We start from the raw sequence: 55,409 nt of genomic DNA, 5'->3' as shown, positions 1-55,409 counted from the left end.
GGCCGGGGCGGGGTGGCCCTGCTTTTCGCGGTGCTGTTCCTGGTCAACACCGGTGAGATCGTGTTCCGCGCGGCGAGCCAGGCCATGGTTCCGGTCGTGGTGCCGAGGCACCGCCTGGAGCGTGCCAACGGCTGGCTCAGCGGCGGCGCCACCCTCATGCACAGCATGCTCGCCGGCCCGCTCGGCGGCTTCCTGTTCGCCCTCTCGGCGGGTAGCCCGTTCCTGGTCAACGCCGTCACGTACGCCCTCAGCGCCGTACTGGTGGCGCTGATCGGCGGGGACTTCCGGGCCGCCATCGGAGACACGCAGGCACGCCGTACCCGATCGATGGGCGGCGAGATCGTCGAAGGACTGCGCTGGCTGGCCAACCAACGGTTGCTGCGCACGATGGCCGTGCTGATCGGTCTGCTCAACGTGACCCTCACCGCCGCGCTCGCGGTGCTGGTGCTGCTCGCCGGCGAGCGGCTGGGACTCGGGTCCGTCGGCTACGGCCTCCTCTTCACCTGCATGGCCACCGGTGGGGTGCTCGGCGCTCTCCTCGGCGACCGGATCATCGCCCGGATCAGCGCCACCTGGACGATCCGGATCGGCCTGCTCGTCGAGGCGGGGCTGCACCTGGCGTTGGCCGCGTCCCGCAGCACCATCGTGGTCGGCTTCGCGCTGTTCGCCTTCGGCGTGCACGGCGGGCTGTGGAACATCGTGTCGAACTCACTGCGCCAACGACTCACCCCACCGAACCTGCAGGGCCGGGTGGCCAGCACGAACCTCTTCGTGGCGGCGGGCGGCAACTGCGTGGGCGCACTGCTGGGCGGGCTGCTCGCCGCCCGATTCGGCATCACCGCGCCGTACTGGGTCGGGTTGGTGGTGGCGATCGGCGTCTCCGCCGCCACCTGGCGGGTCTTCAACCGCGCCGCGGTGGCGCGCGCGTTCGCCGAGCCGCCCCCGGTCGAGTCGCCCGCCCCGGTGGCCTGAGCGCCGTTCCGGCCCATCCGGTGGTGACGCGCGACGGTGTGGCAGCGTGGTGCGGGTGACCGACTCCGCGCCGCTCGACGTCGACCTCGCGCTGCTCGGTGGTGGCGGCGCCGCGTCGTTGCTGCTCGCCGCACTGGACCGCCACGGTGTCCGGGATCTGCGGATCGCCATCGTCGACCCGGTGCGCCGACGCGGTCAGGACCGCACCTGGGCATTCTGGGGTCACCCGGACAGCGACCTGGACCCGCTGCTCAGCGCGAGCTGGCAGCAGGTCGAGGTGGCGACGGCGGCGCGACGCCGCGTCCTGGACCTCACCCCGCTGCGGTACGCCATGCTCCGCTCCGGCCCGGTCTACGACCGGGCTGCCGACGCCGAGCGTCGCCTCAACGCCACCCGGATCGTCGCGCCCGCCGAGACGGTGCGCGACGACGGCGACCGGGTGCTGGTGGGTACCGGCGACGGGCGCGGCGTACGGGCCGGCTGGGTGCTCGACTCCCGCCCCCGACCGCCGGCCCGAGCGGGGCGAACGACCTGGTTGCAGCACTTCCGGGGGTGGTGGCTGGAGGCCGACCGGCCGGTGTTCGACCCGACGCGTGCGGTGCTGATGGACTTTCGTACCCCGCAGCCGCCCCGGGGCGTCTCGTTCGGGTACGTGCTGCCGGTCAGCGACCACTACGCCCTGGTCGAGTACACCGAGTTCTCGCCGGACCTGCTCACCGACGCCGGGTACGACGCGGCGCTGGCCGGCTACCGGGATCTGCTCGGGCTGGATCCGACCGGGTTGCGGGTGCGCGAGGTGGAGAACGGGGTGATCCCGATGACCGACGCGCCGTTCCCGGCCCGGCCCACTCCCCGCGTGGTCCGGCTCGGTACGGCCGGTGGCGCGACCCGCCCCTCCACCGGCTTCACCTTCTCCGCCATGTACCGCCAGGCGGATCAGGTGGCCCGCGCCCTCGCCGCGGGCCGCGCGCCGGTGCCCGCGCCGGCGTACCCGCGCCGGCACCGTTGGATGGACGCGGTGGCGCTGCGCGCGCTGGACCGGGGCGGGGTGGGCGGTCCCGAGTTCTTCGACCGGCTCTTCGACCGCAACCCGGCCGAGCGGGTGTTGCGCTTCCTCGACGGCGGCACCACTCCGGCCGAGGAGGTCGCGATCATGAATTCGACCCGACTGTGGCCGATGATCGCCGCGACCGCCGGTGACGCCGTACACCGGGTCCGCGACCGGGTGCGCCCCACCCGGCCCGCGCCGGCCATCCCACCCGCGGTGGTGGGTTCAGCGCCGACGGCTCGGCGCGGCGACCCCCCGAGCGGGGAGGACGACGTCCGCGCCCGGTAGGTTGCCGGGCATGGTGGACGCGGCGGCCGGCAGGGGCGTGCAGATCTGGACCGACGGGGCGTGCAGTGGCAACCCCGGTCCGGGTGGTTGGGGTGCGCTGCTGCGCTACGGCGATCACGAGCGGGAGCTGTGCGGCGGTGAGGCAACGCCCACCACGAACAACCGGATGGAGCTGATGGCGGCCATCCAGGCGTTGGAGAGCCTGAACCGGCCGGTCACAGTGGAGCTGCACACCGACAGCACGTACGTGCGCAACGGCATCACCAGTTGGCTGGCGTCGTGGAAGCGCAACGGTTGGCGGACCGCCGCGAAGCAGCCGGTGAAGAACGCCGACCTGTGGCAGCGGCTGGAGGCGGCCTGCGAGCGGCACGAGGTCACCTGGCTGTGGGTCAAGGGGCACAACGGCCACCCGGAGAACGAGCGGGCCGACGGGCTCGCCAACAAGGGCATGACCGAGGCGCGGGGTGCGCTGACCAGCCGCTGAGCCCGGATCAGCGGGTCGCGTCGGGGTGCCCCGGCATGCTCGACCCGCCGCCGCTGCTGCCCGACGAGCCACCGGCGACGCCCGAGTTGTCGGGCTCGGTCACGATGTCCGGCCGGACGTCGGTGTCCGCCGGTGCGGGGACCTCGGTGTCCGTCTCGACCTGCACCAGTGGCGTCTGGCCAACCTCGTCCTCGCTGTGCTGCGGGTCGCCCGGCTGCTCACCCTGGCGATTTCGGTAGCCCACGCCGTGCCCCCCGTCGATGCCGGTTCGCGTCGGCGCTGGCTACCCGGCGTCGTCCCGGCCGAAACCTGACCCACCGGCGGGGACCGCCGACCCGACCGTCTCGGCCTGCGGCGCGGCGGACGGCAGCCGCAGCGTCCGGCGGCGGCTGAGCGCGACGACCAGCGCCAGCCCGAGCGCGCCGACCACCACCAGGAACGCCCAGGTGTTACCGAGGTGGTCGTTGACGACGCCACTGGTCGCGGAGCCGGCGGCGATGCCGAGCTGCCCGGCCGTCTGCAACCACCCGTACGTCTCGGGGAGCCGGACCGCCGGGGTGGACCGGGCGAGGATCTCGTCGGTGACGGCGAGGAAGGGTGCCAGCGCGAGACCGAAGACCGCCAGCGCGACGGCCATCTGCGGCACGTTGCGTGGCAGCAGCAGCGCCACCGAGGTGGCGGCCAAGGTGCCGAGCATCGTCAGGTACGCCGTCGCCGGGCTGCCGGGCCGCCCCCGGCTCGCCAGCAGCACGCCGCCGGCCAGGCTGCCCACCGACCAGATGGTCACCAGCAGGCCGGCCTGGTCCGGGTGCCCGACAGTGGTGGCGAACGCGGGCACCAGCACCCACATCGCGCCGATGCCCATCATGTAGCCGATGTGGGTGCCGACGACGGTGCGGCGGGTGGCCTGGCCGGGCAGCGCGGATCCCTTCGCGCGAGGCTGCCGGTCGGCATCGCGCGGTGGCAGCACGGCGACCATGCCGAGCAGCCCGGCGCTGCCGATCACCGCGAAGGCGAGCAGTGCGGCAGTGGGTCCACTGATCAGCAGGCTCAGTGTCACCGCGAGGGGGCCGCCCACGTAGAGCACCTCCTGCCCGACGGCGTTGACCGCGTACGCGCGGGCCAGCGCGGCGGGGGCGACGAGCCGGGCCAGTTGGGCGCGTCCGCTGCCGACCGCCGGTGGCGTGCTGAGCCCGGCGACGGTGGCCAGCGCCACGAACGCCACCGGTTCGGTGGTGACGGCCAGGCCGAGCAGGGCGAGCAGATGGGCGAGGCCGGTGGCGAGCAGCACCGGCCGGGCACCGAGCCGGCCCAGGAGTCGGCCAACCAGCGGCGCGGTGACCGCCAGCCCGATCCCGCAGCCGGCGCTGGCCACGCCGGCGGTGGCGAAGCTGCCGGTGTTCTGGTGACCGAGCAGCACGACGAGCAGTTGCCGCAGTGCGACAGGCAGCTGCGCCACTGTCATCAACACGATGAGCAACATCGCCCGACGGGGTACATTCACAACTTATGAATCTACCCGAGGACGGCTCGCCCAACCTGCTCGGCGCACTCGCCCTGCTCGTCGGCTCGCGGATGCGGGCGTCGGTCAGCGCGTCCGTCGGGGCCGGCGGCGCGCTCGCCGAGGCGCTCGTCGTCCTCAAGGACCAGCCGGGGGTGACCGCCGAGTGGTTGGGCCAGGTGCTGGGGCTCACCCAGCCCGGCGTCGCGCACCTGGTCCGGCGGCTCGGGGAACAGGGCTGGGTGGAGCGGCGTCCCGGCGCCGACGCGCGCAGCCGCGCCCTGCACCTCACCACCGAGGGCACGGCGGTGGCCGTCCGGACCCTGCGCGCCCGACAGGAGGTGCTGGACGCGCTGCTCGCCCCGCTGACCGTCGAGCAGCGCGTCCAGCTCGCCGACATCGCCCGCGCCCTGCTGCACGACGAGGTGGCGGACGCCGGCAGCCTGGCCCACCTCTGCCGGCTCTGCGACCGCGCCCGCTGCCCACAGTGCCCGGTCCATGCCGGCTTCCAGGAGTTGACGGGAGCGTGCGGCGGACCGGGCCGGGCCGTTCCTAGCGGCGACGGCCCCGACGGGCGGGGGAGCGAGCCGGCTGACGGACCGGGGTGAGCGGCAGCGCCGTCCAGTGCGCCGGCCGGGTGAGCGTCTGCGGCAGCCCTGTGTGGGTGTCACCTCGGGCGGCGTCCAGCTGGGTCTGGTGCAGGAAGAGCGTGCGCCGCAGGTCCGCGCCCCGCAGGTCGGCGCCGCGCAGGTCCGCGCCGGTGACATCGGCCAGGCCGAGGTCCACTCCGCGCAGGTCGGCGCCGATGAGCAGCGCCCCGCGCAGGTTGGCCCGGCGGAGGTCGGCGCGGCGCAGGTCCACCCCGAGCAGGTGCGCGCCCCGCCGGTCGGCGCCGCCGGGGGCGCGGGCCACGTCGCTGGCCCGGGACAGCAGCGGATTGACCCTGTTCCGGTGGTCGGCGACGTCCACCGCGCGAAGTTGCGCCGGGTCACCCTCGGTGAGCGTCAACGTGTCGACGCGGGCGCGTTCCAGCTCGGCGCGCAGGTCGGCCGGCGGGCGCAGCGCCACCGCCTCGGTGAGGTACCAGAGCAGTTCGTGCAGCGGTCGCAGCACCGCGAACGCCTCCGCCATCGCCGGTAACGTCTCCGGCGCGTCCCGCCAGTCCCGCCCGCCGAAGGTCACCTGGGCGACCTGCTGCCCGGCCCCGAAGCAGTCGAACACCGTGCAGCCGGGGAAACCACGCTGCCGCAGCTCGGTGTGGATGCCACAGCGGTGGTCGGGGCGCAGGTTGGGGCAGGGCGAGCCGGCCGGCTTGTCGATGGCGAAGTCCGCCGACGCGGCGAAGGCGGGCACCACGCAGCACAGCCCGAAGCAGCGTCCGCAGTCGGCGCGCAGCTGCGCCGCCCCGGACGGCGGTGCGGTGCGGTGTGACACGCCGACGGTCCTCCTGGCGATGAGGGTGGACCACCATTGTTTCCTGTGCCGAACCCACGGGTCGGTCGGGGGTCACCGTGCGTGTGTGTCACCGGCCGTCGCGGGGCGGGGCGCCGGGGTACGGGCATCGCCCGGTGGCGGCACCAGTCGGCGGACGTCCCGCTCGCCGTCGTCGTGCCCGTACTTCTGGTCGAAGTGCCGTTTCACCACGGCGACCGGGGTGCGGTCCCCGTCGGCGGGCTCGGCCAGGGCGAACACGCCGGGCGCCGCCCCGGGCGCGCGGGGCGGCAGCACGGCTCGCACCGTCAGCGGCCCGGTCACCCGGAACCCCCGGCAGTCGACGTAGTGCTGCCCGTCCACCGTCACGAACGGCACGCGTACCTCGACCACGTCCGACTCGTCGTGGCGCAGCGTGACCGTGACCGACCAGTACCGCTCCAGGTCGAGGGTGGCCTGCTCGTGCTCCCACAGCTCCTCGAACCGGGCGTGCACGAACCCGCCCCACGGGCTGTCCATGTCCACCTCGAGCTGCGGCACGTTGAACGACAACTTCCCGATCGGGAAGAACGAGATCAGCGCCCGCCCGTCCCACTGGTAGAGCTGGATCGACGGGGACGCGTCGTAGAGCCGGACCTGTAGGCGGTGGCGCAGCCGCGAGTCGAGCGCCTCGGCGAACGCGGCCAGGTGGCGCAGGTTGGTGCGGATCTGCCGGGGCACGTCCACCCGTTGCCGTTCCAGCTCCTCGGAGCGTTGCTGGGCGGCGGTGCAGTCGGGGTCGAGCAGGAGCAACTGCACCTGGGCGCCGTTGGCCAGCGCCGCTCGCACCGCGCTCAGGGTGTCCTCCCGGTGCCGTTGCTCCAGCAGGATCGTCCAGGTGTCGAGGATGCGCACCCGACGCCCGGAGCGGTGCAGCCGTGTCACGAACGCCTGCTGGTCGAAGCTGAGGTGCTCCTGCACCCGCGCCTTGCGGGCCTCCTCGAACAACGGGTCGAAGATGACGTACGAGATGGCCGCGAGGACCACGCTGGCCCCGAGGTTGAGCAGCAGGTCGCTGAGGAAACCGGTGCTGCGCCAGGCGGCCAGCAACATGACGACGGCGATCGCGAAGAGTGCCCCACCGACGACGAAGGCCCGTCGTTGCCGCCCGCCCCGACCAGCCCACCCGGGCATCCGGTCCCCTTCCGCCGTCGGTCAGCCCCACCGCCGCTTGCTGATCACCGGAGTTCGGAGGATACGTGCCCGCTTTGCTGGGCGCTGTCCCGTTCTCCGAGCGGCTGGTTCGCCGCCCGGACCCGCTCCACCGCTCATAGGGGTGACGGTAACGGAGCCATGCGACCACGGAGGGTGGCGGGCTGGACGAGGGAGACCGCGAGCACGCCTGACCACCGAGCACTACGCCGGTGCCGCTCAGACCGACCGCCAGTCGTCGTTCGTCAACGCCGCGGCCTGGGGACCCATCAGCAGCATGCCCCCGTCGACCGGCCAGGACGCGCCGGTGACGTAGCTGGCGGCGGGGGAGGCGAGCAACGCGACCACGGCGGCCACCTCACGCGCGTCGCCGGGCCGCCCCAGCGGCACGCCGGGCCGTTCCTGGGTGAACGGGTCGACATCCTCCTGACCGGTCATCGGCGTGGCGATCTCGCCCGGGGCGACGGCGTTGACGGTGATACCGTCGGCGGCCAGCTCCTGGGCCATCACCCGGGTCAGCAGCCCGAGCCCGCCCTTCGCGGCGCAGTACGCGGCGGAGCCCACCCGGGGCGCGTGCTCGTGCACGCTGGTGATGTTGATGATCCGCCCGCCGGCGCCGGTGGCCCGCATCCGTCGCGCGGCCCGCTGGGAGCACAGGAACGGCGCGTCCAGGTCGACGGCGAGCACCTCGCGCCACTGCTCCCACCCGGTGTCGACGAACGGCGTCGAGGCCCCGGTGCCGGCGTTGTTGACCAGCACCCCGATGCCGCCCAGCCGGTCGGCCAACTCGTCCACCACCGCCGCCGCGTCCGGCAGTCGGGTCAGGTCCACCTCGGCGACCTCGCAACGCCGTCCCGTCGCGCGGACCTCGGTGGCCGTCCGCTCCGCGCCGTCGGGGTCGCCGTACCAGGTGATGCCGATCTCGAAGCCGGCCTCGGCCAGCGCCACCGCGCAGGCCTTGCCGATGCCGGAGTCCGCGCCGGTGACGACGGCGATCCTCGGGTAGTTCTCGTATCGCTGTGGCATGCTGCCGCACTACCCGGGCAGGGCCGGCCCAACCGCCACGAGGACCACGACTCATCTGCCGGCGGCGTACCGTCGCCTGATGCGGATCACCCGATTCACGCACGCCTGTGTCCGCGTCGAGCACGACGGTGGGGTGCTGGTCGTCGATCCGGGGACGTGGAGCGAGCCGCGGGCCCTGGTCGGCGCGGACGCCGTCCTGGTAACCCACGAGCACACCGACCACATAGACGTGTTGCGGCTCGCCGGTCTCGGTGTCCCCGTGTACGCGCCGGAGGGCGCCCGCCTGCCGGATCTCGCCCCGCTGCCGGTGACCCGGGTCCGTGCGGGCGAGCGGTTCACGGCGGCCGGCATTCCGGTCAGCGCGCACGGTGGCCGGCACGCCGCGATCCACGAGGGGCAGCCCGACTGCCCGAACCTCGGCTACCTGATCGGCGGCGAGCTCTACCACCCGGGCGACGCCCTGCACGTGCCGGACGAGCCGGTGCGCACCCTGCTCGTCCCGGCTCAGGGGTCCTGGCTGCGCCTCGGCGAGGCGATCCGGTTCGCCGGCGCCGTGGGCGCGGCGGCGGCGTACCCGATCCACGACGCGCAGCTCAACGACCGCGGCCTGGCCAGTGTCGCGGGTTGGTTCGCCGAGACGATCCCCGGCTACCGTCACCTGCTGCCCGGCGACACCGCCTGACCCCGGTCGTCATCCGCCGCCGGGGTGCGGAAACGGGGCGCGGCGGCGGTGAGCACCGCGGCGGCCGTCGGAGCGGACCACCCCTCGGTCAGCTCCGTCACGAGGTCGGCGACCAGTCGGGTCACGGCCGGCCCGCCACCAGGGTGCAGCGCCTCGGCGACGATCAGCACCGACGAGGTGCCCGCCCGTACGGCCGACCAGCCGCTCTGCCGGTTCGTCCACCGTCGGGCGTGTGCCCGCCCGGCGGAGTCGGCGAAGGTCACCTCGCCCGGCTCGGGATGCTCGGTGTCGCCCGCGAAACTCAGGTACGCCTCGTCGCCGTGTGCCGGCCGGACCACCAGGTCGCCGTCGACCCGGTCCAGGTCGAGCGCCGCGACCGGGATGGCGTACGCGGCCGAGATGGCGTTGCAGAGGTCGACGAGCGGGTGCACCCGGGGCAGTTCGCCGTCCAGGCGCAGCCGACGCAGCAGCGCCTCGGCGGCGCACCGGTACTTGGTGGGCCGCAGCCCCATCGCCGCGTACGCCCGCCGCCACGCCTGGATCTCCGGGAACCCGCTCTCGGCCCCACCGGCCAACCGCCGCCGCGCCTCGGCGAGATGAGCGGCCGTGCGTGCCGCCATGTCGGCGGTGGCGGTGATCCCGGCGGCCTGCACCACACCGGCGACCAGGTCGGGGTACGCGTCGCGAAGCCGCGGAGAATGTTCGAACTGCACTGTGGTCCTATCGTTCGGTGAGGGCGAGGGTCAGGCCGAGCGCGACGAACGTGCCGGCGGCGGATCGGCGCAGCCAGTCGGTGACCCGGGGTCGGGTCAGCACCCGGTCGCGTACCCGGGCCGCGAAAATGCCGTAGCCGCTGAACACCACGAAGGTGAGCAGCATGAACACCGCGCCGCAGCCGAGCATCGCCCGGGTCGAGCCGGGTGCCGTGGTGTCCACGAACTGCGGCAGGAACGCGACGAAGAACATCGTCGGCTTCGGGTTGAGCAGATTGACCAGCACCCCGGAGACGATCACCCGGATCGCCGAGCGGGGCGGGGCGTCGGTGGTCACCGCGAAGGCGTCACGGTCGCGCGCCATGGACCAGGCCAGGTAGAGCAGGTAGCCGACGCCGAGGTAGCGGACGGTCTCGAACGCCACGGCGCTGGTCTGCATCAGCGCGGCCAGCCCGGTCATCGCGGCCAGCAGATGCGGCAACGTCCCCAGCGTGCAGGCGAATGCCGCCAGCACCCCGGCCCGCGCACCCCGCGACAGGCCGGCGGAGAGCGTGAAGATCACCCCGGTGCCGGGGGTGACCACCACGATCAGCGTGGTGATCAGGAACGGGATGGTCATGATCGTCCTCCGACGGAGTTGGCAGGTCTGGCTCCTGCTCACTCTGCTGCCACAATGGTCCGATGGGCAGAGCCAAAGCGACCGCGTCCGAGAGGTCCATATCTGCCGGGTCCGACTTCCTGCACCTGACCATCACCGACGCGACCCCGGGCGGGCGCGCCGCCTGGCTGACCGACCGGCTGCGGCAGGCCATCGCCGAAGGACGGGTGCCGGTCGGTGACCGGCTGCCCCCGACCCGGGTGCTCGCCGCCGACCTCGGTGTCTCCCGGGGCGTGGTCACCGAGGCGTACCAGCGCCTGACCGAGGAGGGGCACATCGCCGGCCGGGGCCGGGCCGGCACGATCGTCGTCGCCGCGCCGGCCGCCCCCACACCCACAGCGGCCGCCGCGCCGGCACCGGTCACGACCTTCCCGCCGGCACCGGGCACCGACATCTTCGACGCGGTACGCGCGGCGCACGCGACGATCGACCTGACGCCCGGCGTACCCGATCTGGCCGCCTTTCCCCGTGCGGACTGGCTGCGCGCCGAACGGAGCGTGCTGCGCCGCCTCGCCGCGGCCGACCTCGGCTACGGCGACCCCTGCGGCACGCCCGCGCTGCGACAGGCAGTCGCCGCCTGGCTGGCCCGTAACCGTGGCATCAGCGTCGACCCCGCCGAGGTGATCATCGTGGCCGGCGTCTCCCAGGCGCTCGGGCTGCTCGCCCAGGCACTCACCGATGCCAGCGTCCACCGGATCGCCGTCGAGGACCCGGGCTCGCTCGGGGTGCGCCAGCACCTGAACAACTGGCGGATGGACACCCCGCCGATCAGCGTCGACGACGCCGGGCTGCGGGTCGAGGAGCTGAGCGCCAGCGGCGTACCGGCCGTGATGCTCACCCCCGCGCACCAGTTTCCGACCGGTGTGGTGCTCGACGGCGACCGCCGCCGCCAACTCGTCGCCTGGGCGCGGACCGGCGGTCTGATCATCGAGGACGACTACGACGCCGAACACCGCTACGACCGTCCTCCGGTGCCGGCGCTGCGTGGCCTGCTGCCCGAGCAGGTCTGCTACGCCGGCAGCGTCTCCAAGCTGCTCGCCCCCGCCCTGCGGGTCGGCTGGCTGCTCGTGCCGACGCGGCTGCGCGAGGCCGTGGTCGCCGCCAAGCGCAACGCCGACCTGGGCAACGCGGTGCTACCGCAACTGGTGCTGGCGGAGCTGATGACCTCCGGCGCCTTCGAGCGGCATCTGCGGCTGCTGCGTCGCCGACACATCCGCCGGCGGGACGCCATGATCGCCGCGCTGACCCGCGTGCTGCCGTCGGCGACGGTGCACGGCGCCGCCGCCGGCCTGCACCTCATGATCACGCTGGACGACACAGTGGTCGACACCGAGCTGGCGGCGGCGACGCTGGCGCGCGGGGTGAAGGTGCAACCGCTGTCCTGGCACTGCCAGCGGCCGTACCGGCCCGGCCTGGTGCTCGGCTACGCGGCCCGTACGCCCACCGAGATCGAGGACGGCGTCGCCGCTGTCGCCGCCGCGCTCGGCTCCGGCTAGGAGCACCCGGTCCAGCGTGCTCGCCGGCGTATCCTTCGCCAGTGGGACTGCGGTTCGAGACGCGCGGGTCCGACTCGCCATGGGTCGACACCGTGTGGACCTGCACGAGCGAGCAGGTCACCACTATGACGTCCGTGGCAGGGGTGCGTTGGGGCCTGGTGTTCTGGGAGCAGGCTGGCCGGACGTACGCGAGCATCACCGGTCCCGAGACCCGGACCGGCACGGCGCCGGTGCCGGAGGGCGCGGCCTTCACCGGCATCGAGTTCGCCGTCGGCACCTCGTTGCGGGCTCTGCCCACGCCGACGCTGGTCGACGGCGGCATCGAGCTCCCCGACACCACGCGCCGGACGTTCCGACTGGACGGCGCGCGCTGGGAGATGCCCGGCCCCGACGACGCCGAGGCCCTGGTCGACAGCCTCGTCCGCGCCGGGACCGTGGTCCGTGACCTGCTCGTCGCCGAGCTGCTGCGCGGCCACCGTCCGGCCGTCTCGGGGCGTACCGTCGAACGTCGGTTCCGCGCCGCGACTGGCCTGACGCGCGGCGCGGTCCGCCAGATCGAGCGGGCCCGTACGGCGGCGGAGCTGCTGGCTACCGGCGACCCGGCCGCCGACGTGGTCGCCAAGCTCGACTACTTCGACGAGCCGCACCTGGCCCGGGCACTGCGCTCCTACGTCGGACGCACCGTCCGGCAGCTGCGGGAGGGCACCGGCGGCGCCATAGCCCTCGACCTGGATCAGCGCTTGACGTCGTAGATCACCTTGAGGATCCCGTTGGAGTAACTCTCCGACTCCCGCAGCGTCAGCATGTGCTTGTCGCGGTCGGCCCGGCCGAACAGGCTCTTGCCGGCACCGAGCAGCACGGGGAAGACGAGCAGGTTGTACTGGTCGATCAGCCCCTCATCGGACAGCCGCCGGGCCAGCTCCGCGCTGCCGTGGATGAAGATCGCCCCGCCCTCGCCCTGCTTGAGCGCGGCGACGTCCCCGGTCGAGCGCAGGATCGTCGTCGGCCCCCACCCGTCGACGAGCGCGTCGTCGGACAGCGTGCTCGACACCACGTACTTGGGCAGGTCCTTGTAGTCGGCGTGGTCCTCCGAACCGGGCCAGACCGGCGCGAACGCCTCGTAGCTGCGATGGCCGAACATCAACGCCGTCGTGTCAGCGAGTTCCTCGCCCTTCAGCGACCAGGCCTCCGGGACGAACTCAAGATCCTTGAACACCCAACCGCCGCTGCGGTGCTCCTCACCCGGCCCGCCGCCGGGCGAGTCCACGACGCCGTCGAGCGACATGAAACCGGTGTAGACCAGGTCACGCATTGTGTTGTCTCCTCATGCTCGAAAGCGGGCTGCCGGGTCCACGCTAGAGCGCGGTCGCGGCGCTGTCTTGGACGGAAACGACAGCGGGTGGTGCCGTGATCGGGCCCCGGTTCGACTGGCGGATGAGCCGGCTCAGCCCAGGAACAGCTGGACGAGGACCAGCACGGCGAGCAGCGCTGGCCCCCGTGACCCCTGACGCATCAGGTCGATCGGGATCATCCCGAACGGTGTGTTGACCGTCGCGCCGCCGTAGTTGACCGGCGGGCGGGTGCCGGCCCGGAACGCGGCGGCCACCACCCCGAGCGCCAGCGTCGGCGCCAGCCAGGCCGGCCCCGGGTCGACGGTCGGCAGGGTCAGCAACCACCACAGGCCCGCGCCGACAGCCGGCACCACCACGTGGATCCCGCGCAGCAGGTTGTCGCTGCCACCGAGCGCCCGACGCAGCCCGGGTGAGCGGCTGACCGACCGCAGACCGCCGGTCAGCCGGTTGGCGGCGAGGTACGCGAAGACCACCTGCGCGGCCCCGGCCAACCCGGGCAGGGCGAGCGCGGCAGCGTACTGCACCCCGATAAGCGCCGCCCAGATCAGCACGGCGCTCGGATGACGGCGCAACCGGCGTACGTCGGCCTGGAGCAGCGCCCACCAACCGGGGCCGGGCCGGAACCGGCGGCTGCGGACCCGGCCGATCCGGCGCCAGCGGCGGCTCTCCACCAGGCCGGCGAGCAGGCTCGGATCCAGCAGGATCGTGGCCGTGGCGGCGGCGTTGGCGAACTGCGCGCCGGTGGTCAGGGTGGCCCGGTCGACCCGGGGCAGCGCGCGTACCGCGAGGATCATGCCGACGCCCGCGAGGGGCACCGCGGCGGCGAACAACGCGACGGTCGGTGTCGTCGCCGGCCGGGGCAGCCCGTCGCCGAGGCGACCGACGAGCACCACCAGGGCGGTGATCACGGCCGCCGCCACCATCGGCGCCGCCCCGACCACCGTCGGCCAGCGTCGCCCCGATCGGCTGCTCTGGGCGACGACGCTGAGCGCCAGCGCGGCCGCGCCCCACCCCGCGCCGGCCGCCGCCGCCCAGCCCAGGGCGGACGGTTCGCTGACCCCACCGAGTGCCGCCACTGCCACTCCGAGCGCCGCGGATCCGGCCGCCGCGCCCAGCAGCAACAGGACGAAGCGCGGCGCCAACCAGGCCCGCCGGTCGATGGGCGCGCTGGTCGCCCAGCTCTGCGTCGCCGGGGTGACCAGCAGCGGGCCGAGCGCGCGCAGACCACGCCAGGCGAGCCCCGCGCTGGCCAGCAGCGCGGCGACCGCCAGCCACCACCGCACCCCCGGCTCGGCCTGCCCCACGGTGGGGGAGTCCAGCAGGTCACGGCTGGCGCTGATGGCGAACCAGCCGTACATGCCCACGAACAGGACCATGACGTACGCGTCGCCGAGCACGTCACCGAGGGAATGGTCATGGTGCCGGCTGCGGGCCTTGCGCAGGTGTGTTCGCACCTGCCGGGCGGTCGGCACCCCGGCCGGGGTGTCCGCGATCGTGGCCGCCGCCGCGGTCACTTGCCGATCTCGATGCGCTCGTCGACCACCGCGTCGATCAGCTCCGGGTCGTGCGAGGCCAGCAGCACGGCCGTGCCCGCCGCCCGTTCCCGCAGGAGTCGGTCGGCGAGCCACTGTCGCCCGCGGACGTCCAGCCGCTGCTCGGGCTCGTCCAGGATCAGCACCCGGCGGGGCCGGACGAAACAGGACGCCAGCGCCAGTCGACGGCGCTGCCCGCTGGACAGCGTCACCGGCAGTTGGTCGCGGGCCGGCTCCAGACCCAGCTCGGCGAGGACCTCCTCGACCGGCTCGGCGTCACCCCCGTGGGCGTACGCGACCAACTCCAGGTGCTCGACCACCGACAGGTCGGGGAAGAAATCGATGTCGTCCAGGGCGGCCGCCACCAGCGCACGCACCTGAGGATCGGTCTCGTCGGCCCGGCGGCCCTGCACCAGCACCTCACCCGCGTCCGGCCGGTCAGCGCCGACGACACAGCGCAGCAGAGTCGTCTTGCCGCTGCCATTCGGGCCCAGCACCACAGCGATCCGGCCCGCCGGGAGCGTGAAGCTCACCTCGTCGAGCACGACCAGGTTGCCGAAGTTGCGACTGAGTCCCCGTACCGATAGCGCGTCCACGATCACAGAGTCTGCTTCCTTCTTGTTGCTCACACCTGATCGGGGTGAGACTTCGGGATGATTCGCTCTCCGCTCAGCAGGGCTGGGCTGGAGTCCGGGAGCGGCAGTCTGCTCCGGTGGCGATCGGCCCGTGTCTGCACGATCTGCTTCACCAAGTTATGCGGGGTGCGCAGGGTGATGTCGGGGTCACCGTGTCGTTGCAGGACGTTGATCGCGGCGTTCACGTCGGCCTGCCACACCACCCCGCACACAGTGCAGTGAAGCCGGTCCCCGGCGCGGCGGCCGAGGCAGCCGCAGCGGTGACAGACTTGTGAGGTGTAGGCGGCGTTGACGTGCACGAGCGCAGAACCTCTGCGCTCCGACACGCTGGCCAGCGCCTCGGCGGTGACTCCTTTGGTCCACGCGGCGAGGCGTCGGTTGGTGTCCCTGCCGAGCGGTTTACGCCCGGCGAAGGTCTTGGTGAGGTCTTCGGCCACGACGACGATGGCCTTGTCGACGACTCGATGTACAGCGGTGAAGATCTCCGTGCGGACCTGTGCCCGGTGGCGGGCGGCCTGCCGGTCACGCTTGACGGTGCCCAGGTTGTTCTGGCTGATCCGGTCCGCCTTGGCCCGGTCGCCGCGTCGGGCGGCGTTGTTGGCGATCGAACGCAGCTTCGCCCGGCGGCGGTTGCGTTCCTTGATCCGATCCGACTCTGTTGTCAGTAACCGACCGAGGCGTGCGCCGTGGTGGTTGCCGTCGGAGTCGGTCAGTACCTCCGTGTAGCCTTTGTCAACGCCGATCGTCGCTCCGCCGCACGGACGCTGTGAGGTCTTCATGGTGGCGGCGTCGATCTGGTAGTGGACCTCGACCCGGTCGCCGCGCAGGATCAGCCGCAGCGTGCCCCTCGGCGCGACGGTGGTATTCAGCGGGATACGCACGAGCTGACGCCGCACGAGCCCCGGCACGGCCAGCCACAGAAGGCCGTTGCCGTCGACATGGGTGTGGTGCTTGTCGGCGCGCACCACGATTTGGTTGTGGGTGTGGTTGTGCCCGCGCCGCCAGTGCTTGCGCATCTGCCGGGCCAGATATGCGTCGCCGGACCATTTGTTGGTCTTGAGCAGCCCCAACAGCCGTCTGCGCGCGGCGGGGTCTGCGGTATGACGCCCAACCGCCCGACGTACCACCGCCTTCGCCGACTCCCGGCTGGCGGTGATGTCGGCCATCGCGGTCCTCGTGGGCGATGACCAGCGTCGACACCTGCCCGGCCTTTACTCGGCTCATGACGTTGAGAAGCTTGGGCCGCAGCAAATCCATACCACCGCCGATCTCACTGACCCACTCGTGCACGGCCAGCCCTCGGGCTAGGCAGAACGTCTCCATGGCGGTGCGCTGCGACGCAAGGTCGTCGCGCTGTCCGGCGGAAGACACCCGACAGTAAACGATCACCTTCCGGTCGTCTCGCGAAAAACCGGGAGTGAGCACGGCGCACACATCGGACTCGTCGAAGTACCGCTGGCCGGTGGGGGTTCGTCTGGCGACAATCCGGCCCTCAGCTTCCCATCGGCGCACCGTGCTCGCGGAACGACCAATGCGTTCCGCGAACTCCGAAATGCAATAAAACCCGCCCATAATTGCTCGCTTTAGGCAACAATGAGTAACAAAGCAAATCTAAAGTCCAGTCTCCCAGACCTGTGCCAGCGGCCACCGTGGGCGACCTACGTCACGCGGTCGCTAGCATCGTCTTCGAGGCGGGCGTCGGCGGCGGCCAACCCCTGGGCGTCGGCGACCTCCTCGGCCACCGCCGCCGCGTCCGCCCAGTGCTGCCGCGCGTCGGCCGGCTCGCCCAGCGCGGCGCAGGCGTCACCCAGGTAGAGCAGGGTACGCGCCAGCCCGGCGGTCGGCCGGGTCTCCTCGCGCAGCCGGCGGCTCTCGGCCAGCAGCTCGTACGCCGTCCGCGCCTGCCCCGGGGTGCTGCTCAGCAGCGTCGCCCCGGCGTTGAGCAGCGCTGTCGCCCGGCTGGTCTGGTCGTTGACCGACTCGTACTCGCGCAGTGCGGCCCGCCACGCCTGGGCGGCGTCCAGGTGCTCGCCGAGCGCCGCGTGCACCAGCACCAGGTTCGTCAGCGCCGCCGCGTACCCGCGCGCGTCGCCCACCGACCGGAACGTGTTGGCCGCCCGCACCAGGTGGTGGTGCGCGGTGTCCGGTTCGCCCCGCGCCAGTTGGGCCGCGCCCAGGCCCAGCTCGGTGAGGGCGTGCCCGGCCCGGTCGGCGCCGGAGCGGTGTCGACGCGACATCTCCAGGTGCTCCACCGCGTCGTCGAGCTGCCCCAGGTCGAGCAGGGCCAGGCCGAGGTTCATCCGCGCCTGGGCGTTGCCCCGCCGCCCCCGCTCGTTGACCGCGAGGGTGAGCGCGGCCGCCGCCCCCTGCGGGTCGTGCCGGCGTCGACGCAGCACCCCCAGCTCGTTGTGCGCCCACCCGGCGATCTCCGGACGGTCGTCGGCGGTCGGGGTGGCCAGCACGGTGCGGCAGACCTGCTCCCACTCGTCGAGCCGTTCGGCGTACGCCAGCCACCCACACAGCGCCACTGCCAACCGGAACCACCACCGACGGACCCGGCGGGGCAGTGTCTCCTTCGCGCCGGCCGGCACCCGCACCACCGCCAGCAGCAGCTCCTGGTGCAGGTCGAACCAGCCGTACGGGTCGTCGTCCAGCGGCAGTGACCACTCCCGGTCCCCCGCGGAGCCGAGCACCGCCAGGTTGGCCGCGTGCCGTTCGGCCCGGCGGGCCAGGTGCCGGGTCAGTCGGGCCTGCGCGGCGACCCGGGCCCGGACCGGATCCGCGTCCCGCAGGTGCAGTCGGGCGCTGCCGGCCAGTAGGGGGCGAATCTCGTACCGGTCGCCGGGCGCGCCGACCACGAACGCCGCCGCGGCCAACCGGTCGAGCAGTGCGGTCACCAGCTCGGGGTGCCGTCCGGCCAGCGCGGCGATGGTGGGCCGGTCCACCGGGGCGGGGACCAGCGACATCAGCCGGTACAACCGTCGGGCCTGGCGGGGCAACACCCGGTAAGCGATGTCCCGTTCGGTGACCAGGCGGGCCGCTGGTGAGACGGCGAGCCGCTGGTGCGGTGGCGTCTGCACGGCGCGGCGCAGCGCGTCCAGCACGTCGGAGTGCCGCCAGCCGTGCTGAGCGGTGCGGTAACCGAGCGCGCGGACGGTACGCGGTTGCCGCCCGCACAGGTCGACGATCTCGCGTACCGCTGGATCGGTGCGCGGGTCGGCGCGACGGACCCGGGCGGCGGGCGCGGCCCCGCCCGCCGTCGCGAACAGCTCCACCGCCTCGGACGTGCCCGGTTCGGCGATCCAGTGCGCGACCACACCCTCTAGACCGACCAGCGCCGGACCACCGGCGAGCAGCAGGCGGCAGGTGCGGGCGGTGGGCGGCAACAGTGGCCGGACCTGGTCGGGACGGTCCACGTTGTCCAGCACGAGCACGATCTTGCGACCGTCGAGCTGACCGCGCAGCGCGTCGGCGGTGGCGGCGAGCGCGTCCGGCCGGCCGGAGGTCGGCGGGGCGGTGCCCAGGATCCGGGCCAGCGCGGTGAGCACCTGCCGGGCCGAGCGGGGTCGGCCGCGCCGCCGCAGGTCCAGGTAGTACTGCCCGTCGGGGAAATCCTCCCGGCACTCGTTCGCGGCCTGCACCGCGCACGCGGAGGTGCCCACCGCGCGTCGGCCCAGAACCGCCACCGCGTGCTCCCGGGCGAGGAGACCGACAAGCGCGTCGACGTGCTCCTCACGACCGGTGAACTCGGCCGTGTAGGGCAGATTGGGCGCCCCGGCGGCGGGGGTGGTGAGCACCTCCGTCGGCTCGGGGTCGACCTCCCGGCCGGCGCGGCGGCGGCGCACCTCGTACACCACGTAACCGATGACGCCGCCGGAGGCCAGGACCATGGTCACCGGCCCGAGCACGCTGGCCGCCAGCTCGGAGAGGACATTGCCGGCCAGGTTGCTGGCCACGTTGGCGAGGACGCTGCCGACCACGCCGCCGATCGCGATCAGCGCCGGCCAGCGCGAGCCGCCACGCGAACCACCCGGCCCGATCACCGCACACCCCCGGAGACGAGCCCGGCGACCAGGTGCCGTCGCGAGAGGACCACCAGCACCACCGGCAGCACCGAGGCGAGCACCGAGCTGGCGGCCAACGCCCCACTGTTGCTCACGAAGCTGCGGGTCTGCTCGGCCAGGAACGGCCCGAGCGGCGACGACCCCGGCCCACCGAACAGCCGCCCCACCACCAGGTCGTTCCAGACCTGGACGAACTCCAGAACGGAGACCGCCACCACCGCCGACAGGTTGTGCCGGGCCAACCGGCGCAGGGTGTGCCACCACCGACGCCCGCCCAACCGGGCGTCGCGGACCTGCTCCACCGGCAGGTCGGCGAACGCGTTGCGCAGCACCAGCACCGCGAACGGCACGCCCAGCGCGATGTGCACCAGGGCCAGGCCCTGGGCAGTGCCGGAGGAGAGCACCAGGCCCAGCACCTCGTTGACCGGCCCGGCGATGACCTGGATCGGCACGACGCTGGCCGCCAGCAGCAGCAGCCCGGTGGCCTGCGCGGCCGGCCCGGTCAACCAGGCCAACGGGTACGCGGCCAGCAGCGCGACCACCAGCACCGTGGCGGTCACCGCGGTGGCCAGCAGCAGGGTGAAGCCCAACGTGCGCCACAGCTCGGTGCCGGTGACCAGGTCGCGGTAGGACTCGCCATTCGGCGGCGCCGACCACCAGCCTCGCGCGGCGGCGTCCACCCGGCCGTGCGCCGACGTGGCGACCAGCACCGCCAGCGGCACCAGCCAGGCGATCGCGGCACCCGCCGCGAGCAGCCGGAACACCCGCCGGGGCGGGGCGAGCGGGGCGGGCTCCGGTGCCGCCTCGACGCGCGGCGGGGGCCAGGCCTGCCGGACGAAGAGCGCGGCCACCATGATTCCGCCGATCACCGCCACCAGCCACACCACGCCGAGCGCGGCGCCGTCGCCGGTGGTGGTGGTGCCCCCGGACGTCTGCCAGATCCGCAGCGCCAGCACCGAGGCCTCGTCGCGGACCGAGCCGGGGGTCATCACCAGGATCAAATCGAACGTGCGGCTGGTGCCGACCGCCACCAACGCGAAGACCACAGCGGTCGTCCGCAGTAACAGTGGCCGCCACTGCGCGTCCCACAGCACGTGGCGACGCGTACCGCCGTAGGCGCGGACCGCGTCGGCGAGGCTCGGCGGCACCGCGTCCAGCGCGGACCGGAAGACCAGCACCGCCAACCCGACCCAGGCCCAGACGAACGCCGACATCAACGCGACGGTGACCATCCCCGGCCCGAGCAACTGCGGCGCGTCCTCGACCGGGCGGCCGGTCAGTCGGGTCGCGACCAGTGTGGCCAGCCCCCGGCTCGGGTCCGGGTCGTACATCAGCCGGAAGGTGACCCCGGTGACGACCAGCGGCAACGCCACCGGCACCAGGAGGATCAACCGGACCAGGCCGCCCTCCTGGGAGCGGCGCGACGCGGCGGCGAGCAGATAGCCCAGTGCCGTCACCACCGCCGGCACCAGCAGGGCCCAGAGGACCGTCCTGCCGACCACCGCGCCGGTGCCCGGGGCGGCGAGCGCGGTCCGGAAGTGCGCCGCGCCGACCCAGCGACCGTCGGTGGTGACGCTGGCGTGCATGGTCCGCAGCACCGGCCACAGGACCAGCCCGCCGAGCAGCACCGCGGCCGGCAGCAGCAGGGCCGACGTGGCCCCCGCCGCCGGATAGGCCCGACCCCGTCGGGCCGGACCGACGTCGTCGAGGACCGCCAGCTCGCCGAGGACCCGCACCTGGCTCATCGACCGCCCCCCACGCTGCGGGCCGCCGCGGCGAGCAGGCCGGTGGCCCGGCGGATCGCCTCGCTGGCAGGGACCCCGTCGGTGACGTCGGCGAAGAAACCCTGCATGATCCGCCAGATCCCGACCCCGTCCGAGCCGGTGAACGCCCCGCGCAGTTGGTCGGAAAGGTCGAAACGCAGGGTGCCGGGGGCCCGCATCTCCGTGGCGAGTTGCTTGCCGACGCCGTCGGTGTAGCTGGTGATCGAGACATTGGTGTTGGGCGACAGGTAACCGCCTTGGCGTAGCCACGGCTGGAACGAGTCGGCCCTGGCGAGCCATTCGACCAGCTCGACCCCGCCCTGGGCGTCGGCGAACGCTACCGCCGCGTCTCCACCGACGATCAGAGGACCGCCGCCCGGCTGGGCGCCCGGGAACCGGAACGTGACAGGTGCCTCCGGGCCGCGTTGGAATGGACGGACGACGTCGGCGGTGAAGTCGGCTCCGAGGAGCATCACCGCCCGTCGGGCATGCACCACCTGGATCACCGACTCCTCGTACTGGGTGAGCAGGGCACGACGGCCGCCGCCGACGAACGCGCCGTCGATGCTCCACAGCCCGGCGAGGCGGTCCAGGGCGTCGCGTACCGGCTTGTCCTGCCAGTCGGCGCCCTGTTGGGCGAGGGCGTAGTAGCTGTCGGGTGCCATGTCGGCCAGGACGTTCTCGAACCAGTCGGTCAGCACCCAGCCGTCCGCGGCGCCGATGGCCAGGGGCACCGGGCCGCCGTCGCGTCGAGCGCGCGCGGCGAGCTCCCTGGTCCGCTGGAGCAGTTCGTCCCAGGTGGTCGGCGGCGCGGGCAGCATGGAGGGCAGGTGCCAGACCAGCGACTTGTGCGCCGCCTTGACCCACACGCCGTAGCGTTCGCTCTCGGTCATCAGCAGATCGCTCAGCTCGACGCGCACGGCGTAGTCGGTGGACGGGCGCACCGGGCTCAGCCAGCCGCGCTGGGCGTACTCGGTGACCAGGCCGGGGCGCGGCAGGATCGCCACGTCCGGGCTGGTGCCGGCGAGGTGTCGGGCACGCAGGAACGCGTCGATGTCGTTACCGGCGCTGATCACCTGCACCTGGGCGGGGTAGCCGGCGACGACCTCGCGGAACCGGTCCAGCTCGCTGGTGCTCCAGACCACCGCGACCTGCACCGACCGGGTTCCGCCGGAGCAGCCGGCGGTCAGGGCGGTGGCGCCCGCGGCGGCGGCGCGCAGCAGCGTACGGCGACTCACCCGGGCGGCCGGCCTCATCGGGCCGCCTCGCTCGGCTCGGTGACCAGCTCGTGCCGCACCGGTATCTCGGCCAGGGTCGCCGGGTCGGCGGTGCAGACCAGCACCGCCACCCCCGGGGCGTCCGGCGGCGAGAGACGAGGCATCAGGTCACCGAGGCGGCTGTCGCCCGCCGAACCGGCCGGCAGGTCGACCACCATCACCTCGGGCAGGCAGGCCGCCGCTCGAGCGAGCGCCACCCGGAAGCGCTGGGCGTCGGAGATCTGGTGCGGCAGCAGGGCGAGGGAGAGCGCCAACTCCAGCCGGTCGACCACTGTGGCCGTCCAGTCGTTCGCCACCTCGTGCACCCGTTCGCGTTTGCGCTGGCCGTACTCGATGTTGCGCCGCACGGTGAGCTGCGGCAGCAGCGCGCCACCGGCGGGCACATAGCCGATCTGCCGGCGGGGCGGCGGCAGGCTGGTGACGTCCCGGTCGCCGACGAGGACGCGACCGGTCACCGGCGGGGCCAGCCCGGCCAGCACCCGGGCGACCGCCGTGCCGAACCGGGGCGGCGCCACCAGGGCGGCGAGCGTGCCGGCGGGAACGTCCAGGGTCACCGGCCCGGTGCCGGGGACGGCGACCAGTGCGCGTAGCCGTAACGTGACCCTCACCTCCGGTGACCATTGATGACCGTCCCAGGGTGGCACACCGTGACGACAATCGACGCCCCCGACCCTTCCACTGTGGAGACGGTCGGGGCTGTTCAGGCGGGGGAGTAGAGCGCGGCGAGCCCGGCGGCAGTGGCGGCCAGCCGTTCGCGCAGCGCCACCGGGGTGAGCACCTCGACGTCGGCACCGAGGCGCAGCAGGTCACCGTGGGCGTGGGTGAGCGACTCGATCGGCAGTACCGCGGTCACCCAGCCGCGCGCGTCCGGTGGCCCGGCGCTGCTGTCCATCGCGGTCACCACCGGGTCGCTGCCGACCTCGCGCAACCGCTCCCGTCCGGCGGGGGAGAGCCGGACGTGGGCCTCGTCGCGGTGCAGCCGGGCCCGGAACTGCACCACGTGCGCCCGCCACCAGGACGGCAGGTCGAAGTCGGCGGGTCGGTCGAACTCCTGCGCCAGTGGGGTCAACGCGAGGATCTGGTTGACCCGGTAGGTCGCCGGCGCGCCCCGGCCGGGCTGGTCGGCCACCACATACCAACGGCCGCCCTTGAGCACCAGGCCGTACGGCTCCAGGACCCGGGTCACCTCGCCGTTCCAGCCGCGGTAGCGCACCTCGACGCGGTGCTGCCGCCAGACCGCCTCGGCCGTGCGAGCCAGCTCGGGGGAGGCGTCGCCGTCGGCATACCACCCGGGAGTGTCCAGGTGGAAGCGCTGTTGCAGTCGGGTCGCCCGGTCGCGCAGCGGCGCGGGCAGCGCGGCGTGCAGCTTGAGTTGCAGGGCCGCCACCACGTCGCCGTAGCCCAACTCGTCGGCGGGGCCGGGCAGCCCGGCGAGGAACAGCCGGTCGGCCTCCTCGGCGGTCAGCCCGGTCAGCCGGGTCCGCCAGCCGTCGACCAGTTGGTAGCCGCCGGTGTGCCCGGCCTCGCCGTAGAGCGGGATGCCGGCGGCGTGCAGCGACTCGACGTCCCGGTAGATGGTGCGGGGCGAGACGGCCAACCGCTCGGCGAGCTGCGCGGCGGTCAGCCGCCCGTGCGACTGGAGCAGCAGCAGGACGGAGAGAAGTCGAGAAGCCCGCACTTCACTGACACTAGTTGTCAGGGGACCCGTCCTACCGTCCCGGCATGGCATTTCGCGACAAGGATTTACGAACGCCCGGACCAGTGCTGATCGGCGGCCGGCAACTCAAGCGCTACCACATAGACCAGCCGGAGCGACTTATCGAACCCGAGGTGGAGAAGGCCGCGTACGACCTGCTGCCCGACCTGCTGGCGGACATCGTCGACGACGGCACCCCGGCCGCCGGGTGGGTGGTGCTGCACCGGGGCGCGGACACCGGTGCCTATCTGCTGGCGTACACCTGGGTGTGGGACAACGCGGTGGAGGTCCGCGTCGCCGCGGCCGGGCAGCCGGCGCTGGACTGTCCCGACGACGACCCGGCACACTTCGTCCACCTGGGCCGCCCGGCGGTGGGCTGCGTCTGGGAGTTGGCGGTTCTGGAACACGAGCGGGCCGCCTGGGTCCGGCACATGCTGCTGCCGGAGAGTCCGAATTTGATCAATTATCTGCGTGACACGCGAGCGGAAGGGCCGGTGGGCCGCTGATGGGCGACTTCGACTTCTTTGTGGGCACCTGGAACGTCGTCAACCGCCGGCTGCGCAAGCGGCTGGTCGGGTCCGACGAGTGGGAGGAATTCCCCGGGGTGTCGGTGGCGCACGGCTTCTTCGCCGGCGGCGGTCACTTCGACGAGATCACGTTCCCGACCAAGGGCTCCGCCGGCGCCACGATCCGGATCTTCGACCCGGTCCGGCAGGAGTGGTCGATCTACTGGATGAGCAGCGACACCGGTGTCCTGGGGCTCCCGCCGATGGTGGGCCGCTTCGTCGACGGGGTCGGCCACTTCTACGCCGACGACCAGCACGAGGGGCGCCCGGTCCGGTGCCGGTTCATCTGGTCGGGCATCAGCGCGACCACCGCCCGCTGGGAGCAGGCGTTCTCGGTCGACGGCGAGCAGACCTGGGAGACCAACTGGATCATGACCTTCACCCGAGCGTCCGACTAGGGGCTGTCGCGTAGTTTCCGGCCGTTCGGGTGCGGTGTTAGGGTCCGATCACCGCCCCGGATGGAGGAACGCGATGGCCTCCGACCACGTCGACGTGCTGATCATCGGCGCCGGCCTGTCCGGCATCGGCGCCGCCTGCCACCTTCGTCGTGACTGCCCCGACAAGACGTACGCGGTGCTGGAAGCGCGTGACGCCATAGGCGGCACCTGGGACCTGTTCCGCTACCCGGGCATCCGCTCCGACTCGGACATGTTCACCCTCGGCTACTCGTTCAAGCCGTGGACCACGCCGAAGGCCATCGCCGACGGCACGACCATCCGGGAGTACGTGCGGGAGACCGCCCGGGAGTACGACGTGCCGCGGCACATCCGCTTCCGCCACCGGGTGCTGCGTGCCGAGTGGGACAGCGACACCGCCCGCTGGACGGTGCACGCCCAGCGCACCGACACCGCCGAGATCGTGGTGCTGACCTGCTCGTTCCTCTTCGCCTGCACCGGCTACTACCGCTACGACGAGGGTTACACCCCGCCCCTGCCCGGTGTCGAGGCGTACGCCGGGCGGCTGGTGCACCCGCAGCACTGGCCCGACGACCTCGACCACACCGGCAAGCGGGTGGTGGTTATCGGCAGTGGCGCCACAGCTGTCACAGTGGTGCCGGCGATGGCGCAGCGGGCAGCGCACGTGACAATGCTCCAGCGCTCACCGACGTACGTTCTGGCGCTGCCCGCCCGCGACCGCCTGGCCGACGCATTGCGGCGTTGGCTGCCGGCGAAGGCCGCGTATCCGGTGGTGCGCTGGAAGAACGTGCTGCTGTCCACAGTCAACTTCCAGCTCAGCCGGCGTGCGCCCGGCCTGGTGAAGCGGGTGCTGCGCCGGGCCGCGCGGGGCCGGCTCCCGGTGGGGTACGACGTCGACAGGCACTTCTCGCCCCGCTACGACCCGTGGGACCAGCGGCTCTGCGTGGCACCCGACGGCGACCTGTTCACGGCGGTGCGCGACGGCACCGCGTCGGTGGTCACCGACACCATTGACACCTTCACCGCGAACGGTGTCCGACTGGCCTCCGGCGCGCAGCTGCCCGCCGACATCGTGGTCACCGCGACCGGGCTCAACCTGCTCGCCCTCGGTGGTCTGACGCTGCGGGTGGACGGCGTCGACGTCGACCTGCCGGACACCGTGGCCTACAAGGGCATGATGCTCTCCGGCGTGCCGAACTTCGCGCTGACCCTCGGCTACACCAACGCGTCGTGGACGCTCAAGGCCGACCTGGTCGCCGGCTACGTCTGCCGACTGCTGCGGCACCTGGACCGCACCGGCCAGCAGGTCGTCACCCCGCTCCCACCGCCCGACGCCGAGCGGGTGCCACTGATCGACCTGCGCTCCGGCTACGTGCTGCGCGCCGTCGACACGCTGCCCAAGCAGGGTGCGACCACGCCGTGGCGGCTGCACCAGAACTACGCCCGCGACGTGCTGCTGATGCGGCACGGCCGGCTCGCCGACGAGGGGGTGCGGTTCTCGCGGGCCGGCGAGATGCCCGTGCCCGACCGCACCCGACCTCCCGTCGCGTCCGAGCGTCGGTAACCGCCAGCAGAGGAGCAGGATCGTGCAGAGGTTCGACTTCGCCGGCGCGACCGCCGTGGTCACCGGGGCGGCCAGTGGCATCGGCGCCGCGCTGGCCCACGCGCTGGCCCGCCGAGGCAGCGATCTGGTCCTGCTGGACCGTGACGCCGAGCGGCTGGACGCGGTCACCACCGCGATCCGCGCCGACCACCCGGATCGTCACCTCGCCACGTACCTGGTGGACCTCGCCGACCAGACCGCCACCGCCCAGGTGGCCGCGGAGATCGGCCAGCGGCACCCCCGGGTACGCCTGCTGATCAACAACGCCGGCGTGGGCCTCGGCGGTCGGTTCGACCAGGTGACGTTCGACGAGTTCAGCTGGGTGATGGACGTCAACTTCCGGGCCGTGGCGCAGCTGACCCACGCGCTGCTGCCCACCCTCCGGGCCGAGCCGGGCGCGCACCTGGTCAACATATCCAGCCTGTTCGGGCTGATCGCGCCGGCCGGGCAGACCGCGTACGCGGCGAGCAAGTTCGCCGTACGCGGCTTCACCGAGGCGCTGCGCCACGAGCTGGTCGACGACGGGATCGGGGTGACCTCGGTGCACCCCGGCGGCATCCGCACCCGGATCACCGAGAACGCCCGGATCGGCAGCGGCGTCTCCCACGACGAGTACGCGGCCGGTCGGGCGCAGTTCGAGAAGCTGCTGACCATCGCGCCGGAGCGGGCCGCCGAGGTGATCCTGCGCGGCGTCGAGCGGCGTCGGGGCCGGGTGTTGATCGGCTGGTCGGCGAAGCTGCCCGACCTGCTGGCCCGGGTCATGCCGGCCTCGTACAACCGGCTCCTGGTCACCGGCCTGAACCGGGGCGTGGTCCGCCCTGCGCCGCCCGCTCCCGCCGTCCCCGCGCAACGCCCCGCCGACACCCCCGTCGACCCGGCCCGCGAGGTGGCGTGAGCGCGGCTCAGGCCGGGTCGGTCACCGTCGCGCTCGATCCCACGTCGCGGCGGCGCCACAGGATGGTCAACGCCACGAGGGCGACCAGCAGTGCCGCCATCGCGTACACCGGTGCCGGACCGAGCGGTGCGAGCAGTGCCAGCAGCGCGACGACCGGGAAGGCGACGACCACCGCGCCGTGCTGCTGCCGACGTACGTGCAGCACCCAGACGGTGAGCAGGAAGACGGCGATCGGGACGGCCACCGCGTACCCGGCGACCCTTCCCGAGATGTGCGCCAGGTGCCGCTCGTGGTCCACCGAAACGCTCAGACCCGCGCCGACCGCGGCTACCGCCGCGAAGATCAGGTAATGGCCGTAGCCCCAGACCAGCGAGTACGGCAGCCGGCCGGGCGCCTCGATGGGCCGATCGAAGTAGAGCCACCACAGGGCGAACACGATCACGGTGGCCGCCGCCGCCAGCGACCAGAGCTGGCGGTCGCCGGCATCCACCCCGGTCTGGATGGCCACCGACGTGGCCAGCACCACGTCACCGAGCACGATCAGGGTGAACAGCCCGTACCGCTCGGTGATGTGTCGCGGATGCCAGGGGGTCATGCCCGGCCGCTCGGCCACCGCCGGCACCAGCAGGTCGGCCACGATCAGCAGCAGCAACGCCCCGGTCCCCCAACTCGGCGGCAGGGCCAGCCGGAGCAGCCAACCGAGCTGGACGACGGTGACGCCGATCGCGTACCGCCGGGCTGCCTGGCGGTGCGCCGGGTCACCGGCGGCGGCCCGGCACCACTGCACCACGAGCGCGATCCGCATGACCACGTAGCCGTACGTGATGACGCTGAAATCGCCGTCGGTGAACGCCCGGGGCACTCCGGCGGCGATGATCAACGCGCCGGCGATCTGGACCAGCGTCGCGATCCGATAGAGGTCGTCGTCGGTGTCGTAGGCCGAGGCGAACCAGGTGAAGTTCATCCACGACCACCAGATCGCGAAGAAAACCGTCAGGTACCTGGTCAGCGCGTGGACGAGCTGATCCTCGGAGACGGCGTGGTGCAGGTTGGTGGCGGCCTGCGACACGGCCACCACGAAGCACAGGTCGAAGAAGAGTTCCAGCGGCGTGGCCGCCCGGTGCGGCTCGTCACGACGACGTGGCCGCATCGGCCGGTAGAACGGCCGCACCGACCGAGGCTGGCTCACCGCAGCTTCTCCGGCCGCCCGCGGTCAGCCGAGCCGACGGCCGTGGGTCAGCCCCTCCAGCACCAGGGTCAGCCCCGCGCCGACCAGCCAGACGTCCTTGGCCAGCCCCGCGCCCTGCTGGGTCGGGCGGATGCTGCCGGGCTCGCGCATCCCCGGCGTCTTCAGGTACAGCTGCACCAGACCCGCGCCGAACGCGGTCAGGCCGAGCCCGACCAGGGGCGCCGGGACGAACGGCGCGATCAACGCGGCCCCCAGGGCGATCTCCGAGTACGACAGCAGCTTGGCGAAGCGCGCCGGCTCCAACTGACCGAGCTGGGGCATGGCGGCGACCGCCATCCCGTGCAAGCCCTCCGCGGCGGTGCCCTCCAGAGTGCGCTTGCCAAGACCCGAGTTGAGAAAGTACGCGCCGATACTGACCCGCAGTGGCAGGTGCGCGGATTTCATTGTCACTCCCGTCGGCCGTTGTCGAATGCGGCCCGCGTACCCCGGACCGCCCGCGATAACCCGCCGGGCCGGCTGGGCTGGCCGTGGTGGTCGCGGTAGGTTCGCCGGGGGCCCACCGCCGAGCCCGTGGCACACCCGCCCACCCGGCGCCCGGCCCCTGCCGCAGACCACCAGCAGGAGGCGAAGTGAGCCAGGAAGTCCGGGGAGTCATCTCCCGCAGCAAGGGCGCGCCGGTCGAAGTCACCACCATCGTGGTGCCCGATCCCGGTCCCGGTGAGGCGATCGTCCGGATTCAGTCGTGCGGGGTCTGCCATACCGATCTGCACTACCGCGAGGGTGGCATCAACGACGACTACCCGTTCCTGCTCGGCCACGAGGCGGCGGGCATCGTGGAGCAGGTCGGCGAGGGCGTCACCGACGTCGCCCCGGGGGACTTCGTGGTGCTGAACTGGCGGGCGGTCTGCGGGGTCTGCCGCGCCTGCCGTCGGGGGCGGCCCTGGTACTGCTTCAACACCCACAACGCCACCCAGCGGATGACCCTCACCGACGGCACCGAACTCGCCCCGGCGCTGGGCATCGGCGCGTTCGCCGAGAAGACCCTGGTGCACGCCGGGCAGTGCACCAAGGTCGACCCGGCGGCCCGACCCGCCGCCGTGGGTCTGCTGGGCTGCGGGGTGATGGCCGGGCTGGGTGCGGCGATGAACACCGGAAACGTCACCCGGGGCGACTCGGTCGCGGTGATCGGCTGCGGGGGCGTCGGCGACGCGGCGGTCGCCGGTGCGCTCCTCGCCGGCGCCACCACGATCGTCGCGGTGGACACGGACAGCCGCAAGCTCGACTGGGCCCGCAAGTTCGGTGCCACGCACACCGTGAACGCCTCAGAGACCGACCCGGTCGAGGCGATCCGTGCCGCCACCGGTGGCTTCGGCGCCGACGTGGTGATCGACGCGGTGGGCCGACCGGAGACGTGGAAGCAGGCGTTCTACGCTCGCGACCTGGCCGGCACTGTGGTGCTGGTCGGCGTACCGACCCCGCAGATGCAGATCGAGCTGCCGCTGCTGGACGTCTTCGGACGTGGCGGCGCCCTCAAGTCCAGTTGGTACGGCGACTGCCTGCCCAGCCGGGACTTCCCGATGCTCACCGAGCTGTACCTGCAGGGCCGGCTCGACCTGGACGCGTTCGTCACCGAGGAGATCGCCCTCGACCAGGTCGAGAACGCCTTCGACCGGATGCACCACGGCGACGTGCTCCGCTCGGTGGTGGTGTTCCCGTGACCGCCCGCGTCGACCACGCGGTCACCTCGGGCACGTTCTCCCTGGACGGGCAGACCTTCGACGTGGACAACAACGTCTGGGTGATCGGTGACGACCGCGAGTGCGTCGTCCTGGACGCGCCGCACGACGTGGCGGCGATCCTCGCCCTGGTGGGCGACCGGCAGGTCCGGGCGATTCTGGCCACCCACGCCCACGACGATCATGTCCGGGTGGCACCCGAGCTGGCCGAGGCCACCGGCGCGCCGGTGCTGCTGCACGCCGCCGACCGGGTTCTCTGGGACATGGTCCACCCGCACCTGCCGCCCAACGGCGAGCTGCACGACGGGCAGAGCATCGAGGTGGGCGGCACCACGCTGCGGGTGCTGCACACACCCGGGCACAGCCCCGGCGCGTGCAGCTTCCACGCGCCGGAGCTGGGCGCGGTGTTCACCGGCGACACGCTCTTCGCCGGTGGCCCGGGCGCTACGGGCCGCTCGTACAGCGACTTCGACACCATCGTCCGGTCGATCCGCACCTGCCTGCTGACCCTTCCCGCGGAGACGGTCGTGCACACCGGCCACGGCGACGACACGACGATCGGCGCGGAGGCCCCGCACCTGCAGGAGTGGCTGGACCGCGGCCACTGACACCCCTGCGGGCGTCTCGGATCAGGCTGACGTGTCGGCCTGCTGACGCGCCGGCATTGGTCGACGGTCTGCTGGTGTTTTGGCGTGGTCGACGGGCTTCAGCGTTCGTCGGCCGCGCCCAGCACCGGTTTGACGTCCAGGATCGGGGTGCCGTCGAGGGCCTCCAGGTCGGCCACCTCGACGCGCAGCCCGTCCACCGCCAGGACCCGCACCCGGTGCAGCCCGATCGGGTTGGGCCGGTGCGGTGAGCGGGTGCTGAACACCCCGGTCTCCGGACGGTTCTCGTCGCCGCGTGGGTGCACCGCGAGCACGTCACGCCGGGCATGGTCCAACCAGGTCAGCACCAGCATTTCCGTGCCGACCCGCAGGTCACGCACGGCCCGCTCGACCTGCGGGTCGAAGACCAGCCACGCCGTCGGCGCACCCTCGTCGCCCTGCCGTGGTGCGCTCGCCGCGTCGGTCAGCGACGAGGCGACCCGGCCGACCGGGTGCAGCAGGTACGCGTCGTCACTCACACTGCCTCGACCATCGTCGCTCCCTCCTGGACGGTCCCAACCTAGCCCCGGTCGCGCCGCTAGGATCCCGTTCATGGCCGCCGACTCGCCCGCCCCCGCCGTCCGTCAGCTGCGCCTCGTGGTGGAGGCCACCGACCACGAGGCCGCCGTCGCGTTCTTTCGCGACGCGCTGGGCCTGCCGGAGGAGGCGGCGTTCAGCGGCGAGGGGGATGCGCGGGTGGTGATCCTGGACGCCGGCCGCGCCACCCTGGAGATCGCCAACCCCGCACAGAAACGCCTGATCGACGAGGTCGAGGTGGGTCGGCAGGTCGCGCCGCGGATCCGGGTGGCCTTCGAGGTGGACGACACCGAGGCGACGACCGCCCGACTGGTGGCCGCCGGTGCGAGCGAGATCGCGCCGCCGACCCGTACGCCGTGGCAGTCACTCAACTCCCGCCTCGACGCCCCCGCCGGGCTCCAGATCACCATCTTCCAGGAACTCCTCACTCCGGACGAGGGCGTCGGGACGCGAGATGCGGAGCCCGAAGGTGACGGCGACAGCTGAGTCCCCATCGCCTTGCATTGCCCCTTTGCTCTGCTTACCTGTAGGCGCGCCGTCTGCCCCTAAGTTCCGAAAACACCCTGCGTCACGGATGTCTGGCCTGATGTCGGCAGGGCCGCCATGTCCGACTCTGCGCGTGACCGGGACCGCACCGGGCCGAGCCTCGGGCAATTCCGGAATGCCCGACAGGTGAACCCGGTTGTGTCCCCCGTACCGCCGGAGCCCAAACCCTTTTCCGCGGTCATCTCCCGAGGAGCGTTCACCCCGGAGCGCTTCGCACGATCGAAAGGGCAACCATCGTGAAGGCCGACTTCACTCGATGGCTCCCCGCCATCGCTAAGGACTCGTACCGCAAGACCGCGCTGAGCGTGGCGGGTGTTGCCGCCCTCGGCGGTTTGGCGCTCGCGCCGACCGCAGCCGCCGCCCCGGTCACCTCCGGACCGCACCAGGGCGCCGTCGCCGCCATCGACCTCGCCACCGGCAAGGCCGCCACCTCGGCACGCCAGGATGAGCAGCCCGTCGAGTCGGGCCTGACCACCGGCTCCGCCACCGGCAAGCCGCCGGCCGGCAAGCCGAGTCGAGCCCAGCTGATCCCGCACGGCATCGAGGGCGCGCAGTCGCGCGTACCGCTCGACGACGCGCAGCTGGCCAACGCCCGGGCCATCGTCGACGCCGCCAAGAAGACCGGCGTCGGTGACCGGGGCGCGGTGATCGGCATCGCCACCTCGCTGCAGGAGTCGAAGCTGTACAACCTCGGCCACCTCGGCGCGTACAACGACCACGACTCGCAGGGCCTGTTCCAGCAGCGTCCGTCGTCCGGTTGGGGCACGCCCGACCAGATCACCGACCCGGAGTACGCCGCCACGGCGTTCTTCTCCGCGCTCAAGAACGTCGGCGGCTGGCAGGACCTGCCGCTGACCACCGCCGCGCAGACCGTGCAGGTCTCCGCCTTCCCGTACGCGTACGCGCAGTGGGAGGAGCAGGCGGCGGACATCGTCCAGCAGCTCTGGTGACACCCGCACACGAGACCGGCCGGCTCCCTTCGACGGGAGCCGGCCGGTTCTTCGTGTCCGCGTACCTCAGCAGGCCGGGTAGAGGCGGCGGGTACCGACCCCGGCGGCGTACGCGTCCCGGTCGCTGAACCGGCAGCCGTAGTCGGGTCGGGCCACCACCGCCGGGTCGGTCACGGTGTCGCCGGCCGGGCGCTTGCCGGTGCGTACCCAGGACACCAGGTCGTCCCAGGCGGCGCCGGCCTCCGCCGGGGTGAACTCGCAGTGCTGCGTGGCCCGGATCGCCCGCTGAACCACCAGCCTGCTGCGACCGTGCCGCGCCACGTCGGTGGCGTACGCCTGCTCCATGCTGAACGGTACGAACAGGTCGCCGAGGCCGTGCAGGCTGAGCACCGGCGCGGTCGGGCGGCCGGCGATCCGCGGCACCTCGGTCAGCGTCGGCAGGAGCCGCTGCCGCAGGCTCTCCGGGGCGACCCGCTGCACTGTCGCGTTGACGTTCACCGGGCTGTTCGGGGTGTAGCGGGTGAGCAGGTTGGTGGACAGCTGACCGGGCCGCTGGGCTGGGGAGTTGCCGCTCCCGGTGGGCACGCTGATGGAGAAGAGGAAGTCCTTCCAGACCGCGAACGCGGCGTCGGCTCCCGGACGCGGCCCGCCCGAACGGTTCACCGTGATCGCCCGCAGCTGCTTGCCCCGCTCGGTGGTGGTGTCCGGCCCGGTGGGGGTCAGCCCGGCCAGGCCGAGCTCCACCTGGATGCGGGGCACCGCGTTGGTCAGATAGTCAGCCGGCGTGGGATAGGCCGGCACCCCGGCGAGCGCCTGAGCGACCAGGTTGTAGTCCAGGTAGAAGTCGAGGAGCGTCTGATCACCGAGCACACCGCACATCGGCAACGCGCCGTCGTAGAAGCCGGGGTACTGCTCAAGTGAACGCCCGATGACGTACCCGCCCATCGACACCCCGGCGACGTACGTGTGCTGCGGCCGGCGGACCGTCCGCCCGAAGTGGTCGGCGAGATCCTTCGTCCCCAGCACCCCGGAGCGGATGTCGAAGCCGTTGCGGTCGTACGAGGACGACGCCCAGGCGTACCCCTGCTCCAGCAGGCGCTGGCGCAGCCCGAACGCCGGCGGTTCCGGCGAGAGCACAGTGCCCTGGCCGCGGTAGCCGTGCGCCCACACCACCAGGTCGCCGTTCCACCGGGCGGGGACCTCGATGATGTACCCGGCGTGGCGGTGCACGCCCTGGCGTACCGTCGTCGGCTTGCCGCCCACGACCAGCGGCGCCAACGGCGGATTCTCGATGGTGTAGCCGGGCAGCGGCTCGCCGCCCCTCGCGTCACGACCGGTGGCGCTGGCCGGCGCGGCACCGGCCAGTCCGACCGCGAGGGTCAGCGTCGCAGCGGCGGCGAGCAGGCGGCGGAGGGTACGAACGGGTGTGGACAGCATCGATGCTCCCCATCGGACGGTTGTCGCCCGGGGGCGACCAGCGGGACGGTTGCCTACCGGCCGGTAGCGTCCTGAACCTAGAACCGCCGTCGACCAGTGTCAATGGGTTCGCTGATCCGCCGGTCAACACGATTGTCCAGCCGTACCCGGTCGTTCGGGCCGGTGGACCGATCGGGTTGACTGGTCGTCGTGGACGAGTCGATCTGGGCGGCGGCCCGAGCGTCACGCGGCTGGCTGGACGCGGCGAACGGCACCGGGCAGACCGAGCTGACCTGCCGCATCCTCAAGCTCACCGAGGAGGCGGGAGAGGCCTCGGCTGCCTGGATCGGTCTGCTCGGGCAGAATCCGCGCAAGGGTGTCACCCACACCCGCGAGAACGTCGCGGCGGAGTTGGCCGACGTCGCCTTCACCGCGTTGGTGGCCATCGAAAGCCTCGGGCTGGACGCGCAGACGGCACTGGACGCCTGCGCCGAAAAGGTGCGCTCCCGCCTGACAGGCCAATAACCGCCCGTAGCGTCCGCTCACCTCCGTCCACCCTTCCCGCCGGCCAACCGGTGCGTGAACGTTGACGGCATTGGCTGTTGTGGGCCGGTCGTTTCATTCGTGATCGACTCGGGTTCCTTGATGTCGCGGTGTCCCGGAGTCCCGGATGCCCCGACTTCCGTGAACCCGAGTGGATCATCCGGCGAGGCCCGGTTCGGCCCTGCGTCGCGTGGGTTATTTGTCCGTTGGTGGGGGTTTGTGGGTGGTGACCGGGCGCACCCGCAGGCTGGAATCATGGCCGGGTCGGGGTCGTTACATACCCTGACGATCGCAGTACCACCGACCCGCCGCCCGACCCCTGGGGGCTTGTCGCGCAGGACGGAATGCCAGCCCGCGCCCGGTCGTTGCAGTCCCCACGAACGACCGCGGGCACCGCCTTGATGAGGGTGCCGACGGGTGGGCCAACCCCGGAATGACCCCGGCCCCCCGGTCGTTACAACCCCCAGCGAACGACCGACGGGCACCGCCACGATGAGGGTGCCGATGGATGGGCCACCCCCGGAATGACCCTGGCCCCCGGGTCGTTACACAGGGACCCGGCGCCACGAGCCCCCCGCTCGCAGGTCGCCGCCCGGCGCCCAACACGGGCGCCACCCCCCAAACTTTTTCCCCTTTGTTTGTGCAGCGCCGGACGAGGTGCTCACACCCATCACCGCCGCCCCCCTTTGGCGGTGCGGGTGTTCTACCCCCGAAGGAGCTACCCCTCATGAACACGATCTTCCGTAAGAGCATGCTGTCTGTTGCTGGTCTCGCGTTCGCCGGTGGTGTCTTCGCCGGTCCGATCGCCCACGTGGCCAACCCGGTCGACGCCAAGCCCGTCGCGGTAGCGGTGCAGGCCGACAAGCCCGACACCAGCAAGCTGATCCCGCACGGCACCGAGGGCGAGCAGTCCCGGATCACCCTGAACGACGAGCAGACCGCGAACGTGAAGGCGATCATCGCCGCCACGAAGAAGGCCGGTCTGCCGGAGCGGGCCGCGGTCATCTCGATCGCGACGAGCCTGCAGGAGTCGAAGCTGGAGAACCTGGGCCACCTGGGCGACATGAACGACCACGACTCGCTGGGCCTGTTCCAGCAGCGCCCGAGCTCGGGTTGGGGTACGCCGGAGCAGATCACGAACCCGGAGTACTCGACGTCCGCGTTCCTCAAGGGCCTGAAGCAGGTTGACGGGTGGCAGGACATGCCGCTGACCGACGCCGCGCAGACGGTGCAGGTGTCGGCGTACCCGGACGCCTACGCCCAGTGGGAGCAGCAGGCCGCCGACCTGGTCGGCCAGTACTGGAACAGCTGACCCGCACCACAGCACCATCGCACTAGCACCACCGCACGACACCGACCGCTGGCCGGCACCCGCAACCCGGGGTGCCGGCCAGCGGCCTTTCTGCTCCAGCCGGTCGCTGGTCGACGTTCACCATTCACCAGTCGCCGTCCTCGTTCGTTGGTCGCTGCGGGGCCCCTGGCCGGTGGCTGCGGGGCCGTTGGCTGCTGGCCGTGGCTGCTGGCTGCCGGCCGCCGGCTGTGGGGCCGCCCGCTGTGGGACCGTTGGTCGTTGGTCGTTGGCCGCCGGGCTGGGGGGATGCCGCCCTTCACAGGTCCTTGGCGGAGGCAAGCGGCGTCGTCTGGTCGGTGGTTGTCTGTAGATCTTGGACAGTTTCCGTTCCGCGCGAACGGAAACTGTCCAAGATCTACGTTGGCGACGTAGCGGAGTGACGTGATCGGCGCCGAGTGATCCGATCGGCCGGCGGGTACGTACCCCAGGACGGGGACCGGCGGAGGGACACAGGCATGGCCGCAGTGGGGTACGGCGCGGATCGCGAACCGGAGTCGGAGCCGTCCGGTGAGGCCGCACCGCGACGGTGGTCCACCGGTGCTCGCCTGTTGGTGGCTGCTGCCGCCGTCGTCTTGCTCCTGGGAGCGGTAGCGGTGGCCGTGATCGTTGCCGATCCCGACCACCTCGGCATGACCTACTCCGGCCAACCCGACGGCACTCGCCCGGACGGCACTCGCCCGCACGGCACTCGCCCCGATGACGGCGCCCGTCCGGGGGGCGTCGCTGATCCGGACGCGGCTGAGGGTCGCCGCGGTGGTGCCGGTGCTGCTGCCGAGCAAACCTTGACAGCGCCGCTGGCGGGTCGGCAGGAGGGCACCTTCGTGCTCGCGGATGGGCTGTCCTCGTTCGAGCTGCGGGTGGCCGAGTTGGGCGATGACCTGTACCGGATCAGTACCCCGGCCGGCTCGGGTGTGGCGGGCAGACCGGCGGTGCGGGGGGAGACCGTGCGGCTCGACCTCGTGGAGTCCGGGACGCGCGGGCCACGGGCGGTCCGGGTGTTGCTCAACGAGCGGGTCGCCTGGCGTCTGCACCTCGTCGGCGGGGTGAGCAGTCAGGTGTTGGATCTGACCCGGGCCCGGCTGCTGGGCGTGGAGCTCGCCGGTGGTTCCAGCCGTACCGAGATTCTCCTGCCGCCGATCACCCCTGCCCGCCCCGGCGACCCCACCGGCCCGCGCTCAGACCAGCCCGCCAGCATCCTGACCGTACGACTCACCGGTGGGACCAGCCAGCTCGACGTCCGGGTCCCGGGGGAGACACCGGTACGGGTTCGGGCGGGAGCCGGTGCCGGCTCGGTGGTGGTACGCGACGACCGCTGGGATGGGGTGGCCGCGGGCTCGGTGCTGGGTACGCCGGGTTGGGACCGGTCGGCGGAGCGCCTGTACCTGGACCTGGTCGCCGGTGCCAACAGCGTGCTGGTCTCCTCCAGCCACCGGTGAACCCACGCCGGGCCAGCCCGCACCGGACGCCACCCGCACCGGAAGCCACCCACGCCGGGCCAGCCCCACAGCCACGAGCTGGTGAACCCCGGCCACCCTGGTTGGAAGCACCGCGGTCGCGAATGGGCGTGCGCGTACAGTCGGGCGGTGGAGCGTACTGAATCAATGCTGGCGCAGACCCGACCGCCTGGCGTGGCCGACGTCGATCCCGGCAGTGTGTTGTTGCCCGGCCACGACGTGCCGTTGGGTCGGTACACCACGGTGCGGCGGCTGCTTCCGCAGCGCGCCCGCCGGATGGTCGGCGCGTGGTGTTTCGTGGATCATTTCGGCCCGGACGATGTGGCGCAGCGGCCCGGTATGGAGGTGCCGCCGCACCCGCACACCGGGCTGCAGACGGTGACCTGGCTGCTCGACGGCGAGATTCTGCACCGGGACAGCCTCGGCAACGTGCAGCCGATCGTGCCCGGCCAGCTAAACGTGATGACCTCCGGGAACGGTATCGCCCACTCGGAGCGTTCGCCGGCCACTCATCCGCCGGTGATGCACGGTGTGCAGCTCTGGGTGGCTCTGCCGGACCCGGCGCGGGCCGGAGCGGCCGACTTCGCGCACCACGCCGACCTGCCGCGCTGGCGGGACGGCGATCTGGACGTCACAGTGCTGGTCGGCGAGTTCGCCGGGGAGCGGTCACCGGCGGTGGTGCACACCCCGCTGGTGGGGGTGCAGCTGGAGTTGGGCGGCGAGGCGCCGGCGACGATGGCGTTGCGGCCGGATTTCGAGTACGCCGTGCTGGCGATGTCCGGGTCCGCGGAGGCGGCCGGGGTCGGGTTCGAGCCGGGGGCGCTGCTGTATCTGGGCTCGGGCCGCCGGGAGCTGACAGTGCGTGGCGGGGCCGGGGCCCGGTTGCTGCTGTTGGGCGGTACGCCGTTCGAGGAGCCGTTGGTGATGTGGTGGAACTTCGTGGGCCGGTCGCACGAGGAGATCGCCGCCGCCCGGGAGGACTGGATGGCCGGCGACGGGCGCTTCGGTGTGGTCGCCGAGGATTCGGCACCGCCGCTGCCGGCGCCCGCTCTGCCCACGACCCGCCTCAAGGCCCGCGACCGCACCGGCGGCCTGCACGGGTGACGGGCACGTGCGGCCGGTGTGACCCCCGGTGGCGCGGGTAGTCGCCGGCATGGCGACCAGTTTGATCACTCCTGTGGAGGACCGTAAGCGTCTGGCGCGCCGGCTCGCCGGTAGCGGCCGGGGCTTCGCCGAGCAGTACGGGTTCCGGGTGACCAACAACCCGGCGAGCCTGTTCCAGGTGCTGTACCTGTCGGTGCTGCTGGCCCGTCGTGGTGACTTCCGGCGGGCGTTGGACGGGGCGCGGGCGGTGCGCGACGAGGGGTGGGACAGCGCGGCCCGGCTGGCGCGTTCGCTGCACGAGGACCGGGTCCGGGTGCTGCGCGCCAGCGGCCAGCGCGGTGACGTGGACGCGCTGGCCGCTGTGCTGGGTGACCTGGCTCGGACGGTGGTCGAGCGGTACCGGGGTGATCTGCGCCGGTTGCGGGCTGTGGCGCACCACGACCCGGTCCGGGAGCGGGCGCTGCTGGCCGAGCTTCCGGGCGTGGACGATCAGGTCGTCGACCTGTTTCTCCGCGAGGCGCAGGCGTTGTGGCGGGAGGTGGCCCCGGTCGCCGACCGGCGGGCGCTGGCTGCCGCGCGCCGGCTCGGGCTGGGCAGGTCGGCGGACGACCTGGCCGGCCTGGCCACTGGCGAGTCCGAGCAGTTGGCCTGGCTGGTCGGGGCGTTGGCCCGGGTTGACCTTGAGCATCGGTACGCGGAGGTGACCGGTCGGCCGTGACGTGCCCTGGCCCACACTTCCTCAAATTCTGACCAAACGGAGGATGTTCTGCCGTATGGTTGGACCCGGCAGTGCTGGCCGCTCGGTTCGGGCGGGCCTCCACCGCCTGGTGACCGCGACCGGTTCGGATGCGGTTCACCGCCTGGGCAGGCTTGCGTGGCGCCCTGGGTCGCGGTTCGTGACCAGGGGCGCCCGCCTGTCCCGGCCCTTCGATCGGCCCCGCCCCGTGTCACGCTCCGGGGGACCGCGCGGCCGGCTGAGAAGTCCCTCTCACCGCGCCAGACCCGCCAGCAGGTTCACGGTCACGGCGATGATGAACGCGCCGAACAGGTACGACACCATCGAGTGGCGCAGTACCGTACGACGCATCTCGTTGCTGGTCAGGTTGGTGTCGGAGACCTGGAACGTCGTCCCGATGGTGAACGCGACGTACGCGAAGTCGGAGTAGCGCGGCGGTTCGGGTTGGTTGAAGTTCACCCCGCCGTCCGGGCCGGTGTAGTAGATCCGGGCGTACCGGGCGGCGAACACGGTGTGCACCACGAACCAGGAGAGCACCACGCTGAGCACGCCCACGCCGCTGTGCAGCTCCCGGGCGATCCCGGGGGGCGCGCTCTGCGCGCTGGCCACCACCAACCCGACAGCCAGCAGACTGGCCAGGCAGGCGACGAGCAGCAGGACGTCCCGGATCGCCCGGTTCGGGTCCTCGTGGACGGCCAGTCGAGCGGTCCGCTCGGCGTCCATCGGCCAGATCTTGTGCCAGACCAGCACGAGCCAGCTCAGCGCGCCCACGTCCCAGCCGGCCAGCGCGGCGAGCGGCAGTGGCAGCAGCAGCGCGAAGACGCAGCCGGCGATGACGCCGACCACCGCCACCACGGCGAGCTGCTTCGCAGCCGGGAAACGCACGTCCGCTGGCCGGTCGGGGCCGGTCTGGGTCATTCGGGACGCTCCCGGGCCGGGGTGGTGGGCGCCACCGCCGGGTCAGATGCCGCGCAGGTGCTGCGAGACCCGGTTGTGCTTGTCCCGGGCCTGCTCGGCCCGCTGGGCGGGGCCGACCTCGGGCGCCGCCTCGATCCCGGCCGACCGGGCCACCTCGGTCCCGTTGGCGTAGTCGACCGGCGGCAGGGCGCGCAGCGCCTTCAACACGTCCGGCGGGGCACCCTCCCGTTCGGCCTCGCGGACCACGTCGTCCTTCTCGGCCGGGTAGTCCAGGCTCGACAGGTACTGCAGGACGTCGGCGTAGCTCGCCATGGCGTGGGCTCCCTCGGGCATCGATGTGGTGACGACCGGCGGCGGTTACCCGCCCGCCGGCCGGTCACGCCCGCCCGGCGGAGGAAACCGGCGCCGTTTCTCCTCGGCCGCCGCGGGTACCCGCAGACGCCGAACGCGAGCCCAAGGGAGTACGCGATGAACTACGACACCTTCATCGACCAGGTTTCCCAGCGCACCGCCACGTCGTCCGAGCGGGCGGTCGAGCTGACCCGGGCCGTGTTGGAGACGTTCGCCGAGCGGTTGACCGGCGGTGAGGTCCTGGACCTGGCCGCCCAGTTGCCCCAACCGCTGCAACTCGTGCTCAAACCGAGCCCGAGCACCGAGCAGGCGGACCGGTTCGGCGCGGCGGAGTTCGTCGCCCGGGTCGCGTTGCGCGCCGGTGTGCGGGAGGCCGCCGCCGAGGACGCCAGTCGGGCGGTCTTCACCACCCTGCGCGAGGCGATCACCGGCGGTGAGTTCGATGACGTGGTGACCCAACTGCCACGTGACTATCGGGGCTTGATCGAGCAGGCGATGGCCCCGGGCGCGACGTTGCGCCGCGGCTGACAGCGCTCGTACCACGCACACACAGCGGTTTACCAGGGCAACCATCGATGTCCCGCTTGGCGTGGCGATTGCGCCTGGCCTAACCTTGTCGTGCGAGGGGAGTACTTCCCACGAACCATTCCGGTCAGTACGGCGCGCCCGGCGCGCCTCGGGTGGTTGCCCACCAGGTGGTGGGTGAAGGAGACCTCGAACATGACGGTGTTCGAGGAGACCCCACATGAGCCAAGTGTCGTATCTGTCCGCCGCCAGTGACCTGTCGTCGGTGGGCACGCCCACGCTGTGGGCGGTCACCATCATCGGGGTCCTCCTGCTGCTCGTGCTGGACTTCCTGGTCACCCGTCGCCCGCACGAGGTGTCCATGCGGGAGGCCATCGGCTGGTCGGCGTTCTACATAGCGCTGCCGCTGGCGTTCGGCGGCTGGATCTGGTCCCGCTTCGGCTCCCAGCAGGGCGTTGAATACCTGACCGGTTACCTGGTGGAAAAGTCGCTCTCGGTCGACAACCTCTTCGTCTTCATGTTGCTGTTGGCGGCGTTCGCGGTGCCGGCTGTGCTCGCCCAGCGGGTGCTGCTCTACGGCATCGCCGGCGCGCTGGTGCTGCGGGCCGTCTTCATCGCCCTCGGCGCGGCGGCGTTGCAGACCCTCGACTTCGCCTTCCTGCTCTTCGCGATCATCCTCATCGCCACCGCGGTGAAGCTGCTGCGCGATGCCATGTCCGGGCATCAGCAGGAAGTCGACATCAACAAGATGCGTTCGGTGAAGCTGCTGCGCAAGGTCATGCCGGTGGTCGACGACTACCACGGCACCAAGATGACCGTCCGGCAGGGCGCGAAGCGGGCACTCACGCCGTTCGCCCTCGTGGTGGTCGCGGTGCTGGCCACCGACGTCGTCTTCGCGGTCGACTCGGTGCCGGCGGTCTACGGCATCACCGAGGACCCGTACCTGGTGTTCGCCACCAATGCGTTCGCCCTGCTCGGCCTGCGGGCGCTCTACTTCGTCCTGCACGCGGCGCTGAGCCGGCTGGTGCACCTCAGCTACGGCCTGGCCATCATCCTGGCGTTCATCGGCCTCAAGCTGGGTCTGCACTGGGCGCACGGCATCTGGGACAGCGTGCCGCAGATCCCCACCCTGGCCTCGCTGGGCGTGATCATCGGTGTGCTGGTGGTGGTCACGGTGACCAGCCTGCGCGCCACCCGGGGCGGCGACCTGCCCGAGGACCGCAAGGTCGTCGCGGAGCGGCACTGACCGCGCCGCGCCGACTGACGACGGGGTACGCGGGAAAGCTCCCGCCCCCACCGGCGCGGGTGGTACGACTGTGCAATGGGAATCGTGTCACCGGGCTTTCAGGGTCGGCCCCGAACGCAGGAGCCGGCCCTGCCACCCGGCCAGTATCTGACCGAGGACTTTCCGGTGCTCTCGGCCGGCCCGACGCCCCGGGTGTCACTGGACACCTGGGAGTTCGTCATCTCCACCGAGAACGGCAGCGACCACCGGTGGTCGTGGCAGGAGCTGATGGCCCTGCCGCAGGAGACGCCGATGGTGGACATCCACTGCGTCACCCGCTGGTCCAAGCTCGGCACCAACTGGCAGGGCGTCTCACTGGACACGCTGCTCGCCGGCGTCGACACGGGGGCGCACTTCGCGCTGGCGCACTCCTACGGCGGGTACACCACCAACCTGCCGCTCGACGACCTGCGCGGCGGCCAGGCCTGGGTGGTGCACACCTTCGACGGCGCACCGCTGCCCGCCGAGCACGGCGGGCCGGCGCGACTGCTGGTGCCGCACCTGTACTTCTGGAAGTCCGCAAAGTGGGTGCGCGGCCTCCGGCTCAAGACGATGGACGAGCCAGGGTTCTGGGAGACCGCCGGGTACCACGACTACGGCGACCCGTGGCGCGAACAGCGGTACCAGGGTGACTGAGCGCGCCGTGGCGACGAGCACCCAGCGCCGTACGCCCAACCGTTGGCAGGTCGGCCGGCTGGTGGAGCGCCGGGTGGAGACACCGACCGCGCAGACCCTGGTGCTGGAGGTGCCGGAGTGGCCGGGGCACCTGCCCGGGCAGCACGTCGACCTGCGGCTCACCGCCCCGGACGGTTACCAGGCGGCCCGGTCGTACTCGATCGCCGGGCCGGCCGTGGACGGGCCGGGAGGGCCGCGCATCGAGGTGACAGTGCAGCGGGTGCACGACGGCGAGGTGTCGCCGTACCTCATCGATGTCTTCGGGGCCGACGACCCGATCGAGGTACGCGGACCGCTCGGTGGCTGGTTCATCTGGCGGCCCGAGGAGACCGCGCCGGTGCAAATGGTCGCCGGCGGCTCCGGCGTGGTGCCGCTGATGGCGATGATCCGGGCGCGGCGGGCGGTGGGCAGCAAGGCGCCGTTCCGGCTTATCTACTCGGTGCGCACCCCCGGTGACGTGATCTACGCCGACGAACTGCGCCGCCGGGTCCGCGACGACTTCGGGCTGGACGTCGCGTACGTCTACACCCGTGAGGCGCCCGAGGGCTGGCGCGGTGAGCCGCACCGGATCGGGCTCGCCGACGTCAACACGCACGGGTGGCCACCGGACCTGGAACCACTCACCTACGTCTGCGGACCGACCGCGTTCGTGGAGACCGTGGCCGACCTGCTGGTAGGGCTGGGTCACCCGTCGCGCCGGGTCAAGACCGAACGCTTCGGCCCCACCGGCTGACCACCCGCTCACTCACGCAGTGTCGAGGAGATTCGATGACCGAGATGTCGTACCTGGACGGCAACATGCTCGACGGCCCGATGCGTGAGCTGTTCACCGTCGACCTGAGCAGCGCGATGGGCCGCTGTGAGAACTGCGGGACGACCGGCTCGATGGCCAGCCTGCACGTCTACTCGCACGCCCCGGGCCTCGTCGCCCGCTGCCCCTCCTGTGAGGAGGTGATGGTGCGTCTGGTGCGCGGGCCGGACCGGGCCTGGCTGGACATGCGTGGCACCACCTACCTCCAGGTGCCGATGCCGATGGAGCAGACGTTCCCCGGCCCGCTCTGACGGAACGCTCGCCCGGCTGAGGCACCATGGCCGGATGAGCACCGGTCGATGGCGTGGTGTGCCGCTCGCGGTCCGGTGCGTGGTGGCTGTCGCCGTGCTGGTCTTCGCCTACGGCACCGCGGTGCACGTGGTGCAGTTGCTCCTGCCCCAGTTCGGCCCGCAGCTCGACCTGCCCGGGTGGCTGACGTTGTACTTCACGTCCCTGACGCTGTGGGACCCGTTGGCGGCGTTGCTGTTGGCCGCTCGACGGGTGCAGGGGCTCGTGCTGGGCTGCGCGGTGCTGGTGACGGACGCGACCGCGAACGGGTACGCCAACTACGTGCTGGACCCGGCGGGCGGCGTCACCCCGGGCCGGATCGGGCAGGCCGTCATCACCGCCCTCGCCGTCGGTCTCGTCGCGCTCACCCCGTGGCTCACCCCGTGGTTCGCCCGGTCCGCGGTCCAGCGGCACTGACCCGGTCCGCTACCGCGTATCCCGGTCGACCTGGGCGAGGACAGCGCGCACGGCGTCGACCACGGCGGCGGGTTGGTCCTTGTGGATGTAGTGGCCGCTGTCGGGCACCACGACGTGGACGCCGCGTGCGAAGACCGCTGCGGTCTGGTCGGCGAGGTCACCGGAGCGCTGTCGTAGGGCAGCGGGCTTGCCGCGGCTCGCGGTCAGGATTCTCATCGGTACGTCGGGGGCGGCCGACGTCGCACGCGCGGCGCGCACCTCCCGGGTGCAGGTGTTGGCGAGGCGGTTCTCCGCCCGAATCGTCGTGACCTGACCGAACGTGCGATAGCTGGCCCGGTACGCCTCGGTGATCAATGCCTGGATTTCCAGGTCGTCGGTGCAGCGCTCAGCGAGCGTGCGGCCCATGTTCGCCGCGATCCGATCGAAGAGCCCGATGGCCTTGAGCACCGGAATGGCGTTGAGCAGGAGATTCGATGAGACACGGAGAGCCAGTGGCACCTCTGCTGTGCTGTCCTCGTGGAACGGATCGAGCAGGACCAGGCCGAGCGTCCGGTCGGGACTGGCGAAAGCGGTTAGTTGGGCGAGCAGCCCGCCCCAGCTGTGACCGACCAGCACGGCGGGGCCGACGTCGTCCAGGAGTGCCACGAGGTCGCGCACCTGGGAGTCCAGTGTCAGCCGCGAGGTGGGGTCGCTGGCGCCCAGACCGGCTCGGTCGTAGGCGATGACGCGGGACCTCTCGGCCAGCGAGGGGAGGACGACGGCCCAGTCCAGCCCCACCTCGCCGGCCCCGGAGACCAGGACGACCGGTGGCGTGGCGCTGCCGGCTGCCACCCACCGCAACTGTCGGCCGGACTCCCTGGTCAGCCGGCCACTGTCGACACCAGCCGGCACCAGGCTGGACAGCGCGACGACGACGGGGTCCTGCGACTCGGTATCCATTCGGCCTCCTCGTCACGGCGCTTCTGATCGACGTCGGCTCGGTCGGGTGCACGTGGTCCGGTCACAAAGCGAGGGCCCGGTTAGTGGCGGAGGAGATCGTAGGCCTGGGCGAGGCCGTCGGCCCATGGCGCGTCGTAATCACGTTCCCACGCGCGGTGCAGACGCTCGCGGGTCTCTGCTCGACGTAACCAGTCGCCGAGGACGCTCGGCTTCGGCTTCGCGAAGTTGAGCCTGGCGACCATCTCGGCCAGGTGACGGTCCGCCGACGAGGTGAGCGTGGCGTCCCAGACGTCGAGGAATCGTTCGACGCGCTTGCCGGCCGCGCTAGCCGCGTCGAGGAAGGTCGCCGGATCGCTGAACGACCCGAGCCGCGCCGGGTGGTCCGCCAGCAACGAGCGCCACACCGCGTCGAGGTATGCGTCGACGGCCTCCTGCTCGACCCGCGGCCAGGTGCGCCACTCCTGACGGGGGAGTTTGCCCAGGACGATGGTCGGTTCCAGGTCGTCGGACCCGAGCAGGCGCTCAAGGAGTACGGGGAGCAGGGCCTTCACGTCCGCCCGACTGCCGACCGTGTTGCCGAGGCTGATGGTCAGTGAGAACAGGTCGTGCTCGTCGACCAGCACCGAGCCCCGGCAGTGCGGGCAACCGTCGAGCACCGCACGGCGCGGGTACCGGCCGAACGCGTCCCGTACGCCCGCCAGGGCCGTCGTCAACTCGTTCTCCACCGGCCGATTCTCGCATCGACGACTCACTGCGCGGTGCCCGCGAGCAGCCACCGCCGGACGGGGATCTCCAGCAGCACCCGCTCGCTGTCCGGGCCGACCTGCCGGCCGACGTCCCAGCCGTCGTATTTGCGCGCGAACGCCTCCACGATCGGGCTCGGGAATCCACTTCGGTGCACGCGGGCGGCGCCCTCCGCCACCACCGGCGCGTTGCCGTTCTCCAGAGCCACTGACACCCGTGGGTCGGCCACGACGTTGCGGGCCTTGACGCTGCGGCTCTCGCAACCGACCCAGAACGTCGCGGAAAGGTAGACGAACCAGACCGGCGTCAGGTGCGGGGACCCGTCGCGCCGCACCGTGCACAGCCAGACGTTCAGCTCCCCCGACAGTCGCTCCTGGATGTCGGCCGGGGGGATCGAGGGGGTTCGGCTCACCGGGCCAGTGGATCACAACGCCGCACGTTCCGCCGACGGTCTTTCACCTGCTGCGGGCCCGCGTGCGGGGCTGGGGTGTGGCCCCGCCCTACCGGGGATGAAGCAGCCCGACAACCGGCCACGCCCCGCGCCCGCACCGCGGCGGCGTACCTCACCGCATGACCCGAAACTCGGGTGCGGTCGACCGGGCACAGCCATAGGCTCCCGCTCCGACGGCTGTCACGGCGTCCGGTCCGATGGGAGATGAGCGCAGCGATGACTGCACACCTGTTCGCGATCAGCTTCGACGCGAGCGAGCCTCTGCGGCTCGCGCAGTTCTGGTCCGGGCTCCTGGGGCGGGAGATCGCCGACGATCCCCACGAGGGCGTCCTGCTCCTACCCGCCAACGACAACGGGTACCACATCCGCTTCGCCCCGAACCCGCAGCCGAAGGTGGTCCAGAATCGAATGCACTTCGATCTGACCAGCAGTTCGCTGGAGGACCAGCGGCAGACGGTGGCCAGGGCACTGGAGCTCGGTGCGCGGCACGCCGACATCGGGCAGGGCCCGGAGATCGATCACGTGGTGCTCGCCGACCCCGAGGGCAACGAGTTCGACGTCATCGCACCGGGCAACAACTTCCTCGCCGGCTGCGGCTTCGTCGGCGCGCTGGCCTGCGACGGGTCGCAGGCGGTCGGCTACTTCTGGAGTGCGGCGCTGGGCTGGCCGCTGGTCTGGGACCAGGGCGAGGAGACCGCGATCCAGTCGCCGCACGGCGGCACGAAGATCAGCTGGGGTGGCCCACCGCTGATGCCGAACGGCGGCAGGGATCGGGTGCGTTTCGACCTCGCCCCGGGTGTCGACGGCGATTGGCAGGCCGAGGTCGACCGGCTCCTCTCGCTCGGGGCGACCCAGGTCGACACCGACCTGGGCGGGGCAGGCCGACTGGTGCTGGCCGACCCCGATGGTCAGGAGTTCACAGTGCTGACGTCCCGCTAACCTGGCCGACGCCCACCCACCCGACGGCCGGTTGGACAACGGCGGCACCCGTCGGTCAGAGTGATCCGCCGTGAGATACCTGCGTACCGGTGGCCCCGCCGCGATCCGGCGACCCCGGCCCACCGACTCGGACGAGTTCGTCGCCGCCGCGCGGCGCAGTCGGGACCTGCACCACCCCTGGTTGGCCGCGCCGGCCAACCAGGAGGAGTACGAGAACTATCTGCGCCGGATCCGTCGCCGCGACAGCGCCGGCTACCTGATCTGCGACCGGGCCAGCGGCGAGATCGCCGGCTACGTGAACATCAGCGGGATCGTGCTCGGCGCGCTGCGTGGTGGCTTCCTGGGGTACGCGGCGTTCCTGCCGTACAGCGGGACCGGGCACGCCTCGGCGGGCGCCGCCCTGGTGATCGACCACGCGTTCACCTCGGTCGGGTTGCACCGGCTGGAGGCGAACATCCAACCGGGCAACGAGCCGTCGCGGCGGGTGGCCCGCAAGTTGGGTTTCCGGTTGGAGGGCTTCTCCCCGGACTACCTGTTCATCGACGGCGCCTGGCGCGACCACGAGCGCTGGGCCATCACCGCACCAAATCCCGCCTGACCGCCGGCCCGGCCGCGCGCCTGTTTGCTCCGGAGGGTCGGGAATGGTTGCTTCCAACGGGGCGGCCGCGCCGGAGAGCTGTCGGCACCAGGTTCAGGTCTCATGATTTCCCCTGGTAGGCGGACGCGGCGACGAGCTTTCACCCGGAGTGGGTGATGACGCCTGGTGTACGGCCTTCCTACGGTGGGTGTCATGGCTGTTGTGCGTGCGACCCCGGCGAACCCCACCCCCGGCATGGTCGCTGCGGCCAACGAGGCCGGAGATCAACGGTCCATGCCACCAGAGCTGGGCCCCGACTCCCTCGCGGTGCTCAGCGGCCCCACCTTCCTCTACGCCAACTCGCTTGGCGACGTGCCCCCGGGCAGCATCGGGGGTCTGGTTCACCTGGACACCCGCCTGCTCAGCTGCTGGACGCTGACCGTCAACGGCAGCGAGCTGCTGGCGCTGCGCGCCGAGACCATCGACCACTACTCCGCGCAGTACGTGCTCACGAACCCCGACCTGCCCGGGCTGCCCCCGAACAGTTTGGGCGTGGAACGGCTGCGGTACGTCGGCGAGGGCTTCCACGAGCGGGTGGAGCTGCGCTCGTTCCGGCCGGAGCCGGTCCGGGTGGAGCTGCGGCTGGCCGTCGGCGTCGATTTCGCCGACCTCTTCGAGGTCAAGTCGGTGGTCCGGGACCGGTCCGCCGAGATCACCCGCGACCACGCGGCCGACGGCTCCGAGCTGTGTTTCTCGTACCGCAACGGGGACTTCCGGGTGCAGACCCGGGTGTGTTGCCAAGCGCCGGCGGACCGGGTCGAAGGCGACGAGCTGATCTGGGACCTTGAGCTGCGCCCGCGTGAGCAGTGGCAGGTCGACCTGCACGTGCCACTGCCGTCCGGGGTGGGGGTGGTCGAGCCGGTTCGCGGAGACATCGCCGACGTCATCCATGGCCGGGCCGACGATCCGCTGCGCCGGTGGACCGAGGATCGGGCCGTGCTGCGCGGCGACAACCAGGCCCTGGAGCGCACCGTGCGACGGTCCCGGGACGACCTCGCCGCGTTGCGCCTCGACCTGGAGGTCAAGGGTCAGCGGATCATGCTGCCGGGGGCGGGGCTTCCGTGGTTCCTGGCCGTCTTCGGCCGGGACACCCTGATCACCGCGTACCAGACTCTCGTCGCCGGGCCGACGCTGGCCAAGGGGGCCCTGCTCGCGCTGGCGCGGCTCCAGGGCGACAGGTGTGACGACTTCACCGACGAGGAACCCGGCAAGATCCTCCACGAGGTGCGTAGCGGCGAGCTGACCCGCAACGGGACCAAGCCGTACGGCCCGTACTACGGCAGTGCCGACGCCACCCAGCTGTGGCTGATCCTGCTCTCCGAGTACTGGCGGTGGACCGGCGACGACGAGACGGTCCGCCGCCTACGGGACAACGCGCTGGCCGCCCTGCGCTGGATCGACGAGTACGGCGATCGGGACGGCGACGGTTACGTCGAGTACGGCACGCGCTCCCCGGAGGGGTTGGGCAACCAGTGCTGGCGGGACTCGCCGGACGGGGTGTGCTTCGCCGATGGGCGCATCCCGGTGCTGCCGCTGGCGACCAGCGACATCCAGGGCTACACCTACGACGCGAAGATCCGCCTGGCGGAGTTGTTCGACGGTCCGTTGGCCAACCGGGCCCTGGCGAGGCGGCTGCGCGACGAGGCTGGCACGCTGCATGAGCGGTTCAACCGGGACTTCTGGATCGAGGAGCGGGGCGGCTACTACGCGGTCGCCCTGGACGGCGACAAGAACGTTGTCGACGCGAAGACCTCCAGCATGGGTCACCTGCTGTGGAGCGGGATCGTGCCGAGGGAGCGGGCCGACGCGGTGGTGCGACAGCTGATGTCGCCGGACATGTTCTCCGGGTGGGGCATCCGCACGTTGTCGCGCGAGGAGTCGCTCTACAACGCCGTCGGCTACCACCTCGGCACGGTGTGGCCGCACGACAACTCGATCGCCGCGCTCGGCCTGGCCCGCTACGGCTACCGGGCCGAGGCGAACCGGATCAGCCTGGCGTTGTTCGAGGCGGCGGAGCAGTTCGGTCACCGTCTGCCCGAGGCGCTCACCGGATTCGCGCGCGAGCGCATGGTGTTCGCGGTGCCGTACCCCACCGCGTGCAGCCCGCAGGCGTGGGCGGCGGGCACCCCGCTGGCCCTGGTCCGCGCGATGCTGGGGCTCAACCCGATCGACGGGCGCTTGGCGCTCGACCCGGACATTCCCGAGGAGCTGGGGCGGATCACGGCCGACCGGGTACGGGCTTTCGGCCAGGAGTGGGGCGTGGAGGCGGTGTGCACCAGCGGCCACGTCCGGCTTCAGCCGAGCTGAGCACGGCTGGCGCCTAGGACGTTTGTCGCGGGCCTCGACGGGAAACGGCCCGCAATGACGAAACCTCGTGTGGTGATCGTGGGGGCCGGGTTCGCCGGTTACCACGCGGCGAAGACGTTGAGCCGGATCGCCCGGGACCGGGCCGAGATCGTGGTGCTGAACTCCACCGACTACTTCCTGTACCTGCCGCTGTTGCCCGAGGTGGCGGCCGGGGTGGTCGAGCCCAAACGGATCGCCGTGCCGCTGACCGGGACGCTGAAGGGCGTACGGGTGGTGGTCGGCGAGGCGGACCACGTCGACCTGCAGAACCGCTGGGTCGGCTTCACCCAGGCCGAGGGGGAGAAGAACCGGCTGGCGTACGACCGGCTGGTGCTCGCCGTGGGCAGCGTCAACAAGCTGCTGCCGATCCCGGGAGTGACCGAGTACGCGCACGGCTTCCGTGGCCTCCCCGAGGCCGTCTACCTGCATGATCACATCGTCCGGCAGCTTGAGCTGGCCGAGCAGGCCGAAGACCCGGCCGAGCAGCAGGCCCGGTCCACGTTCGTGGTGGTCGGGGCGGGCTACACCGGCACCGAGGTCGCGGCCCACGGGCAGCTGTTCACCGACGCGTTGCACGCCCAGCGGCCCCGGCTCACCGTCCGGCCCCGCTGGATGCTGCTCGACGTGGCGTCCCGGGTGCTGCCGGAGTTGGACAAGCGGATGTCGGACACCTCGCACAAGGTGCTCAACCGGCGTGGGGTGGACGTGCGGATGGGTACCTCGGTGGCCGAGGCGACCTGCGACGGGGTGAAGCTCACCGACGGCGAGTACGTGCCGACCTGCACCCTGGTGTGGTGTGTGGGGGTGCGCCCCGACCCGTTCGTCAACGAGCTGGGCCTGCGGACCGACCGGGGTCGACTGGTCACCGACGAGTTCCTCAACGTTCCCGGTTATCCGGAGGTGTACGCGTGCGGTGACGCCGCCGCGGTGCCGGACCTCGTCAACCCGGGCAAGGTGTGCGGGATGACCGCCCAGCACGCGCAGCGGCAGGGCAAGCGCGCGGCGTACAACATCGCCGCGTCGTACGGTTTTGGCCGGCGTAAGCCGTACAAGCACCACGACCTGGGCTGGGTCGTCGACCTGGGTGGCAAGGACGCGGCGGCGAACCCGTTGCACGTCAACCTGGGCGGGTTGCCGGCCAAGGCGGTCACCCGGGCGTACCACCTGATGGCGATGCCGGGAAACCGCACGCGGGTCAGCGCCGACTGGGCGTTGGACGCCGCGTTGACCCGGTCCGCGGTCCAGTTGGGGCTGGTGCCGGCCAACGCGGTGCCGCTGGAGAGCACCACACCCGAGGTCGCGACCCGGTCCCGCTGAGCGGGCCGCCTGGTCGTCGGAGGGCAGGCCGGTGGCGGCACCGGCCGCACGTGCGACGGTCAGTCGGTGGAGCCGGCCGGCCGTGCGGACCGCGCGGCCGGACCCGCCGGCGGCGCGGGCCGCAGCCGGCGCGGGCCGTACTCGCGCAGCAGGGTCTGGACGATGCCGGCGGCGGGGATGGCCAGCAGCGCGCCGAGCAGACCGGCCAGCTCCGCCGCGAGCAGCACACTGACCAGCACCGTCAACGGGTTCAGCCGGACCGCGCGGGACAGGATCAGCGGCTGGAGCAGGTGGTTCTCCAGCTGTTGGTAGACGACGAAGAAGACCAGCACCACCACCCCGGCGGTGGGGGAGTGCAGGAAACCGGCACCGGCCGCGATCACCGCGCCGAGGGTCGCCCCGACCAGCGGTATCAGGTCGGCCACCGCCACCAGCAGGGCGATCACCGCCGCGAAGGGCACCCCGGTGAGGGTCAGCACCACGAAGGTCAACGCCCCGCAGATCACGCTGATCAGCAGGTTCCCGGTGAGGTAGCCGGTGACGGTGCGTGAGACCTCCCGGCCCACCCGGCGCAGCCGCTCGCCCTGACCGTCCCCGGCCGCCGCGAGCAGGCCGCGGGTGAGCCGCGGAGCCTCCAACACCATGAGGTACGCCAGCACGATGACAGTGACCAGCCCGGCGACCGACTCGACGACGCCGCGCAGCACACCGACCGCGGGTTGACGCAGCCGGCCGCCGAGGTCGCGCAGCTGCTCGGAGTGCTCGCTGACGTAGCGGCGTGCCCCGGTGCGCTCCAGCGCCTGCCCCACCGGGCCCTGTCCGGCGCGGGCCTCCCGTAACAGCTCGGGCGCCCGGTCGGCGAAGCGGCCCAACTCCCCGAACAACGGCACCAGGATGAGCGCGGCCAGGATCACCAGCAGTACGAACGCGGCGAGGAACACCAGCAGGGTGGCCAGCGCCCGACGCCGGACGAAACGGCGTTGCAGCCGGTCGACGAGCGGTTTGAGCGCGACGGCGAAGAACGCGGCGACCACCGCCCAGACCAGCACCCGGCGGGTCGCGTACACGAAGCCCAGCGCGAGCGCTGTCGCCAGCACCAGACCGATCACGATCAGAGTCCGGCGGCCGGTCGCCCGATCGTCGACGTCGCTCATCCGGCGGGCCTTCCCCGCGCGGACCGTCGGAAACCCGGCATTGCGGGCACAACGGCGATCAGTGGCGGGAGTTGTCGTCCGCGTCGGCGACGGGATGGGCGCCGGCAACGAACGTGTCGAGCGCGGCGGCGTGCAGCAGCCCGCCGGGCACCGGGTCACGCAGTGCGGCCACCGCCAGCCGGGCCACCGGCAGCCCGCCGGCGCGGGAGGTCGCGGCCAGCACCAGGTTGCCGTACCTGCGGCCGCGCAACATCCGCCGGTCGCCGACCACGCACACGTCGGCGAAGATCGCCCGCAAGGTGGCCACCTGCACCCGGGTGCCGACCAGCGGCGGCAGGTCGGTGACGTTGACCAGGTAAAAGCCGTCGGGGCGCAGGACGCGGGCCACCTCGGCGGCGAACTCGACGGTGCGTACGTGCCGGGGCATCCGGGCCGCCCGGTAGATGTCGGCGATCACCAGGTCGTGCCGGCCGTCCGGGGTGCTGGTCAGGGCGTCCCGGGCGTCGGCGACCTCCACCCGCACCTCCGGCGGCAGCGGCGGCAACTCCCGGGCCACCAGGTCGACCACCGCAGCGTCCCGCTCGACGACCCGTTGCGGGGAGCCGGGCCGGGTGGCGGCCAGCCAGCGGGGCAACGTCAAGGCGCCGCCACCGAGGTGCAGGACGTTCAGTGGGGCGCCGGCCGGGGCCGCCACCTCCACCGCCGAGGCGATCCGCCGGACGTACTCGAAGTGCAGGTGTCGGGGATCCTCGACATCCACGTACGACTGCTCGACCCCGGCGGACAGCAGCGTCCGCCCGGTCCGGCGGACCGGGTCGGCGACCAGTTCCAGCCGGTCGGCAGCGCGGTTCATGTCCGGCACGCTAGCCGAGCCCTTGGCGCACCCGGCACGGCGGACGGGCCGGCGGAGCGGGGTCGCCCCCGGTCCGCCGGCCCGACGGCGTCGTGGTGGCCGGTCAGCCGCCGGCCATCCCGGCCCCCACCTCGTCGATCGCGTCGTCGATCTGGCGGGCGAGGTCCACGTCGAGCGCGGTGACCCCGTTGGCCTGGCTGGTCCGCACTGTCAACACGGCGGCGGTGTCGCCCGGACGCCCGATGCTCGGGCCGCGGCCGTTGTCCTGGCGCAGCCGGTCGAGCCGGGCGAGCACCCGGTCCAGGTTGTCGGGCGGCAGTGCGACCACCCGGTAGAGGCCCTGGCTGTCGCCGGCCCAGTAGGGCAGGTCGTCCAGCGCCGCGCTGATCTCGTCGGCGTCCAGGGTGGGTGTGGTGGTGGAGGCGCCCACCAGGCCGCCGCCGGCCTCCGGCGGGTTCAACAGGTCGCGCAACCCGTCGGGTACGTGCAACGACTCGACCAGGTCGCCGTCCTGCTCGGCGAGCGCGGCGATCGTCGCCTCGGCCTGGTACCGGGCCTGCTCCGGGGTGTTGCCGCTGATCCGGCCCACCTCGGCCAGGAAACCGGGCAGGTCCTGGTGCCGTTCGATGCCGTCGACGGGCAGCACGTCGTGCAGCGACGCCGGCACCGCTGCGAGCAGCCGCTGCCGCTCGGCGGCCTCCAGGGCGAACGCGAGGACCAACACTGTCGCCTCGGTGCCCACCTTGGCGGTCTTGAAGTCGACCCCGGCGCGACGCCGGACCTCGTCGACCAGGTCGTGGTAGCCCACGCTGTTCACACCGGCCGCGCCGCTCGGCGGGGACGGCTGCGGTCGCGGGTTGTCGGCGCTACCGACCGGCGGCGGTGCCGGCCCGCCGCGCGTGCTGTCCGACTTGTGCGTTCCGGCCGCTGGCGGGCCGGCCCGCTTACCCGCGTCGAGGCTCGTGAGCTGCTTGGACGCGCTCAGGCTGGCACCGATCTCGCTGGGCTGGCGATTCTGCTCCCGGGCCTGCCGGGCCAGTGCCCGGCGCCTCTGGTTGTCGCCCTCCATCTGCTTGCGCATGGTGGCATCCCTTCCGCTGGGGATCGTGGCTGCGCCAGTCGCCTTCCCGCCGTCCCGGAGAAGGAAACGGAGGCCGCCGGCCGGGTCGGACGGGCCTGCGCCACGCTTCATCCGGCGGGGGTGAGGGGTGCTCACCCGCACGGCCCGCACGATCGGGTCAGGACCGGAGTTCTTCCGAGGTAC

57 protein-coding genes and 3 pseudogenes (1 of these 60 cut by a window edge) are annotated in these 55,409 nt (G+C 72.3%); 31 read left to right on the top strand and 29 right to left on the bottom strand.

Annotated elements, in window-relative coordinates; all coding sequences use genetic code 11:
• The 3 genes in view from GUI43_RS07340 to rnhA are tightly spaced (at most 55 nt apart) and all read left to right on the top strand, a layout consistent with a single transcriptional unit that may run on beyond the window.
• Positions 1-972 carry the 3' portion of an MFS transporter gene (locus tag GUI43_RS07340; protein ID WP_249037675.1) on the top strand. It extends 297 nt beyond the left edge of the window, so the window shows 972 of its 1,269 coding nt (coding positions 298-1,269); its start codon lies off the left edge, out of view; the stop codon is at positions 970-972.
• A gap of 55 nt (positions 973-1,027) precedes the next feature.
• Positions 1,028-2,308 carry a lycopene cyclase family protein gene (locus tag GUI43_RS07335; RefSeq protein WP_112698443.1) on the top strand — a complete coding sequence of 427 codons (1,281 nt, stop codon included), beginning with the start codon at positions 1,028-1,030 and terminating at the stop codon, positions 2,306-2,308.
• Positions 2,309-2,318: 10 nt separating this feature from the next.
• Entirely contained in the window at positions 2,319-2,792 is a 474-nt protein-coding gene (gene rnhA / locus GUI43_RS07330; RefSeq protein WP_091406604.1) for a ribonuclease HI, read from the top strand.
• A 7-nt stretch (positions 2,793-2,799) separates the two neighbouring features.
• Here the strand turns inward: rnhA and GUI43_RS07325 are convergent, their stop codons facing one another.
• Together GUI43_RS07325 and GUI43_RS07320 are read right to left on the bottom strand one after the other, a co-directional pair.
• Complete coding sequence (locus GUI43_RS07325) at positions 2,800-3,036, bottom strand: preprotein translocase YidC (RefSeq protein WP_091406602.1); 237 nt, start codon at positions 3,034-3,036, stop codon at positions 2,800-2,802.
• Between the two features lie 39 nt (positions 3,037-3,075).
• A complete protein-coding gene (locus tag GUI43_RS07320; protein WP_146765873.1) occupies positions 3,076-4,296 on the bottom strand; it encodes an MFS transporter in 1,221 nt (406 codons plus the stop codon).
• 5 nt (positions 4,297-4,301) lie between these two features.
• On the opposite strand from GUI43_RS07320, the gene GUI43_RS07315 reads away from it, so the two are divergent.
• Positions 4,302-4,901, top strand: a complete 600-nt coding sequence (locus tag GUI43_RS07315) for a MarR family winged helix-turn-helix transcriptional regulator (RefSeq protein WP_091406599.1) — start codon at positions 4,302-4,304, stop codon at positions 4,899-4,901.
• Here the strand turns inward: GUI43_RS07315 and GUI43_RS07310 are convergent.
• The 3 genes from GUI43_RS07310 to GUI43_RS07300 all read right to left on the bottom strand — a co-directional run bounded on the left by GUI43_RS07310 (position 4,846) and on the right by GUI43_RS07300 (position 7,941).
• Entirely contained in the window at positions 4,846-5,727 is an 882-nt protein-coding gene (locus tag GUI43_RS07310) for a pentapeptide repeat-containing protein (RefSeq protein ID WP_112698403.1), read from the bottom strand. The genes GUI43_RS07315 and GUI43_RS07310 overlap by 56 nt on opposite strands.
• A 72-nt stretch (positions 5,728-5,799) precedes the next feature.
• Positions 5,800-6,897 carry a DUF5919 domain-containing protein gene (locus GUI43_RS07305; RefSeq protein WP_091406595.1) on the bottom strand — a complete coding sequence of 366 codons (1,098 nt, stop codon included), beginning with the start codon at positions 6,895-6,897 and terminating at the stop codon, positions 5,800-5,802.
• A 237-nt stretch (positions 6,898-7,134) separates the two neighbouring features.
• On the bottom strand, positions 7,135-7,941 hold the full coding sequence (locus GUI43_RS07300) for an SDR family oxidoreductase (RefSeq protein ID WP_112587703.1): 807 nt from the start codon (positions 7,939-7,941) through the stop codon (positions 7,135-7,137).
• 79 nt (positions 7,942-8,020) lie between these two features.
• Between GUI43_RS07300 and GUI43_RS07295 the strand changes: the two genes are divergently transcribed.
• Entirely contained in the window at positions 8,021-8,623 is a 603-nt protein-coding gene (locus GUI43_RS07295) for an MBL fold metallo-hydrolase (protein WP_112698442.1), read from the top strand.
• Here GUI43_RS07295 and GUI43_RS07290 read toward each other — a convergent pair.
• Positions 8,596-9,336 carry a B3/B4 domain-containing protein gene (locus GUI43_RS07290; protein ID WP_112698402.1) on the bottom strand — a complete coding sequence of 247 codons (741 nt, stop codon included), beginning with the start codon at positions 9,334-9,336 and terminating at the stop codon, positions 8,596-8,598. The genes GUI43_RS07295 and GUI43_RS07290 overlap by 28 nt on opposite strands.
• Before the next feature lie 7 nt (positions 9,337-9,343).
• Positions 9,344-9,955: a LysE family translocator gene (locus tag GUI43_RS07285; RefSeq protein WP_112698401.1), complete on the bottom strand. Its 612-nt coding sequence runs from the start codon at positions 9,953-9,955 to the stop codon at positions 9,344-9,346.
• Between the two features lie 62 nt (positions 9,956-10,017).
• Between GUI43_RS07285 and pdxR the strand changes: the two genes are divergently transcribed.
• Both pdxR and GUI43_RS07275 read left to right on the top strand, forming a co-directional pair.
• Positions 10,018-11,490, top strand: a complete 1,473-nt coding sequence (gene pdxR / locus GUI43_RS07280; RefSeq protein ID WP_112698400.1) for a MocR-like pyridoxine biosynthesis transcription factor PdxR — start codon at positions 10,018-10,020, stop codon at positions 11,488-11,490.
• A 41-nt stretch (positions 11,491-11,531) separates the two neighbouring features.
• Positions 11,532-12,242, top strand: coding sequence for a helix-turn-helix domain-containing protein (locus tag GUI43_RS07275; protein WP_112698399.1), 711 nt, complete (start codon positions 11,532-11,534; stop codon positions 12,240-12,242).
• Here GUI43_RS07275 and GUI43_RS07270 read toward each other — a convergent pair.
• From GUI43_RS07270 to GUI43_RS07225, 10 genes and pseudogenes are all read right to left on the bottom strand, one after another.
• Positions 12,224-12,802 carry a dihydrofolate reductase family protein gene (locus GUI43_RS07270; protein WP_112698398.1) on the bottom strand — a complete coding sequence of 193 codons (579 nt, stop codon included), beginning with the start codon at positions 12,800-12,802 and terminating at the stop codon, positions 12,224-12,226. The two genes, GUI43_RS07275 and GUI43_RS07270, sit on opposite strands and share 19 nt — an antisense overlap.
• A gap of 132 nt (positions 12,803-12,934) precedes the next feature.
• The gene (locus tag GUI43_RS07265; RefSeq protein WP_112698397.1) at positions 12,935-14,356 is read right to left on the bottom strand and encodes a DUF6297 family protein; all 1,422 of its coding nucleotides are present in this window, start codon (positions 14,354-14,356) and stop codon (positions 12,935-12,937) included.
• Complete coding sequence (locus GUI43_RS07260) at positions 14,353-14,970, bottom strand: ABC transporter ATP-binding protein (RefSeq protein WP_225855085.1); 618 nt, start codon at positions 14,968-14,970, stop codon at positions 14,353-14,355. Before GUI43_RS07260 ends, GUI43_RS07265 begins: the two co-directional genes overlap by 4 nt.
• A 29-nt stretch (positions 14,971-14,999) precedes the next feature.
• The gene (locus tag GUI43_RS07255) at positions 15,000-16,175 is read right to left on the bottom strand and encodes an RNA-guided endonuclease TnpB family protein (RefSeq protein WP_249037674.1); all 1,176 of its coding nucleotides are present in this window, start codon (positions 16,173-16,175) and stop codon (positions 15,000-15,002) included.
• Between the two features lie 13 nt (positions 16,176-16,188).
• A pseudogene (locus tag GUI43_RS35100) lies at positions 16,189-16,581 on the bottom strand (recombinase family protein); the annotation flags it as partial.
• An 86-nt stretch (positions 16,582-16,667) separates the two neighbouring features.
• Positions 16,668-19,052, bottom strand: coding sequence for a tetratricopeptide repeat protein (locus tag GUI43_RS07245; protein WP_112698394.1), 2,385 nt, complete (start codon positions 19,050-19,052; stop codon positions 16,668-16,670).
• Entirely contained in the window at positions 19,049-20,818 is a 1,770-nt protein-coding gene (locus GUI43_RS07240; RefSeq protein ID WP_170158693.1) for an ABC transporter permease, read from the bottom strand. The genes GUI43_RS07245 and GUI43_RS07240 overlap by 4 nt, the downstream gene beginning before the upstream one ends.
• On the bottom strand, positions 20,815-22,092 hold the full coding sequence (locus GUI43_RS07235) for an extracellular solute-binding protein (protein ID WP_112698392.1): 1,278 nt from the start codon (positions 22,090-22,092) through the stop codon (positions 20,815-20,817). The genes GUI43_RS07240 and GUI43_RS07235 overlap by 4 nt, the downstream gene beginning before the upstream one ends.
• Positions 22,089-22,721, bottom strand: a complete 633-nt coding sequence (locus GUI43_RS07230) for an ATP-binding cassette domain-containing protein (protein ID WP_167457778.1) — start codon at positions 22,719-22,721, stop codon at positions 22,089-22,091. The genes GUI43_RS07235 and GUI43_RS07230 overlap by 4 nt, the downstream gene beginning before the upstream one ends.
• 92 nt (positions 22,722-22,813) lie before the next feature.
• Positions 22,814-23,791, bottom strand: coding sequence for a helix-turn-helix transcriptional regulator (locus tag GUI43_RS07225; protein WP_112698391.1), 978 nt, complete (start codon positions 23,789-23,791; stop codon positions 22,814-22,816).
• A 44-nt stretch (positions 23,792-23,835) separates the two neighbouring features.
• On the opposite strand from GUI43_RS07225, the gene GUI43_RS07220 reads away from it, so the two are divergent.
• From GUI43_RS07220 to GUI43_RS07205, 4 genes are all read left to right on the top strand, one after another.
• Positions 23,836-24,315, top strand: a complete 480-nt coding sequence (locus GUI43_RS07220; protein ID WP_112698390.1) for a hypothetical protein — start codon at positions 23,836-23,838, stop codon at positions 24,313-24,315.
• Positions 24,315-24,773, top strand: a complete 459-nt coding sequence (locus tag GUI43_RS07215) for a hypothetical protein (RefSeq protein ID WP_112587674.1) — start codon at positions 24,315-24,317, stop codon at positions 24,771-24,773. The genes GUI43_RS07220 and GUI43_RS07215 overlap by 1 nt, the downstream gene beginning before the upstream one ends.
• A gap of 73 nt (positions 24,774-24,846) precedes the next feature.
• Positions 24,847-26,355, top strand: coding sequence for a flavin-containing monooxygenase (locus tag GUI43_RS07210; RefSeq protein ID WP_112698389.1), 1,509 nt, complete (start codon positions 24,847-24,849; stop codon positions 26,353-26,355).
• Positions 26,356-26,377: 22 nt separating this feature from the next.
• Positions 26,378-27,289: an SDR family NAD(P)-dependent oxidoreductase gene (locus tag GUI43_RS07205; RefSeq protein ID WP_112698388.1), complete on the top strand. Its 912-nt coding sequence runs from the start codon at positions 26,378-26,380 to the stop codon at positions 27,287-27,289.
• A gap of 7 nt (positions 27,290-27,296) precedes the next feature.
• Here the strand turns inward: GUI43_RS07205 and GUI43_RS07200 are convergent, their stop codons facing one another.
• Both GUI43_RS07200 and GUI43_RS07195 read right to left on the bottom strand, forming a co-directional pair.
• Complete coding sequence (locus GUI43_RS07200) at positions 27,297-28,478, bottom strand: low temperature requirement protein A (protein ID WP_211326656.1); 1,182 nt, start codon at positions 28,476-28,478, stop codon at positions 27,297-27,299.
• A gap of 24 nt (positions 28,479-28,502) precedes the next feature.
• Positions 28,503-28,922 (bottom strand): hypothetical protein, encoded by a 420-nt coding sequence (locus GUI43_RS07195; RefSeq protein ID WP_112587669.1) that lies wholly within the window; start codon positions 28,920-28,922, stop codon positions 28,503-28,505.
• Between the two features lie 185 nt (positions 28,923-29,107).
• Here GUI43_RS07195 and GUI43_RS07190 point away from each other — a divergent pair, with 185 nt between their 5' ends.
• Complete coding sequence (locus GUI43_RS07190; protein ID WP_091406553.1) at positions 29,108-30,196, top strand: S-(hydroxymethyl)mycothiol dehydrogenase; 1,089 nt, start codon at positions 29,108-29,110, stop codon at positions 30,194-30,196.
• Entirely contained in the window at positions 30,193-30,822 is a 630-nt protein-coding gene (locus tag GUI43_RS07185) for an MBL fold metallo-hydrolase (protein WP_091406551.1), read from the top strand. Before GUI43_RS07190 ends, GUI43_RS07185 begins: the two co-directional genes overlap by 4 nt.
• 98 nt (positions 30,823-30,920) lie before the next feature.
• Here the strand turns inward: GUI43_RS07185 and tsaA are convergent, their stop codons facing one another.
• Positions 30,921-31,337, bottom strand: coding sequence for a tRNA (N6-threonylcarbamoyladenosine(37)-N6)-methyltransferase TrmO (tsaA, locus tag GUI43_RS07180; RefSeq protein WP_249037673.1), 417 nt, complete (start codon positions 31,335-31,337; stop codon positions 30,921-30,923).
• A 73-nt stretch (positions 31,338-31,410) separates the two neighbouring features.
• Here tsaA and GUI43_RS07175 point away from each other — a divergent pair, with 73 nt between their 5' ends.
• The 3 genes and pseudogenes from GUI43_RS07175 to GUI43_RS35090 all read left to right on the top strand — a co-directional run.
• Entirely contained in the window at positions 31,411-31,881 is a 471-nt protein-coding gene (locus tag GUI43_RS07175; RefSeq protein ID WP_112587665.1) for a VOC family protein, read from the top strand.
• 296 nt (positions 31,882-32,177) lie between these two features.
• Positions 32,178-32,370 (top strand): annotated as a pseudogene (locus tag GUI43_RS35095) (hypothetical protein); the annotation flags it as partial.
• An 80-nt stretch (positions 32,371-32,450) separates the two neighbouring features.
• Positions 32,451-32,891 (top strand): annotated as a pseudogene (locus tag GUI43_RS35090) (hypothetical protein); the annotation flags it as partial.
• Positions 32,892-32,957: 66 nt separating this feature from the next.
• On the opposite strand, the gene GUI43_RS07165 reads toward GUI43_RS35090, so the two are convergent.
• On the bottom strand, positions 32,958-34,328 hold the full coding sequence (locus GUI43_RS07165) for an alpha/beta hydrolase family protein (protein ID WP_112698386.1): 1,371 nt from the start codon (positions 34,326-34,328) through the stop codon (positions 32,958-32,960).
• A 189-nt stretch (positions 34,329-34,517) separates the two neighbouring features.
• On the opposite strand from GUI43_RS07165, the gene GUI43_RS07160 reads away from it, so the two are divergent.
• The 5 genes from GUI43_RS07160 (at position 34,518) to GUI43_RS07140 (ending at position 39,477) form a co-directional block, all read left to right on the top strand.
• Positions 34,518-34,832, top strand: coding sequence for a MazG-like family protein (locus GUI43_RS07160; RefSeq protein ID WP_112587659.1), 315 nt, complete (start codon positions 34,518-34,520; stop codon positions 34,830-34,832).
• 745 nt (positions 34,833-35,577) lie between these two features.
• A complete protein-coding gene (locus GUI43_RS07155; RefSeq protein ID WP_112698385.1) occupies positions 35,578-36,162 on the top strand; it encodes a hypothetical protein in 585 nt (194 codons plus the stop codon).
• A 494-nt stretch (positions 36,163-36,656) separates the two neighbouring features.
• On the top strand, positions 36,657-37,637 hold the full coding sequence (locus GUI43_RS07150) for a hypothetical protein (protein ID WP_249037672.1): 981 nt from the start codon (positions 36,657-36,659) through the stop codon (positions 37,635-37,637).
• A gap of 147 nt (positions 37,638-37,784) precedes the next feature.
• Positions 37,785-38,759, top strand: coding sequence for a pirin family protein (locus tag GUI43_RS07145; protein ID WP_112587655.1), 975 nt, complete (start codon positions 37,785-37,787; stop codon positions 38,757-38,759).
• Between the two features lie 49 nt (positions 38,760-38,808).
• The gene (locus GUI43_RS07140; protein WP_112640477.1) at positions 38,809-39,477 is read left to right on the top strand and encodes a hypothetical protein; all 669 of its coding nucleotides are present in this window, start codon (positions 38,809-38,811) and stop codon (positions 39,475-39,477) included.
• A gap of 270 nt (positions 39,478-39,747) precedes the next feature.
• On the opposite strand, the gene GUI43_RS07135 is transcribed toward GUI43_RS07140, so the two are convergent.
• Both GUI43_RS07135 and GUI43_RS07130 read right to left on the bottom strand, forming a co-directional pair.
• The gene (locus GUI43_RS07135) at positions 39,748-40,413 is read right to left on the bottom strand and encodes a DUF1345 domain-containing protein (RefSeq protein ID WP_112587653.1); all 666 of its coding nucleotides are present in this window, start codon (positions 40,411-40,413) and stop codon (positions 39,748-39,750) included.
• A 42-nt stretch (positions 40,414-40,455) separates the two neighbouring features.
• The gene (locus GUI43_RS07130) at positions 40,456-40,725 is read right to left on the bottom strand and encodes a DUF2795 domain-containing protein (protein ID WP_112587651.1); all 270 of its coding nucleotides are present in this window, start codon (positions 40,723-40,725) and stop codon (positions 40,456-40,458) included.
• Positions 40,726-40,881: 156 nt separating this feature from the next.
• Between GUI43_RS07130 and GUI43_RS07125 the strand changes: the two genes are divergently transcribed.
• The 6 genes from GUI43_RS07125 (at position 40,882) to GUI43_RS07100 (ending at position 44,765) form a co-directional block, all read left to right on the top strand.
• Entirely contained in the window at positions 40,882-41,292 is a 411-nt protein-coding gene (locus GUI43_RS07125; RefSeq protein ID WP_112587649.1) for a DUF2267 domain-containing protein, read from the top strand.
• 217 nt (positions 41,293-41,509) lie between these two features.
• Positions 41,510-42,535: a TerC/Alx family metal homeostasis membrane protein gene (locus tag GUI43_RS07120; RefSeq protein WP_112698384.1), complete on the top strand. Its 1,026-nt coding sequence runs from the start codon at positions 41,510-41,512 to the stop codon at positions 42,533-42,535.
• Positions 42,536-42,610: 75 nt separating this feature from the next.
• The gene (locus tag GUI43_RS07115) at positions 42,611-43,210 is read left to right on the top strand and encodes a sulfite oxidase-like oxidoreductase (protein WP_112587644.1); all 600 of its coding nucleotides are present in this window, start codon (positions 42,611-42,613) and stop codon (positions 43,208-43,210) included.
• A 7-nt stretch (positions 43,211-43,217) separates the two neighbouring features.
• Positions 43,218-43,982 carry a ferredoxin reductase gene (locus GUI43_RS07110; protein ID WP_112698439.1) on the top strand — a complete coding sequence of 255 codons (765 nt, stop codon included), beginning with the start codon at positions 43,218-43,220 and terminating at the stop codon, positions 43,980-43,982.
• Between the two features lie 35 nt (positions 43,983-44,017).
• Positions 44,018-44,311, top strand: a complete 294-nt coding sequence (locus GUI43_RS07105; RefSeq protein WP_091408116.1) for a DUF6510 family protein — start codon at positions 44,018-44,020, stop codon at positions 44,309-44,311.
• 34 nt (positions 44,312-44,345) lie between these two features.
• Complete coding sequence (locus GUI43_RS07100; protein ID WP_112698383.1) at positions 44,346-44,765, top strand: hypothetical protein; 420 nt, start codon at positions 44,346-44,348, stop codon at positions 44,763-44,765.
• 9 nt (positions 44,766-44,774) lie between these two features.
• On the opposite strand, the gene GUI43_RS07095 is transcribed toward GUI43_RS07100, so the two are convergent.
• The 3 genes from GUI43_RS07095 to GUI43_RS07085 all read right to left on the bottom strand — a co-directional run bounded on the left by GUI43_RS07095 (position 44,775) and on the right by GUI43_RS07085 (position 46,860).
• Complete coding sequence (locus GUI43_RS07095) at positions 44,775-45,704, bottom strand: alpha/beta hydrolase (RefSeq protein WP_112698382.1); 930 nt, start codon at positions 45,702-45,704, stop codon at positions 44,775-44,777.
• Between the two features lie 80 nt (positions 45,705-45,784).
• Positions 45,785-46,429, bottom strand: a complete 645-nt coding sequence (locus GUI43_RS07090) for a hypothetical protein (RefSeq protein ID WP_112698381.1) — start codon at positions 46,427-46,429, stop codon at positions 45,785-45,787.
• A gap of 23 nt (positions 46,430-46,452) precedes the next feature.
• Positions 46,453-46,860, bottom strand: coding sequence for a pyridoxamine 5'-phosphate oxidase family protein (locus tag GUI43_RS07085; protein ID WP_112698380.1), 408 nt, complete (start codon positions 46,858-46,860; stop codon positions 46,453-46,455).
• 255 nt (positions 46,861-47,115) lie between these two features.
• On the opposite strand from GUI43_RS07085, the gene GUI43_RS07080 reads away from it, so the two are divergent.
• The 4 genes from GUI43_RS07080 to GUI43_RS07065 all read left to right on the top strand — a co-directional run bounded on the left by GUI43_RS07080 (position 47,116) and on the right by GUI43_RS07065 (position 52,138).
• Positions 47,116-47,838, top strand: coding sequence for a VOC family protein (locus GUI43_RS07080; RefSeq protein ID WP_112698379.1), 723 nt, complete (start codon positions 47,116-47,118; stop codon positions 47,836-47,838).
• 70 nt (positions 47,839-47,908) lie between these two features.
• Positions 47,909-48,436 carry a GNAT family N-acetyltransferase gene (locus GUI43_RS07075; protein ID WP_112698378.1) on the top strand — a complete coding sequence of 176 codons (528 nt, stop codon included), beginning with the start codon at positions 47,909-47,911 and terminating at the stop codon, positions 48,434-48,436.
• Between the two features lie 192 nt (positions 48,437-48,628).
• A complete protein-coding gene (locus tag GUI43_RS07070; RefSeq protein ID WP_112698377.1) occupies positions 48,629-50,782 on the top strand; it encodes an amylo-alpha-1,6-glucosidase in 2,154 nt (717 codons plus the stop codon).
• 54 nt (positions 50,783-50,836) lie between these two features.
• On the top strand, positions 50,837-52,138 hold the full coding sequence (locus tag GUI43_RS07065) for an NAD(P)/FAD-dependent oxidoreductase (RefSeq protein WP_112587628.1): 1,302 nt from the start codon (positions 50,837-50,839) through the stop codon (positions 52,136-52,138).
• Positions 52,139-52,197: 59 nt separating this feature from the next.
• Here the strand turns inward: GUI43_RS07065 and GUI43_RS07060 are convergent, their stop codons facing one another.
• The 3 genes from GUI43_RS07060 to GUI43_RS07050 all read right to left on the bottom strand — a co-directional run bounded on the left by GUI43_RS07060 (position 52,198) and on the right by GUI43_RS07050 (position 55,226).
• The gene (locus tag GUI43_RS07060; protein WP_112698376.1) at positions 52,198-53,292 is read right to left on the bottom strand and encodes an AI-2E family transporter; all 1,095 of its coding nucleotides are present in this window, start codon (positions 53,290-53,292) and stop codon (positions 52,198-52,200) included.
• A gap of 58 nt (positions 53,293-53,350) precedes the next feature.
• Complete coding sequence (locus GUI43_RS07055) at positions 53,351-54,145, bottom strand: spermidine synthase (RefSeq protein ID WP_112587624.1); 795 nt, start codon at positions 54,143-54,145, stop codon at positions 53,351-53,353.
• 103 nt (positions 54,146-54,248) lie between these two features.
• Positions 54,249-55,226: a DUF2267 domain-containing protein gene (locus tag GUI43_RS07050; RefSeq protein ID WP_112587622.1), complete on the bottom strand. Its 978-nt coding sequence runs from the start codon at positions 55,224-55,226 to the stop codon at positions 54,249-54,251.
• Between the last annotated feature and the right edge of the window lie 183 nt (positions 55,227-55,409).

It is taken from the genome of Micromonospora noduli (assembly GCF_003264365.1).
Lineage (GTDB): Bacteria > Actinomycetota > Actinomycetes > Mycobacteriales > Micromonosporaceae > Micromonospora > Micromonospora noduli.
Note: the sequence above shows the minus strand (reverse complement) of the source record. Positions and strands in the feature narration are given on the sequence as shown.

Excerpts from the sequence above, each read along its gene's own strand:
- rnhA (WP_091406604.1), top strand. The coding sequence starts at position 2,319 with ATGGTGGACGCGGCGGCCGGCAGGGGCGTGCAGATCTGGACCGACGGG.
- GUI43_RS07315 (WP_091406599.1), top strand. The coding sequence starts at position 4,302 with ATGAATCTACCCGAGGACGGCTCGCCCAACCTGCTCGGCGCACTCGCC.
- GUI43_RS07305 (WP_091406595.1), bottom strand. The coding sequence starts at position 6,897 with ATGCCCGGGTGGGCTGGTCGGGGCGGGCGGCAACGACGGGCCTTCGTC.
- GUI43_RS07300 (WP_112587703.1), bottom strand. The coding sequence starts at position 7,941 with ATGCCACAGCGATACGAGAACTACCCGAGGATCGCCGTCGTCACCGGC.
- GUI43_RS07295 (WP_112698442.1), top strand. The coding sequence starts at position 8,021 with ATGCGGATCACCCGATTCACGCACGCCTGTGTCCGCGTCGAGCACGAC.
- GUI43_RS07285 (WP_112698401.1), bottom strand. The coding sequence starts at position 9,955 with ATGACCATCCCGTTCCTGATCACCACGCTGATCGTGGTGGTCACCCCC.
- pdxR (WP_112698400.1), top strand. The coding sequence starts at position 10,018 with ATGGGCAGAGCCAAAGCGACCGCGTCCGAGAGGTCCATATCTGCCGGG.
- GUI43_RS07270 (WP_112698398.1), bottom strand. The coding sequence starts at position 12,802 with ATGCGTGACCTGGTCTACACCGGTTTCATGTCGCTCGACGGCGTCGTG.
- GUI43_RS07255 (WP_249037674.1), bottom strand. The coding sequence starts at position 16,175 with ATGGCCGACATCACCGCCAGCCGGGAGTCGGCGAAGGCGGTGGTACGT.
- GUI43_RS07240 (WP_170158693.1), bottom strand. The coding sequence starts at position 20,818 with ATGAGCCAGGTGCGGGTCCTCGGCGAGCTGGCGGTCCTCGACGACGTC.
- GUI43_RS07235 (WP_112698392.1), bottom strand. The coding sequence starts at position 22,092 with ATGAGGCCGGCCGCCCGGGTGAGTCGCCGTACGCTGCTGCGCGCCGCC.
- GUI43_RS07220 (WP_112698390.1), top strand. The coding sequence starts at position 23,836 with ATGGCATTTCGCGACAAGGATTTACGAACGCCCGGACCAGTGCTGATC.
- GUI43_RS07215 (WP_112587674.1), top strand. The coding sequence starts at position 24,315 with ATGGGCGACTTCGACTTCTTTGTGGGCACCTGGAACGTCGTCAACCGC.
- GUI43_RS07210 (WP_112698389.1), top strand. The coding sequence starts at position 24,847 with ATGGCCTCCGACCACGTCGACGTGCTGATCATCGGCGCCGGCCTGTCC.
- GUI43_RS07195 (WP_112587669.1), bottom strand. The coding sequence starts at position 28,922 with ATGAAATCCGCGCACCTGCCACTGCGGGTCAGTATCGGCGCGTACTTT.
- GUI43_RS07175 (WP_112587665.1), top strand. The coding sequence starts at position 31,411 with ATGGCCGCCGACTCGCCCGCCCCCGCCGTCCGTCAGCTGCGCCTCGTG.
- GUI43_RS07165 (WP_112698386.1), bottom strand. The coding sequence starts at position 34,328 with ATGCTGTCCACACCCGTTCGTACCCTCCGCCGCCTGCTCGCCGCCGCT.
- GUI43_RS07155 (WP_112698385.1), top strand. The coding sequence starts at position 35,578 with ATGAACACGATCTTCCGTAAGAGCATGCTGTCTGTTGCTGGTCTCGCG.
- GUI43_RS07150 (WP_249037672.1), top strand. The coding sequence starts at position 36,657 with ATGGCCGCAGTGGGGTACGGCGCGGATCGCGAACCGGAGTCGGAGCCG.
- GUI43_RS07140 (WP_112640477.1), top strand. The coding sequence starts at position 38,809 with ATGGCGACCAGTTTGATCACTCCTGTGGAGGACCGTAAGCGTCTGGCG.
- GUI43_RS07135 (WP_112587653.1), bottom strand. The coding sequence starts at position 40,413 with ATGACCCAGACCGGCCCCGACCGGCCAGCGGACGTGCGTTTCCCGGCT.
- GUI43_RS07130 (WP_112587651.1), bottom strand. The coding sequence starts at position 40,725 with ATGGCGAGCTACGCCGACGTCCTGCAGTACCTGTCGAGCCTGGACTAC.
- GUI43_RS07125 (WP_112587649.1), top strand. The coding sequence starts at position 40,882 with ATGAACTACGACACCTTCATCGACCAGGTTTCCCAGCGCACCGCCACG.
- GUI43_RS07120 (WP_112698384.1), top strand. The coding sequence starts at position 41,510 with ATGAGCCAAGTGTCGTATCTGTCCGCCGCCAGTGACCTGTCGTCGGTG.
- GUI43_RS07115 (WP_112587644.1), top strand. The coding sequence starts at position 42,611 with ATGGGAATCGTGTCACCGGGCTTTCAGGGTCGGCCCCGAACGCAGGAG.
- GUI43_RS07105 (WP_091408116.1), top strand. The coding sequence starts at position 44,018 with ATGACCGAGATGTCGTACCTGGACGGCAACATGCTCGACGGCCCGATG.
- GUI43_RS07100 (WP_112698383.1), top strand. The coding sequence starts at position 44,346 with ATGAGCACCGGTCGATGGCGTGGTGTGCCGCTCGCGGTCCGGTGCGTG.
- GUI43_RS07095 (WP_112698382.1), bottom strand. The coding sequence starts at position 45,704 with ATGGATACCGAGTCGCAGGACCCCGTCGTCGTCGCGCTGTCCAGCCTG.
- GUI43_RS07080 (WP_112698379.1), top strand. The coding sequence starts at position 47,116 with ATGACTGCACACCTGTTCGCGATCAGCTTCGACGCGAGCGAGCCTCTG.
- GUI43_RS07070 (WP_112698377.1), top strand. The coding sequence starts at position 48,629 with ATGGCTGTTGTGCGTGCGACCCCGGCGAACCCCACCCCCGGCATGGTC.
- GUI43_RS07065 (WP_112587628.1), top strand. The coding sequence starts at position 50,837 with ATGACGAAACCTCGTGTGGTGATCGTGGGGGCCGGGTTCGCCGGTTAC.
- GUI43_RS07060 (WP_112698376.1), bottom strand. The coding sequence starts at position 53,292 with ATGAGCGACGTCGACGATCGGGCGACCGGCCGCCGGACTCTGATCGTG.
- GUI43_RS07055 (WP_112587624.1), bottom strand. The coding sequence starts at position 54,145 with ATGAACCGCGCTGCCGACCGGCTGGAACTGGTCGCCGACCCGGTCCGC.
- GUI43_RS07050 (WP_112587622.1), bottom strand. The coding sequence starts at position 55,226 with ATGCGCAAGCAGATGGAGGGCGACAACCAGAGGCGCCGGGCACTGGCC.